Below are 54,936 nucleotides of genomic sequence, written 5' to 3'. Positions count from 1 at the left end.
GTTTCCCAAGAAGCCTGATGCTTGGCATTGTTGTTTTTGGTGATTGTGTCCTAGACATAATTTCAGAAGCTCTCTGCTTTAGCGGAGGGAGTCGTCACAAGCCCTCATTTATTCAGCCCAGTAGGTCGAGCGCCTTCAGGGGATTCTGTCTCCAGGCAGTGGATCAAAAACGCCCGAACCGCACGACGTTGCTCCGAGGTCACTCTCGCGAAGACATCACGAATAGGTACCCGCATCACGGTGTCAAAAAAATCTGGAACAATTCTTCTTTAACCAAAATCGGAGGAGGAAATTGAAAAAATTGAGGGAATGTAATGAGAGTGAATGGGGCATGGTTGCCCTCTAAAAGAGATGATCCCAACCACCTCTAGCACTGCACTGTCGCATCCAGAAAAGCGACACTCTTTGACTTTTTGGTAAGGGCCTCCGAGACTGCTAGAGATCTCGTCGCCTAATAACGAAAGGAATAGGGTAGAGATGTATAAAGTAGTGGAAGCAAAAACTAAAGCGGAGTTGGAGAAGTTGGTTACCGAGTTTATGGAACAGGGGTGGCAACTTCAAGGGGGAATTGCGGTGATGGTGGACGAACACCGGTGGTACTACGTTCAAGCACTTGTCAAGTAGCCCCACGGACCGGTTTCCAAAATATTCTCCAATGCTCACCGAGGGACTAAAGTCTTGGTTCCTCGAAACTCTTGATCGTCTCTCGGGTATAGTAGTGCTATATCATTTGGGAGTAGCAATCATGAATATCCGAGGAATAGCACTGGTGGCGCTGGCACTGACGGCAGTAGGGACAATGGCAAAGGCCGATGACTGGGCGCAGTGGCGTGGCCCGAAGCGTGATGGCATCTCGCAGGAGAAGGGGCTGCTGAAGGCGTGGCCTGCGAGCGGGCCGAAGCTGCTCTGGCAGGTGAAGGATATTGGCTCGGGGTACTCCACTCCGGTTGTCGTGGGAACTCGGCTCTATGTCTTGAGCAACGAGGGGCTGGAAAATGAGTTTGTGCGGGCCTACAGCACCACCAACGGCAAGCTGATCTGGTCCACACGGCTCGGTGCCGTGGGCAACCCTAAACAGCAGCCGAGTTATCCGGGGGCACGCTCGACCGCAACGGTGGATGGCAAGCTGCTCTATGCGCTGGGCTCCGACGGCGATCTGGCATGTGTGGAGATAGCGACGGGGAAAATCCTCTGGACCAAGAGCCTGCGCAATGACTTTGGGGGCGCACCGGGTGTCTGGGCCTACTCCGAGTCGCCGCTGGTGGATGGTAATAAAGTCATCGTCACCCCCGGCGGTGAGAACGCTACCCTAGTCGCGCTGGATAAGAAGACCGGCGCGACCCTCTGGAAGTCCGCGATTCCCGGCGAAAAAGCCGCCAGCTACGCATCGGCGATTGCGGTAGAGATCGGCGGTGTGCGTCAGTACGTCCAGTACCTGAGCAAGGGTGTGGTCGGGGTAGAAGCCGCAACCGGCAAGCTGCTCTGGCGCTTCGATAAGACCCTCGACACACGCTTTGGCATGCATGCTCTCACTCCTATCAACGCTACCAACCTGATCTACACCGGCGCAGCGTCGGCCAGCGGTGCAGCGAAGATCAGCGCGGCGGCGGGGAGCTTCACCGCAGACCCAGCCTACATCGAGCGCAAGGCTCCCAACGGCTTGGGGGGCGCAGTTCGCCTCGGCGACTATCTCTACGGCACGTCCGGCCCGGTTCTGCTCTGCACCGAGTTTGCCACCGGAAAAGTCCGCTGGGAAGAGCGGGGCATTGGGGCTGCGGCTATCTGCTCTGCCGATGGCCTGCTCTTCCTGCACGGCGAGAACGGCGAGGTCGCACTGGCTGAGGTCACGCCCGAGGGCTACAAAGAGAAAGGCCGCTTCGCACCGCCCGCACAGCCGGATCGAGGGCAGAGCAAGGCATGGGCCCATCCCATTATCGCCAATGGCAGGCTCTACATCCGGGATCTAGGCAGTCTCTGGTGCTACGATATCAAGGCACGCTGAGGCCGCTCATCCCCCGCGCGGCGTTTTTTGTTCGAGGAAGCGCTTCTGCATCCTCTTTTTAAAGACAGTCAGCTTCGCTTGCTGCTCGGGAGTATAGAGCGCATAGATTTCCCGGGTCTTCTCCCCAAGGATTCGTATGCTCTCCTGGGTCGCTTTCAACTTTGCCTGCCGAAGTCTCTCCACTGTGGCCGCGTCCTGCTTGACTGCACCCGGTGGCTTAAAATAACTCTCTGATTTTTGAACGTGTGCAATAAGCTGACGCCGGTACTTCGCCTCTATGACCTTACGTTTCGCAAGCTGGCCAGGCGTCAGCTTGAGAGACTTCTCCATTTCGGCTTCTTCCTTGACAAGCTGACGAAACGCATCGGGCACTTTATACGAATGCGACGGGCGTGTCTGTGCGGTGGCAGTACCCACAGCGAGCGGTGCACAGGCTGTTAAGAGAAGCAGCGACAGTGCTGCAATGATCTTGAAGCGTGTTCTAGCATACATCGTTTTATTCCTCGTCGTAGGAACACTGTAGCACAAAATCACAAAATCAAAGCGCCGTTTTTGAGATCAGCCCGGCGGACTAAGACGCTTAATACTAGCTTCAATCTCGGGATCTCGGAAGAGTAGATTAGCGCCCGTATAGTGCTCGCGGGCCAGCTCACTCTGCCCTTGCGTCTCCGCGAGCGTCGCAAGCGCTTTGTGGGCGTTGAAGTAGCGCACCAGAATATGTAACTGGAGCGGGTCGCCGTCTTTCCAGCCCGCGTAGACGCCACGGGTCTTGAGCTGTGGCCAGAGCGCGGCATTCAGGGTGAGAAGCTCGGTGTCGCCAGGCGCACTGCCCACTTCGTAGAGGCGCTGGGTTATCCCCCAGGGAACCCGTGTGAAGGGCTTGAGTCGCTCATCCAGTGAGGGGATCTTTGGCTGAGTGCGACGGCTATCCAGGCGGTCATCGGAGACGAGTAGCACCGGACGTCCCTCGGCGAGGGCTGTGTTTACCAGAAGCTGGAGATAGGTGCCGTCACTGGTGGCTTCACGCGAAAGGCCAAAAGGCGACGGCAGGCCGGGCCACTGACTTTGCACGTGCTCGAAGTACCAGCCCGTGTTGTTATTGAGTGTCCCTTCCAGCATATCCGCGTTCAGCACCGCCACATCCGGGCGCTGATTCTTCACCCACTTGAGGTACCAGAGAGTGAAAACGATATTATTGCTCGTTAGGATAACGGCATCTTTGGGCGCACTGCTCAGAATATTGGCCGCAAAATCGGCTTCCAGAAAGTTGCTACTTTTATCTGTCGCGCTCAGGTGGGTTGTCATCTGCACAAGAGGCGTCATTAGCAACAGGAACGCGAGGGGCCGCACGAAAACGGGCTTTCGGGCGCTCAGCCAGGTGCTCACTTCCCCCAAGCCCACCGCGATCCAGGCCGCCACGCAGAGATACGAGGGGATGTAGTAGACATAGATATCATTGATGGCGTAGTTGGTGGCGTAGACAATATTGCCCATGAACACCCAGCACATCAGTGCGAAAAGTGTCCGTTGTCGCTTCCAGAGCATGATCGTTCCTGGGAGCACAAAAACCAGAAAATGCCCCCCGAACTCCTTCCAGAGAGCACCGTAGAAATAGCCCCAGAGCCGCACGTGCCAAGTAGAGAGGGGCTCGGTGAACATTAAGTGGCGATACTGTGAGCCATTGACATGCAGTAGAAATCGCGGCCAAGTCTGCGGATCTCCCCATTTGAGCGGCGCACTTCCCAGCTTGGCGGCGAGGGGGACGTAGGCATAGAGAAGCAGAGGCAACACAAAGAGAGGGAGGTGGGCGAAGAGCTTCTTAAGGCCGACTTTATGCCACGCAAACATCAAGAACCCCGGCAGAAACAGCGCCATCGTCAGATTGTTCGTCAGCGCCAGACCATAAACTAGCACCAGAGGAGCCAGCACACGCTCCCCGCGCTCCAGACGAACACTCAGCCAGAGCACCGTGCACAGAAAGAGCGCCGTGAGCGTGTAGACCTCGCACGAGAGCGACTGTTGCCACAGAGTCGGGGCAAAGGCGAGCAAGAGTGCGGCACTTGCAGCCACCAAGGGAGCGCCGATAAGTGCGGCGACAAATCGATAGAACATGGCGACGGCTGCTGCTCCAAAGAGCGCTGTCATGAGGTTGACACGCATCGCGGGCTCATCAATCAGGGGAGCGAGTCCTAGCAAGAACGCGCGGCCAAGTAGGGTGAAGAGGGGATAGCCCGTGGGATGGCAGACTCCCAGGGTTGCCATTGCCAGCTCGAAGTCTCCGTCGTCGCCCGTGTAGATCGTGCGGCACATGGTGAGTGCGTAGAGTAGTGCCGCTACGGCGAAGAGTAGCCAGGCGATCTTTCTATCGGAGAGGGAATTCACCCTATAATTATCGGAGAGACCCAGTGGATTTTACAGTAGCACTTTTCAGGACGTATAGATAAACCCACGCCACTCCCCACTCCGAGTCAGGCCCACGCCCGTCATTTGCCCTTGATTATTGAGGCTTCGCGGAACAATCTCGACAAAGTTCGAGCCGGACGGGATCAGCCAGTCAATAGGCTGAGGTTTACCGTTCTTCCAGTAGGCTGGCCAGAAGTGCTTGTCGTTATAGACTACCCCCAGAGCCTGTCCCTGATCATTTACTGCCATAACTTGCCCTTGGAAGCCTGGTGGAAGGGAGAGAAGCGTCGGCTCCGAAGCTGTGTTTTTCCAGACAACCGGCTTGCCCTCAAGGGCACCGCCAATGATTCCCCCAGAGGAAAGCGCTCTTGCCTGTCCTCTGCCACCTTTTAGGGTACTTACCTTGCCATCGCGCCAGACAAGGGCGTGGCCATTTCCCAGCCCGACAACGAGCCCCGAGTCGTTGATGGCCGTCGCAACCTTGCCCGATTCTAGTGGTTGTGGTTTCCCCGCCTGCCAGAGTGTTGCAACAAGGGTATTGTCGGATGTTATCGAGTAGCCCACCGCAACGCCCTTACTATTGACTCCCAAGGCGCTTGCATCCGTTGTTCCTGATACAGGTGCAAGCCTTGTGACGTCCCCTGACTGCCAAAGTACCCCTGAGGCGTTTCGCCTGTCTCTGCTAAAGCCTGCAACAAAACGCCCATCCTGCGAGAGCGCCTCGGGTTCGGCGCTGATTGCGCCTCTAGGCAGCGCCAGTGCCACTGCCTTGTTTTTGGTTCCCTGCCAGAGAACCGGCCTTACCGGCGTCCCTCAGCCAAGCTCGCCTGACCAACCGATGATCTGCCCCTTGTCGTTGATGGCGCTTGCGCCACACGCGGGATCACTTGTGCTGAGCCTCGGAAGCTCGGTGAGGCTGGGAGAGTGCACATTGTCGAGCTGGCTCCAGAGAAGCGCGGCCGCTGCCACTCCCGAGATCGTGATCGCTGAGGAGATTCGTTTCATAGAACACCTTGCAGGTAGTCTGGGCCGTCCAGTGCGCCTTGAGGAGGGACGATTTTCGAGAAGGCGTCGTTGGTCTCTTGGAGGGCAAACAGTAAGGGAAACTTGCCGGGGGGTGGACTGGGAGTGTACGTCCCTGCCCCCCAAGCATGTCCCTCGGCGAATGCACGGAACTTGCGAATCTTTGCGCTGGCCCGATCCAGGGTGAAAGCGCCCTCCATTTTTCCGTCGAGTCCGCGCTGACCGTTTCCCGTCTGCATGGCATAGTCACCCATGAAGCGAATCTCAACCGTCTCAGCGGTTTTCTGGAGGAGAGTGCCTTCAAACCGGGCTCGCTTTACCTCACTTCCTCTCCAGAAGTTGGGCTCCCCCCGAACAAAGTCCGTCAGGTGGTATCGAGCAAGCCTTGCGATCAGAGTGGGCGGCAAGGCAAACTCCCCGCTTCCAGGTGCCTCCGCCATCGCACGCACCTCCTGGGGCAATACCCAGAGATGGTCACGTGCCGCCCCCTTATTGAGCTCATTGCAGCCCGCAGGTAGGGGATGGATCCGGACAAAGATACGCAAGATGGACGATCCCACTGGCGCAAGGCGTGTGAAATCGCTGCCGAGCTCATTGGCGGCAACGGTCACCCGAGCGGGCGGATTTTGGGCAAACTTCTCCTGCCCGGTTTTTAATAGCTGTAGCAGACGCTCTACATCTCGGTTATTGTTAAAGCCGGATCCCGCCCCATCCGCCCCGGCAACATAGTGCCCCTGTGCCGTCTGTCCGCTTAAAATCCGGGGGTTGACACTCTGGGCCATCTGCATGAACCAGTTGCGCGCCGGCGACTTTCCGTTCTGAATTTCGTGGGTATCCCCCGTGACGGGAATAAAGTCCTGCTGAAGGGATTTGATCACACGGGGATCGCTAAACTTGGACGCACGGTCCAATTTACCGTTGTTTCAAACACAGCCCAGAGGGTTGCCGTTCATAATCCAGAGATACAGTGGCTTGCCTGTGCGCTGCGCTTCGAGTCGAGCCGCCATGATATTGGTGCGCCAGGGAATCTGTAGCCAGAGTTCTTCCTCGGCGGTGGGGAGGACAGTCTTAATCCTCTGATCCAAAGTGTCTAAAATCATCGTAGTCTTCCTTCTTCTTTTTCACTATACCTGACGGCGCGAGGTCGAGGATTTTTCGTGTGTGATCCGATACAATCGGGCGGGCCATTTAGCGCCCGAGCATTTACTTCCGACAAAGACATCATGGCAAAACAAACTATTACAACCCGCGAGAAAGACTACTCGCAGTGGTATCTCGATATCGTCAAAGAGGCGGATCTCTCCGACTACTCCCCCGTGCGTGGCTGTATGGTCATCAAGCCCGTGGGCTATGCAATCTGGGAGATGATCCAGCAGGAGCTAGACCGGCGCATCAAGGCCACCGGCCATGTCAACGCCTACTTCCCGCTCTTTATTCCCGTGAGTTTCTTGACCAAAGAGGCGCAGCACGTCGAAGGTTTTGCACCTGAAGTCGCTGTGGTGACGCACCATCGCCTAGAGAGCGACGGCAAGGGTGGGCTGGTTCCTGCCGCACCGCTCGATGAGCCGCTGGTAGTGCGCCCGACCTCGGAGGCGATTATCGGGGATAGCTTCTCGCGCTGGGTGCAGTCCTGGCGTGACCTACCGCTCTTAATCAATCAGTGGGCCAATGTGGTGCGCTGGGAGATGCGCACGCGTCCGTTTCTGCGCACCGCCGAGTTTCTCTGGCAGGAGGGCCACACCGCCCACGCCACTCACGATGAAGCCGAGGAAGAAACTCTTAAGATTCTCCATGAAGTGTATGGGGATTTCCTAGAGAACGTCATGGCGATTCCGGTCTTTAAGGGACAGAAAACCGAAAAAGAGAAGTTCGCGGGTGCACTACGCACCTATGCCATCGAGGCGATGATGCAGGACGGTAAGGCGCTGCAAGCGGGCACGAGCCACAACCTCGGACAGAACTTTGCCAAAGCCTTCGAGATTAAGTACCAGGGCCAGAACCAGAACGAGATTGAGTACGCCTGGACCACGTCCTGGGGCGTCTCCACCCGGCTGATCGGCGCACTCATCATGGCGCACTCCGACGACGACGGTTTAGTCCTGCCGCCGCGCCTCGCCCCGACCCAAGCCGTGATTGTCCCAATCTACAAGACCGACGAAGAGAAAGCCGCGACGCTTGCCGCTGCCGATCAGCTTAAAGCAGCGATTGGCGAGAGGGCGCGGGTCAAGATTGACTCCCGTGATAATCTCACGCCGGGCTTTAAGTTCAACGAGTGGGAAGTGAAGGGTATTCCGGTTCGCATCGAGATCGGGCCGCGTGATGTCGCCAATCAGACCGTCGTGCTGGGCCGCCGGGACCGTCCGGGCAAAGAGGGCAAGCGCTTCGTCAGTTGGGCCGAGCTCCCCGACGTTCTGCCTGTGCTGCTTGAAGAGATTCAGGTCGCGCTCTACGACCGGGCCAAAGCCTTCCGGGATGCGCATGTCACGGATGTTGCCAACTACGCCGAGCTTACGGCCGCCGTGGAGACCGGCTTTGCCCGCGCTTGGTGGGCGGGCTCTCGCGAGGATGAAGACAAGATCCAGCTAGAGCTCAAGGCCACGATCCGCTGCATCCCGCTGGAGCAAGACCAGCCCGGCGGCGAGGGGGTCTGTGTCTTCACCGGACAGCCCGCCACCCAGCAAGTGCTCTTTGCAAGAAGTTACTAATCTCTCCCACCTCTCCCTTGCCTTTAGGTAAAGGAGGGGGAGTTTTCGGGAGATATAATGACAACATCATGGCATACAGTGAGTTTAACTTACAAACGGTTATAGATCGCTTCGGGCTGACGGTTCAACAAGAGACGGGGCACTTTGCGGTGGTGCCTCCCCTTGCTACTATCAGCTCGATTCTGAAGACGCTTCTGGCCGAGCAAGTGCCCCTTGCAATTGCTATCAATACGGAAAAAGCACGCTCCGAGATGATTGTCGTGAATGTTCTGGCTGAACTAAGACGGCAGTTCCCCGATGCACTCAGCCTGTTCTCAGGGGTTGAGCTGGATGTCGAAAAATCAGAGAGCTTGAATGGCTACTGTGACTTTCTCATTAGCCTCTCTCCTCAGCAGCTTATAGTAAGCGCACCCATTGTTACCCTGGTAGAAGCTAAAAACGCCGATCTCCCAGCAGCTTGGGGGCAGTGTGTTGCCGAGATGTTAGCGGCACAGCGTTTCAATAAAAAGCGCGGCAATGAGATTCCCAAGATATACGGCGTCGTGACCTCGGGAACAAGCTGGATGTTTGGTTTTCTGGAAGATACATCCGTCGTTCTGGATCTTCAAGAGTACGGTATAGATGAGCCCGAAAAAATTCTCGGTGTCCTCTCTGCAATGGTTGGAAAAGCTCCTCTTATCTGACATTCAGATCGGCATTATACTGTGTTGCACGAAGGCACCATCCAGAGTGACTTCACCACGTAGGACGGGTCGGCTGGATGCCGCCCTCGATCCAGAGAAACTTCCCGTTGGTCTCGCTTGCCGGAGCAGCGACGATCTTGAGAACCAAGTCAGCGGCTTTCTCCGGGGGGTCGCCGCCGGTGCGCTCGACTAAGTCCGCCCAGCCGGGCATGCCGCCAAAGTCTTTGATGTCTTCCCACATCTCGGTCTTCACCTCGCCAGGATGGAGGGCGCAGCAGGAGAGCTCGCTGCCCACAAGCTCTGCGGCAAGCTGGCGGGTGAAGAAGTTCAGGGTGTATTTCGAGAGAATATAATCGGAGCCTGCGCCCTCCGGCGGGGAAAATCCGGCGGCGGAGCTGACATTGATGATCCGGCCCCAGCCGAGTTCTTTCATCCCCGGCGCACAGAGCCGCGCGAGCAGATACGGCGCGTAGACATTGGTAAGAAGCGTCTGCCGCCAGCGCTCCGGATCGCTCTCGGTGATCTTATCGAAGCCATTGTGGACACCCGCGTTGTTGACCAGCACCGAGACCGGACCGAGTTCTTTGATAATGACTTCCATAGCCGCGGGGTCACTGACATTGCCTACAAAGACTCTGCCTTGCTTTCCTAAAAGCGCCGCTGTCTCTTTGAGCTTCTCCACACGCCGCCCGACAAGCGCCACCGCAAAATCCTCACGCGCAAGTGCCGCGGCGACGGCACGCCCGACCCCACTGCCAGCACCTGTCACCAGCGCGACTCTCATGGCAGAGCATCTGTCTGTGACTCGGAGAGATCAAGCGCAGTGGCGAGAAATCTTAGCTTCGGGTTGTTCTCGATAATATGATTCATCCCCCACGGGCTCTCGAACAAACAAACAAAGTTCCCGAAGCTATCTTCCACACGCCGCGTCCCCATGCCCCAGTACACTTCCTTGAGCGCCTCGTCAGGGCCTTGAATCCAGCGGGCGTGGTTGTAGGGCAGGCGATCCAGGCCCGTGTCCACGCCGTACTCGGAGAGCAGGCGGAACTGGATCACTTCAAACTGGAGCTGCCCGACAACACCTAGAATCGGCTCGGTGCGCCCGGCGTTGATCTCGTGGAAGAGCTGCACGACGCCTTCCTCACTGAGCTGCTCGATGCCTTTTTGAAACTGCTTGTATTTTTCGGAGCGCCGGTTGCGAAGCACTCCAAAGTGCTCTGGCGCGAAGCGTGGAAAGCCCCGAAAGCGCACTGGAGTGCCCGTGCAGACCGTGTCACCGAGCTGAAAGACCCCCGGGTTGGTGAGGCCGATAATATCACCGGGGTAGGCCACTTCCACCGTCTCACGATCCGATGCAAAGAGCTTCTGCGGCCGGGTGAGGCGCACGGATTTCTTGGAGCGCGGATTGAAAGCCACCATATCACGCTCAAAGCGCCCCGAGACCACGCGCAGAAATGCCACGCGGTCGCGATGATTCGGATCCATATTGGCCTGAATCTTAAAGACAAAGCCACGAAAATCGGGCTCGTTTGGTGCAATCTCACCCTCTTGTGCCGAGCGCGACATCGGGGCGGGCGCGAGGTCAATAAAGCGCTTCAGGAAACGCTCCACCCCGAAGTTGGTGACGGCGCTTCCAAAGAACAGCGGCGTGATCTCGCCGTTTGCAATGCGCTCGGGGTCGAGTGGCTCACCGGCGACGTCCAGCAGCTCAATATCCTCGCGGAGCTTCTGCGCCGGGCCTTGCCCAATAATCGTATCCAGTGTCGGGTCGCTCAGATCCACAATGCGCACGGGGGCTTTGTTCGCGCCGTGCTGCACTCTATCGTATAAGTGGAGCTGGCTACTTTGCCGGTCGTAGACGCCTTGGAACTGGTCGCCGTCGCCGATGGGCCAGAAGACGGGCGCGGAGCGAATCCCCAGCACTTCCTCTAGGTTCGCCATCAGATCCAGCGGATCGAGGCCGGGGCGATCCATCTTATTGATAAATGTAAAGATCGGAATCCCACGCTGGCGACAGACAGCAAAGAGCTTGATGGTCTGCGGCTCGACCCCACGGGCATTGTCAATCAGCATCACGGCACTGTCGGCAGCCACGAGCGTGCGGTAGGTGTCCTCGGAGAAGTCCTGGTGGCCCGGCGTGTCGAGCAAGTTCAGCACGCAGCCACCGTACTCAAACTGAAGCACCGTGGATGTAATCGAGATTCCGCGCTGCTTCTCCAGCTCCATCCAGTCCGAGGTCGCCTGCCGCCGGTTCTTCTTCGCCGTCACCGAGCCCGCGAGCTGGATCGCGCCCCCGTAGAGAAGCAGCTTCTCCGTTAAAGTTGTCTTTCCCGCATCCGGGTGGGAGATAATCGCAAACGTCCGCCGCCGCGCAATTTCCGTTTCTAAATCACTCATAGCCGAGAGCTAGGATACCACGTAGCCTTCCAAGCATTCCTGCACCCAAGCACTTTCCTCGTCGCGAAAGGCGGGTTCGGCGGGCTGGGTGTAGGTGGTCTCCAGTAGCTCGGCGTAGCGGTTTTCGTCGTAGTAGCGGTCGAAGACCCGAAGAGATTCCGGTATCATAGTGATTATGATTCGCAGATTTGTGGGAGCGCTGGCACTGGGGGGCTTAAGTATAATGGCGCTGGCGGCGCAAAAGCCCCAGAAGGCAGTCTCGTACCAACGCGATGTGCTGCCGATTCTAAAAAAGAACTGCTCGTCGTGCCATAGCAACGGAGCCAAGCAGGGAGACTTCTCGCTCGACAGCCGCGAGGCGATTCTGACGGGCGGCAAGACCCATCCCGTGGCACGGCCTGGCAAGGGAGCACAGAGCTACCTAATCGAGCTAGTGACCACAGGCGCGATGCCACCTCAGGGAACGCATCTGAAGGCCAGCGAGGTGGAAGTTCTCCGGCGCTGGATTGACTCCGGCCTGCCCTTTGATGGCGCGGCGGAGAGCGAGGACGCCGCCTGGACACCGCCACTGGCTCTGGTAGACGTGGCTGTTCCCGAGGGCACAGGCAACGCAATTGACCGGCTGCTCGGGCTGTACTTTACGGAGAAGAGAGTGGCTGTCGGCGCACCGGTGAGTGACCGGGCCTTTGTGCGGCGGGCGTATCTGGACTTAATCGGGCTACTGCCCTCGCCCGCGCAGCTCAATGCCTTTGTGTGGGACACGCGCACAGATAAGCGTGAGCGGCTGGTGGCGAGCCTCTTGGCCGACACCAAAAACTACACGGAGCACTGGCTGACGTTCTGGAACGATGCGCTTCGCAATGACTATGTCGGGACGGGCTACATTGACGGTGGCCGGAGCCAGATCACGGGCTGGCTGTATTCTGCACTGGAGAGCAACAAGCCCTACGACCAGTTTGTACGCGAGCTAATCGCCCCACCAAGTGCCGAGTCCGAGGGTTTTATCAAAGGAATTGTCTGGCGCGGCGTGGTCAATGCGAGCCAGAGACCACCGCTCCAAGCCGCGCAAAATATCGGGCAGGTGTTTCTAGGGGTGAACCTCAAGTGCGCCTCGTGCCATGATAGCTTCACTAGCAACTGGAAGCTGCGCGATGCCTACGGCCTAGCCGCGATTTTTGCGGATACGCCGCTGGAGCTGGTACGCTGCGACAAGCCCACGGGGGCAATGGCGAGCGCGACGTTTCTCTGGCCCGAGCTGGGAGTGGTGGACGGCAGTGCGCCCCTGGCAACGCGACGGACGCAAGTCGCGGCGGCGCTCACCTCGCGTGCCAACGGACGCTTTGCTCGTGCCATTGTCAATCGGCTCTGGACCAAGCTCATGGGGCGCGGTCTGATCGAGCCCAACGATGAGCTGGACAACAAGCCCTGGAACCCCGCACTGCTGGACTGGCTCGCCCTCGACTTTGTGAACCACGGCTACGACTTGAAGCACACGCTGGCCCAGATCGCCACGAGCCGCGCCTACCAGCTGCCGTCGCAGGGGCTGGCCAAGGAACGCCCGGCGGGCTATGTCTTCACTGGCCCCGCCGTCAAGCGTCTCTCCGCGGAGCAGCTCACCGATGCAATCTCCACGCTCACGGAAAGCTGGCCTACCCCCGTGGAGACGCTACGTATCAATAAAGGCGCCGTCAGTGTTCCCAAGCGCACTGGAAAGTTACTCTTTGACAGCGGCCTGATGCGCAAGGGAGACAAGGCGGTAGATATCGCGCTACGTGGCGAGGAAGTGCTCGCCCTAGTGGCAACTGATGGCAACGGCAATAGTAACCACGACTGGGCCAACTGGATCGAGCCGCGCTTTGTTTTCGAAAGTGGACGAGAAATAAGCCTGCGCGAGCTGGCCCCACTCTCCACAACCACGGGGTTTGGGACGGTTCAAACCGATAAAAGTGTCGTCGGTAAGCCTCTGCGATTGGGCGAGAAAACCTACACGCGTGGTATTGGGACGCACGCCAACTCGGTGATTCTGTATCCGATCCCCCGGGGGGCGACCCACTTTCGCGCACTCGTGGGACCCGATCAGGGGGCAGTGGACGAAGCACCGGCAGAAGTTTCAGTGCGCTTCGCCGTCGTTGAGGCATCGCGTGCGCTGACACAAGGCCGGGCGGCGCTCACCACGGCGGATGCCTTCACCCGTGCGCTGGGTCGGCCCAACCGCGAGCAGACTGTCACGCAGCGGCAGACTGTCGCGACCACACTCCAGGCGCTGGAGCTGACCAACGGCCCACTTCTGGCGACGCGCCTCAAGCAAGGGGTTCGCGCCTGGCAAGCGCATGGAGCGCACGGCGAGGATATTCTTACCGGGCTCTACCAGACCGCGCTCAGCCGCCCTCCGAGCGAGGCAGAACGCACCACAGTACGGCAGACACTGGGTGGCAAGTGGACACCGGAGAACTTGGAAGACCTACTCTGGGCGCTGCTGATGAGCCCGGAGTTTCAGCTGTATTAGGAAAAACATGAACCGACGAGAGCTACTTTTATCGGCGCTGGCGGCGGGCTATGCCCGCCCGCTCTGGGCCGCACAGCCCGCCCCGAAGGCGACCGCCGATGCGGTGATTGTCTTGTGGATGGGCGGTGGGATGGCGCACACCGAGACATTTGATCCCAAGCGCTACACGCCCTACGAGATGGGAACGCCGTCGGAGAAGATTCTCTCCACATTTCCGGCGATTCCGACGGTAGTGGATGGGCTTCAGATCTCGCAGGGATTGGAAAAAGTAGCGCAAGTGATGGACCGGGCGACCCTGATTCGCACCTACCGGGCCGGGGATCTCGGGGCCATTCTCCACTCGCGCCACCAGTACCACTGGCACACCGGCTACGCGCCGCCCCAGACCGTCGCCGCGCCGCACATTGGCTCCGTGATCGCACGAACACTCGGGCCGCTAAACGAGGCCGTTCCTGCGTTTATCAATATCGGGCAGCGCTTCGATGTCGGGGAGGGCGAGGAGCTCAAGGCGTTTACCACGGCTGGCTTTCTCGGGAGCGAGTTTGGGCCCTTTAATCTGCCGTACCCCGATCAAGCCATCGAGGCCGTGCGTCCGCCAGCAGGGATGACGCCGTCGCGCTTTGCGAATCGCCAGGCACTCTATAAAAAACTCGTCGGGGAGTCCGTGGTCGGAAAAGTGGGCTCGGACTACCAGAAAGACAGCCTGCTGCGCTCGTTGGACAACGCGCATCGCCTGCTCTCGTCGCCCGCGGCCCGCGCGTTTGATCTGACGAAAGAGCCAAAATCTAGCTACGATATCTACAACACGGGGCGCTTTGGTCAAGGCTGTCTGCTGGCGCGGCGCTTGCGCGAGGCGGGGGCACGCTACATTGAAGTGACCACTGAGTACGTGCCGTTTTTTGGCTGGGACACGCACGACAACGGGCACACGCGCCTCGCCGAGATGAAGCGCCAGATCGACGCCCCCATTGCCCAGTTGGTGCGGGATTTAGAGGAGCGTGGCCTGCTGGATCGGACGCTGATCGTGCTGGCTTCGGAGTTCTCACGCGACATGATGATGGAGGGCAAGCCCGATGCCCGCGTACGCGACCAAGTCACAGTTCCCGATATTGTCAACGAGCTCAAGTTCTACGGCATGCACCGCCACTTCACCGATGCGGGGAGTGTTTTGCTCTTTGGCGGTGGCGTGAAAAAAGGCTTTATCTACGGCAAGACCGCCGATGAGCGCCCGTGCAAAACCATCGAGAATCCGGTGGTAATCGAGGACCTGCACGCGACGATCTACCATGCGCTGGGAATCTCGCCCAAGCACGCCTATGAGGTGGAGAAGCGCCCCTTCTATGTCACACGCGATGGCCTCGGCAAGCCCATCGGGGCCTTGCTAGCGAAAGGAATTTAAACGATGACCGTTCAAGAGTTTCAAGCAGAGAAGATCGAGGGCGCGGCCAAGCTGCTCGCCTTCTGGCTGGGCGCGATGCCCGAGGAAAAACAAAGCTGGATTCCCGCGCTTGAGGGTGCAGCGGGCCTGCGCACTGCACGCGAACAAGTAGCGGAATGCGCGACGGCGAACCGTTTCTTTACCGCGCTGCTACGAGGCGAAAAGCCCGCACTCTTCCGGCCCTTTGAGGTCAAGTCCGAGTACGCAAGCTTAGAAGATGCCCAGGCAGACTTGATCGCCAGCGCCGCTGAGTGCGCCGCTACGATCCGTGGACTGAGCGATGAAAACTTAGAGAAAGAGTACCGCCTCCGCTGGCCCATGACGGGCTACCAGGTGATTGAGTTTCCTTACCGCAACATGACCTACCACAGCGGCCAGATCAACCAGCTCCAGCTTCTCTACGGCGACGTCGAGTTTCACATTCCAAAAGCCTAGCGCCTCTTTTGGCGCAGGAGTGCCACCACGGTCACTCCCACGGCTCCGGCAAGTGCCACACTGCCGCGCTGTCCCCAGCGAGTTTGTAGGAGCGGTGGGTGGTCGGGATAGGCACTGTCGGGGTGCGCGAGGATTCGGGTGATCTCTGCCCGGTAAGTGGAGAGGCGCTGTGCGGCCATGACGGTGGGACACGGTCTGTCTCCTGCAACCGATTTGAGGGCATCCGGAGATCCGAGAAAGAGGCCGCGCCCGTCGTAGAGCGCGGCGCGGAAAAGCTCATCTTTGCGGCCCGTGGTGCTGTAGAAACGATCCACGCCATCGTCGCCCGGGTTGATATCGTGATTGAGACCCGCCAGCCGCCACTTGCCCTCGCGGCCTTTGAGAAAGACGCCACCACCACTGTCGCCATCAGAGAGTGTGGCTTCATCGGGGCCCGCGTTTTTATCGAATGTCGCAAGCAGAAGCGCACCGTAGGGCTTGCTCTTTAAAATGCCTTCAACACGGTTACTCCCCCAGCTAAGCCTGTGATCAATAGGCCCCCAGCGCCAGCCCTTGCCCGGAATTTCATCGGCGCGTGCCGTGCCCCGCCCAGCAATAAAAAGCTCCCGCCCTTGCTCATCGCCCTCACAGAGGGTTGCCCAGCGGGTAAAGTCTCGATCCACACGCCAGAGTGCGATATCGGTGCCGGGAATTTTCTCGTGCGCGATAGCGGCGTAGCGCTGCCCCGCGAGCACAAAAATATCCCCAAGCTGCCCGCCAACATGAGCTGCTGTGACAAACCAGCGGGCGGCAATCGGGATGCCTAAAAAATTGCCCCACTCGCCCTGGAGCTCCCAGCACGCACGACGGGACGTATCAGGTGGCGGGGAGAGATTGCGCCCTGCACCACCAAAAACAATCACTTACGCGGCCCGAAAAGGACGTTCTCTAGCTCCTCTTCCGCAGCGGCATTGAGCTGCCCGGCGAGCCAGCGCCGCGCTTTTTCTAGACACTCTTTTTTGTCATCGCTCTCACCTAGCTCAAGCTGCACCGAGCCCCCAAGGCGCACGGACTGAAAATCCCGTGAGCGGGTGACCTGATAATCTACCGTCAGTGTGGTGACCTTCATTTTCATTTCTCCCTTAAATCTTTCTTCGGTTAAGACACTCCGCAAACACAGGGCACTACGGAAAGAGGGTTTCGGGAGATTTTTCGCGAATGAATCTCTTGGAGGAACTCTCGTGTTCAAACAGGAAAAAGCAGCGACGGCGGTGGCTCCCAAACCCACCAAAGAGGTAATGGCAGATGCCATGAAGACGGCTCTCAAGCAGAGAAAGACGATATTTGTCCACTTCGGTGCCTCATGGTGAGGATGGTGTCGGCGGCTGGAAGCCGTCCTTGACAACCCGGTGGTGAAACCACTCTTCGACGAAAACTATGTCACCCGCGTGCTCATCGTACTGGAAAACGGCCCTAAGAAAGTGCTCGAAAATCCCGGCGGCGGCGAGTTTATGGCCGCAATGGGTGGCGCAAAATCCGGCCTGCCCTTCATGGTCTTTCTCGATGCAAAAGGCAGAAAGCTCTCAGACTCCAATGTCATGCCCGTTCCCAAGAATCCCACGGCTCCCCCGACCAATATCGGCTGTCCGGCGGCTCCAGAGGAGATTGTTGCCTTTGGCGAGCTGCTCAAGAAGACCGCCCCACGCCTGAGCGAGAAAGACCGCCAGACGATTCTCGACGAGTTCACCAAAGCGGCTCCCAAGCGCTAGTTTGCCCCCCATCCCCCGCCGGGCGGGGGGGATATGCGGAAATTGCTTTCATTATTGTCCCCCCGTCGGACGGGGGTTAGGGGGTTGGAGTGGTACCTGTTCTTTTTGATACAGATATCGGTAACGATATAGACGATGCCGTGGCGCTGGCCTACTTGCTCTCGCAGCCCGAGTGCGAGCTGGTAGGCATCACCACGGCAACCGGCGATACGGCAAAACGTGCCGCGCTCTGCGAGGTGATCTGCCATGCGGCGGGCCGCGCGGATATTCCGATCCACGCGGGGCTGACGGGGCCGCTACTTCACGGGCGCGAGCAGGGTGTGGCGCAGTACGCCGCGATTGAGAATCTGCAGCACCGCAGAGACTATCCCACAGGCTTCGGGGCGCTAGAGTTTCTGCGAAATAGCATCCGCTCCCGGCCCGGCGAGCTCACGCTGCTCGCCGTGGGCCCGCTGACCAATATCGGAACACTCTTTGCCGCCGACCCGGAGCTGCCGGGCTTGCTGAAGAAGATCGTGCTGATGTGCGGGCGCTTTGTGACCGGCGGGCCGGGCGCTAAAGAGTGGAACGCATTTCTTGATCCCTTTGCGACCGCACTGACCTACAAGCACGGCGCGGGGAAGCTACTCTCGGTGGGCCTCGACGTGACGCTTCAGTGCGTGATGCCCGCAGCACTCGTACGGGAGCGCTTCGCCGCCGCCGGGGGAGCACTTGCCGCGACGCTAGGAATGGCTGAGGTCTGGTTCAACCACTCTGAGTTACTGACTTTCCACGATCCCCTCGCCGCCGCGCTGCTTTTTGCGCCCGAGCTCTGTAACTACCAGACGGGAACCATCTCCACAGTGATTGAGCCGGGGCCAATGGAGGGCATGACCCGCTGGCAGGCCAACATGAGCGGGCCACATGAAATCGCGACGACAGTGGATGTCGAGGCGTTTTTCAGGCATTATTTCATGGTCACAAGCGGGTAACTTGATCGAAGCGGGTAGGTGGGTAGAATAGAGATATTATGCTAATCATGCCGGAACTCGCCGTTGCGCTCCGTCGTGAGCTGGAGGACGCACTTCAGCATCACGAGAGCGAGGTGCTCACTCTCTCGACGTGGGCAAAATCGCGTAGCCCGCGCGCCGAAGCCTCGGTTCGGGAGCTTAAGAAAGCCTTGACGTTGCCTCTGCCGCTACTTCTCTGGCAAAAAGGAGCCTGGGCCACCGCGACAGCATCGCGTGATGCCATTGGGGGGGAGCTGACCACGGCGGCGGATATGGTGACCGAGGGCCAGCTCTGGCTCTTTGACGGGATCAGCATTCCGCCCACGGTAAAAAAACGCCTCGTCCTGCCCGAGAACGCACGCCCCACAGCACGTCTTCTCCTGCCCCTGCCCGATGAGACGCTTCCCCAGCAGGGCACGGCAATGGGCTATCTCTTTCATACTGTCGGGTCCGGGGGACGCTCCGAAACCCCGTTTCTGCGCCTGCTCCCCGATCTCTACCCCGGAGAGTTCATCGCCTACCCGCACATCAACTTCATCGCCGCCCTACGCTACGCCAATAAACACCGCAAAGTCATTATCGCCCCCGGACGCGGCAATGTCTTCACCGTCGGCGATTGATGAGGCGGGCACCGCGCTGGTAGGTAAAAAAGGCGTAGGCCCATTCGAGGAGCACGTTGAGGCGGTTTCGATAGCCGACGAGCTTTAGGACATGGATAAAGAGCCAGAAGAGCCACGCGGGGTAGCCTTTGAGCTTGAGGCCCGGTAAGCTTGCGATGGCGGCTCCACGCCCTAGCACGGCTAAGTCGCCCAGATTCTGGTACTTAAACGCCTCGGTGGGGTGGTGGTTGACGCGCCGGATGACGTTGCGCGCCGCACACGCGCCGCCCTGCACCGCGCCTTGAGCGACACCGGGCACGAGCTTCTCGGGGACGGGCTCGCCGTTGGAGTCGCGGAGGACGGCCTGCGCCATGTCGCCGATCACAAAGACCTCGTGATGGCCGGGAATCGAGAGATCCCGCTCCACAATCACCCGCCCCGCGCGATCCATGGCGACTCCCAGGCTTCCACCAACCGGTGCGGCCTTGTTTCCCGCCGCCCAGAACACGGTGCGGGCCGCGATCTCCTCGCCGGACGAGAGCGATACACCATCGGGGCGAATGTCGGTCACTTTGACACCGTTCTTGACCTCGACTCCCAGGCGCTTCAGGTCTTCCTGGGCACGTTGGGCCAGTACGCCGGGGAAAGTATTGAGAATACAGGGGCTGTTTTCGATCAATAGAATGCGTGTTTTGGTGAGATCCACGCGGCGAAAATCGGGGCGCAGAGCTTTCTTGGCGAGCTCCGGTAGCACCCCCGCCAGCTCACAGCCCGTGGGGCCGCCGCCGACGATCACAAACGTCAGCCAGGCTTGCTGCAACTCGGGATCGTCGCACATCTCGGCTTCCTCAAAGGCGACCAGAAACCGGCGGCGCATCTCCAGCGCATCGCCTAGGGTTTTTAGCCCCGGCGCGAGCGGTTCCCAGTCATCACGGCCAAAGTAACTATGGCGTGCCCCACAGGCAAGAATCAGATAATCGTAGGGAATCGCCTTACCATCGGCGGTGGCAACGGTCTTCGCCGCCACGTCCACGCCCGTCACTTCCGTCATCCAGACCGTCGCGTTTTTCTGCTTGCGCAAGATAGAGCGGATCGGGTAGGTGATCTCCGTAGGGGCCAGTGCTGCCGTCGCCACCTGGTAGAGCAGTGGCTGGAAGACATGGTGGTTGGTCTTATCCAGCACCAAGACATCCACGGGCGCGTTTTTCAGCCCCTGCGCCGCCGCGATACCTCCAAATCCGCCGCCCACAATGACCACTCTCGCTCTTGATTCTATGCTCATAGTGCGAGTGTACCCTCCTTCGGCAGGCCAATCAGATACGTAATAGGGATCGGTGAGCGGGCGACGGGCTCGCTTCCAATCTCCCAGGTATAGCTCTCGTCGAGCCCGGCGACAAGCTCGCGCAGCTCCTCAGGGTTGTAGGTGCGTAGGCAGGAGACGATCCCATCGAAGAGGATGGCCAGCGGCAAGACGGGAATCAGGTAGGTAAAGAACAGCCGGGAGAAGCGTACCGGACGGATCTGTGGCGTGATGAGCCAGACGGCGAGCGGAACAAAGAGCATCCCCAGCACTGCGGGTATCGTTCGTGCCGTCGCCTCGAAGACCGCAATTCCCTGGCGTTTTGCAACAGCATCGGCAAGAATGGCGCGAGCCTGCTCCGGGCGGAAGTGGTGAAAGCTGGCAAAGAGCGTCCGAAAGCCAGTGAGTGCCTCGGGCACTTTAGTCGCGTCCACAGGCTCCGCGTGGTACGGCAGTGTCGAGCCCGCCGTGTTGGGGTAGAAGTCGGTGAGGAGTACAGCAGGTTTGCGGTACTGCAACATCGGCAATAGCGTCGCCCACGGCCCGCCCGACCCGGAGCAGAGATCCAGAACCTGCGTAGTCTGGCACGCCTCCAGTGCCGATGCCAGCTTTGGGACAATCTTCGCGTACGGATTGGCCAGACGCACCACAGTCTCCAGATAGTCGGTCATGCCATTGCGTAAAATCCTGGGACAGCCGGGCAGGTCTCCAAGCTCGATAAAGTGAAATCGTCTCATTATAGCTGCACCAGATTTTGCAACCTAGAATAACCCGTCTAGCTCGGCTACTGAGTACGCCATCACGGCCATGGCGGCAATGCATTTTTGGAGTGCTTTGGGATTGATTTTATCAAACGTATCCGCCGGAGTATGGTGGATGTTCCAGTAGACGCTCATGTCGTTGAGCAGGCCCATAGTCGGGCAGCCGGTTGCCGTGCCAATCGGGCCGACATCCGCGCCGCCGCCGCCCTCTTTGAGCTCCAGCTCCAGCAACTTCGTGATCTCGCGGGCACGCTCCAGCCCGCCGGGCGTTTTTGTACTCAGCCCAAAGCCGATGGGAGTGTCCACGCCACCGTCGGTCTCGATAGCCAGCACGTGCTTCTCGGTTTTATGCGCCGTCGCGTAGGCTTGCCCCCCACGCGAGCCGTTTTCTTCGTTGGTGAACAGACAGACTCGCACGGTGCGCCGGGGCCGAAGATTGAGCTGTTTCAGAAGGCGCACGGCCTCCCAGCTTGCGATGCAGCCCCCGCCATCGTCGTTTGCTCCCTGCCCCACATCCCAGGAGTCCAAGTGCCCCCCCACCAATACGATCTCGTCGGGCTTCTCGCGCCCGCGCCACTCCCCGATCACATTGGCTGAGAGCGCGTCTTTCTCAAAATGCGCCTGCATCGTCAGCTCGACAATCGGCTTTTCCCCGCGTGCTTGCATCCGCGCGAGCTGGGTGGCATCCTCGATGGTGATCGCCGCCGCCGGAATCTTGGCGATGCCCACGGCGTAGTTCATCGCCCCCGTGTGCGGCGTTCGCAGGCTGGTTGGCCCCACGGAGCGCACGAGCACCGCCACCGCGCCAAGCTTCGCCGCCTCGCTCGCGCCGGTTCCTCGATAGCGCACGGTCGCACCATAGCTGGTAAACGGCACATTGAAGCAGACGATCTTCCCCTTTACCTCGCCCGCCCGCGCCGTAAGCTCCTCGAAGCTCTCCACCACGAGCACTTGCGCCTTCACCCGCCCGCCGACACTGCCGCCGAGGCCCAGCATCACCAGCGGGCGTGTCTCCGGCGCAACCAACACCACGCTCTCTTTTCCCCGCACCCACTTGGGAACCAGCACCGGCTCGGCCCGCACGCCCTCCAGCCCATCGCGGCGCATCTCACTCTCCGCCCACGCCACCGCTTTTTCCAGCCCCTTCGAGCCCGAGAGCCGGTTGCCGATCCTATCGCAAAGATAGCCTAAGCGCTGGTAGCCAAAGTCCGAAGCGAGCGCGGCGGCAAGCAACCGCTGCGCGTTATCTTGATAAGAGTTCATTTTTTTAGCTCCTGAATCACGCGGCCTTCGTCGGTGGGGCCGATCAGGCGATTACCAAGCCCCTGGTAGTCATAGTGGAGCTTGTAGGGATCGAGGCCGACGCGGTCGAGGATCGTGGCTTGGAGATCCCGTATCGTCATTTTGTTTTCCACCACTTTGTAGCCCAGCTCATCGGTCTGGCCGTAGCTACCGGGTTTAGTGCCGCCGCCCGCCATCCAGATCGTGAAGGCATTGGGATTATGATCGCGCCCTAAAAACTTGCTGCCACCACGCGCCTCGTTCATGGGTGTGCGGCCAAACTCGCCGCCCCAGACCACTAAGACATCATTGAGCATCCCGCGCTGCTTGAGATCCTTGATCAGCGCGGCGCAGGCTTTATCCGTCTCGCGGCACTTGCTGGGAAGCGCGGTCACTAAATCATCGCCCGCACCGGTGCCGTGAATGTCCCAGCCCCAGTCGTAGAGCTGGACGAACCGAACGCCCTTCTCCACAAGCCTTCGCGCCAAAAGACAGTTATTGGCAAAACTTGCCTCACCGGGTTTCGCACCGTACAGATCCAGAGTCGCCTGGGACTCTTTTTTGATATCCATTAAATCCGGCACGGAGAGCTGCATGCGATACGCCAGCTCGTACTGCGAGATACGGGTCACGGTCTCCGGGTCGCCCAGCGCGGCGGCTTCTTGCCGGTTGAGTTTCTCCAGCGCGTCTAGGCTGCGCCGCCGCGTCTGGCGATCCATGCCCGGCGGGTCGGAGAGATACAAAATGGGGTCGCCCACGGAGCGACATTGGACGCCTTGATGAATACTGGGCAGAAACCCGCTGGACCAGAGGCTCTTGCCACCGGTTGGGTCGGTGCCGCCAGAGAGGAGCACGACAAAGCCCGGCAGGTCTTTATTGGCTGTCCCGATCCCGTAGGTCATCCACGAGCCCAGCGCTGCGCCGCCGGGAAACGCATTGCCCGTGTAGAGAAACAGCTCGGCGGGCGCGTGATTGAACTGCTCCGTGGACATCGAGTGGATCACCGCCAGCTCATCGGCAATACTCGCTGTGTGGGGAAGCAAGTCGCACATCCACGCACCAGTCTGGCCGTACTGCTTGAACTTGTGCGGTGAGCCGAGCAGCTTGGGCTTGCCCTTGATGAAGGCAAAGCGCTCGCCCTTGAGATAGGAATCCGGGCAGTCCTGGAGATTGAGTTCGTTGAGCTTTGGCTTGTAGTCAAACAGATCCAGCGACGGCGGCGCACCGGACATGTGCAGGTAGATCACGGCTTTGGCTTTGGGCACTCCCCCCGCTCGTTCCTCGCGACCCCCTCTCGCTCTGTTTCCGGCTTCGTCGGGACGAGAGGGGGTGGCTTGTGCTTCTAGCGCGCCCAGCGCCAATGCGCCTAGCCCGAGGCCCGTGCGTCCAAAAAACGTCCGCCGCGACATCGCGCGCGCTTGTAGTAGTTCTAGTTCTGTCATGGGTTTATCCCTTCGTCAGCACACCGTCTAAATTCAGTAAGACATTGGCGACAACCGTCCACGCCGCCAGCTCGATGTCTTCCTTGTCGGTGCCAGTGAGCTTTTTAGCCTCCGTTAGATTGGAGGCGTAGTGGGCTTTCTCGCTCTCAAACAGCGCGACGAGCGGCGGGATTTGCGCCTCGTTTGCGGGGCGGCAGAGTGCGAGGCGTAGGCCGTGGCGGGCGCGTTCAGTGGGTGTGGTGCCTCCCTCGGTTTGCAAACGCTTTGCCAGCCCGACGGCCATCTCTAGGTAGGCAGGGTCATTCAGCGTGACGAGCGCTTGAAGCGGCGTGTTGGTGGGGATGCGGCGCAGGGTGCAGAACTCGCGGCTGGGGGCATCGAAGGTCTGCATGCTTGGGTACGGAACGGTACGCCGCCAAAAAGTGTAGAGCCCACGTCGGTAGCGATCTTCACCGACGCTGGTGGGGTAGCTCCGCTCGCCGTTGAAGGCGGCTTTCCAGAGGCCGTCGGGCTGGGGAGGGTAGACACTGGGACCGCCGAGCTTGGGGGAGAGCAGCCCACTGACGGCCAGTGCTTGATCGCGGATTCCTTCGGCATCGAGGCGGCGGCGCGGGTAGCGCGAGAGCAGGCGGGCACGTGGATCCCGGGCGAGCTTCTCGGGGGTGACCTTGCTGCTCTGCCGGTAGGTGCGGCTCATCACAACGGTCTTCAGGAAGCGCTTGACGTTCCAGTCTTTCTGGAAGTCTAGCGCCAGAGCATCGAGCAGCTCGGGGTGCGAGGGAGTCGCGCCCTGCGTCCCGAAGTCCTCCTCGGTCTCTAGCAGCCCCACACCAAAGAGCTGTGCCCAGAAGCGATTGACTTGAACACGCGCGGTGAGGGGATTCTCGAGGCTGACCAGCCACTTGGCCAGCTCCAAGCGATTTACCTCCCCCCTGCCCCCTCCGGCTCCGTGAAGGGGGGGAAAAGCCGATGGCAAGCCAGGCTGTACCACTTCCTCAGGCGTGAGGAAGTTCGCCAGCGTGAGCGAGCGAGTGACGCGGCGCTTGGCCTCGGGGAGCTCGCGGAGTACGGGAAGCGCGATCGGCTTGAGTGCGGCCAGCTCGGCTTGCTTCCGCGCGATTTTCTGCGCCGTGGGTGAGTCGGTGAGGAGCGCGGTTTTGGCGTTGAGAATCTGCCCAGGAAGACTCTGCTCCGCAACCACCTTCCGATTTTCGTCGTAGAGGGTGATGCGGACGTTGGCGAGCATGCCGGGGTGGGCATCGGTGCGCGGCCAAACAGCGATACTCTGGAGTGGATAAGTCGCGCCGAGATCCACCTCCCACCAGGGATTGCCTTCTTGCTTGGTGTGGGTCACGGTATTGTCGGGGAACTTGCCGCTCGTGTTGCCATCAATGGCTCGCGCCGCCTCGCCCTCGTAGTCCGTGCTGGACTGAGTGGCCTTGCCCTTGCGCGCGAGATTCTCACTACCACCGAGTACCTGCACCTCAGCGAGCATGAGAAACGCCGTGCCCGGAAGCGTCACTCGAACAAAGCGCGCACTCGGGGCTTTCCCCAGAGGCTCTGCCGCACGCACTTTCTCCAGCTCCGCAAACTCTTTTTCCAGCACAAGCTTCTGCGCTCGCTGCGCCGCTGTTAGAACTGGCATTGTTGGCGACTCGCCGGGCTGGTCGTTGTCCTCAGTCTGATTGAAGATCGCCATGGTTCGGTAGAAATCCGTCTTCGTAATCGGATCGAACTTATGCGTGTGGCACTGGGCACACTGGTAGGTCAGCCCCATCCAGGACTGCATCGTCACAATTGTCCGGTCTTTAACGGCTGCAAGGCGAAACTCCTCATCGTCGGTGCCACCCTCGGTGTTAGTCATGGTGTTGCGATGAAAGGCGGTGGCGATCTTTTGATCTTCCGTGGAGCTGGGCAATAAATCCCCCGCAAGCATTTCGAGAGTGAACTGGTCAAAAGGCTTGTTGGCGTTAAACGCCGAAATCAGCCAGTCGCGCCAGGGCCATAAATTGGGGCGAAGTGGGTCGGAGCCGTAGCCCGCCGAGTCGGCGTAGCGCCCCAGATCCAGCCAGACACGTGCCCACTTCTCGCCAAAGTGGGGGGACGCGAGCTGGGAGTCTACGAATTTCTCGTAGGCATTGGGAGCCTTATCACTCACAAACGCCTCGGCCTCCTTAAGGCTTGGCGGCAACCCGGTGACATCCAGCGCCACGCGCCGCGCCAGTGTCCAACGGTCGGCCTCGGGCGAGAGGCTGAGCTTTTCTTTGGCAAGGCGAGCGGCGATGAGAACATCAATGCCAGACGCCCGGGTGCGGGGGGCTTGCCACGCCCAGTGGCCTTCGTACTTTGCGCCCTGCCCGATCCAGCGCCGCAGGGTGTTGATCTGCGTCTCAGTCAGACTATGGCCTGTCTTATTGGGCGGCATGCGCAGGGCATCGCCAACAGGCCGCATCACGCGCCAGAGCAACTTACTGGCAAGCATATCCCCCGGCACCACGGCACGATTCGGCTGGTCCAGCCGCAGCTCCGCCGAGCGCTTGTGCTCATCCGACCCATGGCAACTCAGGCAGTTGGCGGCCAGGATCGGGCGAACCTCGCGCCGGTAGTCCACCGGAGCGGGGGCAGAAAAGGCGGCAGTGAGCAAGCCCAGTATTGGGAACAAGGAAAAACAGAGCAGACGTCGCTTCATCGTGATCTTGATTGTACTAGATCGCCGCCACAATGGCTTCCTGAATCGTTGTGGCAGCACGGTCCAGGGGTACCGCTCCGGCCCCATGGGGAACCAGAAGCCGCGTTCGGGAGCCGAACTCCCCCACAAAGAGCCAGACAATACGCTGATTGATATGGCGCTCCCGCAAAGGTTGGGCAAAACTTCCCAGTGCCCGAGCGTCCTGGTTCTGTGTGTCGTAGATTATAATCAGCGGACAGAGTGGCCCGACTTTTCCGACAAGCTCGTCGCTACTCTTGCACCAGAGCAGCGGCGAGAGCCTCTGGCGCTGCCAGAGCTCCTGGACGGCGTGAAAGAAAGCCTCCTCCCCAACCACCACCACGGGGCGATTGCGCGCGGGCTCATCCGTCGTGAGCTGGGCAAGTGCGGAGCTCAGGCGCTCCGGTGCTGCCAGTGCGAGGGTGTCGCGAAACTCGAAGGTATTGCCCCGCGCACGAAGCCCGTAGAGGAGGACGGTGGTGCGCTCCGTGGCGGGGTCGGTGCGCAGATTCCGAATCAGTTGAAACGCATCAAAGGCAGTGGTGAAAGGCGGGATGAGCAGCGCATCGGGGCGAAGATCGCGGGTACGGCGAAGCGCTTCGGCAGGAACAGCGGCGGCACTGAGGATCATTCCTTGCTGACTAAGCGCATGGTTGAGCCGGTGCAAGACAGCAGTCTGGTCGTGGATAAGCAAAAGAAAGCGGCGCGGCCCTGGTACACGAGCGGGAGCCAGGGCCGCGGCCTGACGCTCCTCCTCCGTGCTCTCTCTTAGCAGAGGCAAGGTAAAGGCGAAAGTACTACCAATGCCCGGAGTGCTCTCCACCCAGATCGTCCCCCCCAGTTTCTCAACAATCGCCTTGGAGATCACCAGCCCCAGGCCCGTGCCACCCACGCGGCGCGTGGTCGAGTTGTCCGCGCGGAAAAACTTGGCAAAGAGCTGGGTTCGATCCTCCGATGTCAGCCCAATCCCTGTGTCCGAGACCCGCACGACAAGCTGTGCCTGCTCGGCACTGAGGCGCACGATGACTTTCCCCTCGGTTGGGGTGTACTTGAGGGCATTGGAGATCAGGTTCATGAGCACCTGCGCAATGCGATCCCGATCCCCCAGAACCGCGGGAAGCCCCTCGGGAACCATGAGGCTCAGGGTGATGCTCCGTGCCCGTGCCTGCTCCTCCATCGTCCGCACCAACTGTCGGGCCAGCGGGCCGCACTCCACGGGCTCGCGGGCCATCTGTAGCCCCGCTGACTCCAGCTTGGAGAGATCGAGCATCTCCGTGATCAGCTCGGTGAGGCGCTGGACACTGATCTGGGTGAGAGTGAGAAACTCGCGCTGATCCTCAGTGAGAGTGCCCGGTTTTTCGGAGAGCAGTAGTGCGACATTGCCGTGTATGGCGGTCAGAGGGGTGCGTAGCTCGTGAGAAACTGTCGAGGCGAACTCACTCTTAAGCCGATCAGCCTCCGTCTCCCGGGTGACATCGCGGAGCACGACGATCCGGCCAATCAAAGTCCCCTCGGTGCGCACGGGCGCGGAGAAGAAGCGCAGCACGCGTGGGAAAGGCCGCGCCAGAGAGAATGTCTCCTCGGCAACATGCTCGGTATCACGGAGCACCTCGCGCAGGCGCAGGCGGGCGGGCTCCTGATCGCCCGCCTTGAAGAGCGAGAGGAGGCGCGGGCCCATCCGGGCAAAGCTCTGGTCAAGGAGATCCTCAGGCTCCATGCCAAAAAATCCGGCGAAGCGTGGGTTGACCAGCAGAAAGCGCCCTTCCCGGCTCAAAAGTGCGACACCGTCGTTGGTTGCATTGAGCACCGACTCCAGCCGTCGCCCTGTCGTGGCAAGCGCTTCGCTCCGGGCCTCCAGGGTTGTCTCTCGCTCCGTGACCGTCTCCGCCATGCGCTGGAGAGCCTGCCAGAGCTCCCCTACCTCGTCGTCTCGGTCACCCGCATCCGGAAGGTCCTTGGAGGTAATTTCCCGGCGCTCCAGGCGCTCCACCGTTGCCACCAGCTCCTCCAGCGGCTCCGTGATCGAGCGCGCGATAGAGCGACCGATAGACAGCGCACTCACCAGCGCTCCGAGGGGGAAGAGCACCAGTGCGACAATTCGAATCGTATCCGCCGTGACGTAGAGTGGCTCGTAGCGCTCACGCTCCTGAATCACCTGCCGGTTGAGGCGTTCCATCGCCGCCGCCACGGGAGCAAATCCCGCCTCCGTGCGGTTGGCTTTCCTGTCCCACGCCAAAAAAGCCGCGTGCGCCGTCGCCCACGAATCACGCAGTTTGGGCGCGGGATGATCGTCAAACCAAGCGCTAATCTCCTGGTGACGTGTGCGATAAATGTAGCGTGCCTGGCTCTGGGCAGCGCGAAAAGTAGGGTCTTTGAAGCGCTGGAAGCTCCGCTCCGCCTTGGCCACATCCTCGGCGGCGTGCATCAGCACCTCCACGCGGCTGGCCAGCTCCTTGCGCGCGGCAAACTCCCCACGGTAGCGTCCCGCAAACCCCCACAGGAAAACCGGCACGAGGAGCCCGGCAACCAGCAAGACAATCAGCGGCAAGACATAGCCCAGGAAGATTTTCCGGGCAATTCCCCGGGGTAACATAGCTAGAGGAGGTTCTCCAGGCCGTAGACCAGCCCGACCAGGCTCGTGGCCTTGCGAATGGCAAGCACGACGCCGGGCATGAAGCTCGTGCGATCCAGTGAGTCGTGGCGCAGGGAGAGGCGCTGGCCCTGCGCCCCAAAGATCACCTCCTGGCTCGCCACAAAGCCCGGCAGGCGCACCGAGTGCACGGGAATCTCGTCCACCTCGGCCCCCGTGGCTCCCGCGTGGCTCTCAAACGCATTCTCAGGCTTGGCGGTAGGCACTCCCGTGCGCGCCGCCGCGATCATCTGCGCCGTCTTCACTGCTGTCCCCGACGGTGCGTCCACTTTCTTCTCGTGGTGCATCTCGATAATCTCGACATCGGGCAGGTACTTGGCGGCTTGCGCAGCGAACTGCATCATCAAAATCGCTCCGATGGCAAAGTTCGGCGCGATTAAACACGCTGTCTGGTGCTTTTCACAGAGCCCCCGTAGCTCGTCTAAATCCGCAGGCGAGAGCCCCGTGGTCCCGACAATCGGGATGACGTTGTTCTCCAGCGCCGTGCGGATATTGGTCATCGCAGACGACGGCACGGTGAAGTCCACCATCACGGCGGGCTGACTCTCTCGTAGAAGCGCCCCCATATCGTCCCCAAACTCAATCTGCGCGATGACTTCCATGCCCTCGGCCTCGGTGACCGCACGCACTACCTCGCTCCCCATCCGGCCCAGCGCACCGGAAACAGCAACTCTAATCATAAACCCAGTGTACCGCAGAACCCACTCGGCCTGACCCCATCTCTCCGGGTTCGTGGAACTCACCACCTCTCTTCCCCCGGGTGCCCTCTGGGCGGTTCGCAAGCTCACGGGAAGAGAGGCAAGCTACTCACCCTCCAGCTCCGCGAGCGCTTCTTTATCCGCCTCCTCAAACGGCCCGATAGCCGCAATCGTGAGCTTGCTTGAGTCTTCTGGCAGAATGGCCTGCGCGACGGCGAGTACATCCGCGACGGTCACGGCGTTGATCTTGGCGAGGGCTTCGGCCAGTAGCGGGACGCGGTTGTAGTACAGCTCGGACTTGCCCAGGCGGGTCATGCGGCTACTCATGGACTCCTGCGCCATGATGAGTGCGCCCCGGAATTGATTTTTCGAGCGCTGAAGCTCCGCTTCGCTCACACCGTCTTTGCGGACTTTCTCAAACTCGGCACGCACTAAGTCAAGGCACTCCTCAAAGTTCTCCGGCGACGTCCCGCCGTACGCGGCGAAGTAGCCCCCCTCGCGATGTGTTGCACTATAGGAGCCCACGGAGTAGGCCAGGCCGCGCTTCTCGCGAATCTCCTGGAAGAGCCGTGCGCCCATCGAGCCCCCCAAAATGCTGTCTAAGATCGCTAGCGGATACTTTTCCTCGTCGTTCTGGCCGTAGCCACCCACACCGACGCAGAAGTTCACTTGCTCGGTGGGGCGGCTGTAGAGAAGCTTGCCGGGAGTCGCAACGGGGCGGGTGAGTGTGCCGTTGGCCTCACCCGTCACAAGCCCCCCGAGCATCTTTTCCGCAAGCTCCACCACTTGCGCGTGCTCCAAGTTGCCCGCGGCGGCGACGACCAAGCTTTTTGGCCCGTAGCGCCGCGCGATGTAGCCGCGCAGGTCGTCGGGAGTGAACGCCGAGACGGTCTCGACACTGCCAATCACCGGCAGGCCCAGCGCGTGATTCGGGTAGATTGTCTCCGCAAAGAGATCGTGCACCATGTCTTCCGGGTCATCGTCGCGCCGCTTGATCTCCTCCAGCACCACCTTGCGCTCTTTGGCCGTCTCGTCGGGATCGAAGAGCGAGCCGGTGAGCATGTCCGTGAGAATGTCTAAGCCAACGGGCAGGTGCTCGGAGAGAACGCGGGCGTAGTAGCAGGTGAACTCTTTGTCCGTAAACGCGTTGAGGTAGCCCCCCAGCGCATCCATCTCATCGGCGATATCTTTAGCGCTGGGGCGGCGCTCGGTGCCCTTAAAGAACATGTGCTCTAAAAAGTGGGAGATTCCTCGCAGGCGCGGCTCCTCATCGCGTGAGCCCGCACTGGCCCAGAGCCCCACGGAGACCGACTGAACGGTAGGAATATTTTCAGTGACAACCCGCACGCCATTGGGCAGAACGGTTCGGGAGACGTTTTCAACCATAACACTAAGTGTACCGTTTTTTTAAGCTGTCAAGCTTGCCAGTTTATGTGCAATACCGTTGCCAGACTTAGCGAAGAAAGATACATTCGTACAAGAACTATGAATAGAACCGCGGGAGTCTGTCTGAGCGCTCTGGGTCTGGTGGCACTGATATTTCTTTGTCCCACTTGCCGTCGCAGCCCCATTGAGCAGCACCTGAAAGAGCAGTCTGAGGCCGCACTCACTCGTGCGGGGCTGACAGATTGGACGGTCGGCTTCGAGGGGCGAGATGCTAGCTTGTTTGGCCCTTCCGCAGAAGCGGAGCAGGCACGTACGCTGGTTGCACAAGTGCCTGGCGTCTGGGATGTGCAGCTCGTCAATGGTTCTGTAGCACCCACTCCAGTGCCCCTACCGGGCCCTACTTCGTCGCCAGAAGCCACAGCGACCCCAGAAGCCACAGCGACTCCGGAAGCGCAAGCAACGCCTGAGCCCTCCCCGCAAGCGATCTCGGCAGGTGAGCCCACCGGGTTAGTGCAAGTGCTTTCCTACGGGGGCGTGGTCTATGTACGGGGAGTCTACCCTGACGAGGCGAGCCGCCAGAGCGCGGTTCAGGCCGCAAAAACCGTCTTCGGTACAGGAGCTGTCCGTGATGAGACAACCCTCAGTGGCAGTGGGGGTGCGCTAGGCTGGCCCGCAGAGACCCTCAAGAGTCTGAGTGTCCTGAAATCAGTGCGTGATCTTGAGCTCTCCGCGGGTGGCGATGCGCTCACTCTGAGTGGCGTTGTTGCCTCCGCCCGTGAAAAACAAAAGCTGGCTGGTATTGTCAAGGCAAGCCTGCCCGAAAATATTACTCTGGAGAACCGCCTAACTTTAGCCGGGGAGAAGCTGCCTGTCCCCACCCCTTCAGTGAACACCGCGCTGCCCACCGCAGACCGGCAGAAGGCGCAGAGGCTGCTCGATGGCATCGTGGGCAAGGGTGCGGTGCTCTTTGCCACCGCGAGCTCGCGCATCCAACCCGAAGCCTATCCCTACCTCAACCAGATCGGGGAGGCCCTCAAGAGCCAGACCACGGCTACCATTGTCGTGGGCGGGCACACCGACAAGCAGGGTGATGAGCCGGACAATCGTCGCCTCAGCCAGAAGCGCGCCGATTCCGTACGGGCCTATCTGGTTGCGCGTGGCATGCCAGTCAAACACCTCTATGCTCAGGGCTATGGCTCCGTCCAACCCATCGCGACTAACACTACCGAGGAAGGACGCCGTCGTAACCGCCGAATCGGTTTCGTGGTCCGCTAGTTGCAAGTTAAGGAATCACTATGCTGCATCTCTATTTATTAATCTTACCCTGTCTCCTGGTGGCCTTTGCCCTCGGGCTCCTCATGGGCTACTTTCTCTGGTTCCGCACGTCTCTGAACACCGATACCACGAAGATCCTTAGCGGTGATTTGGGAGCACTGAAGAAAAAGCTCCAGGAGCGAGACAAGCAGCTCACGGGCATTGGAGCGGCGCACGCTAAACAGCTCGAAGCTCTCAATAATGACCTGGTCAGCGCCAAGACAGAGCGGGATCGGCTACGGGCGGAGGCGATTCCGCTTAATATTCGCGTTGACGAGCTAACCCGAAACTTAGAGACATCCCAAAAAAATAAGGACGAGACGCAGGAGCAGCAAAACATTGGGGAAGCCCCCTCTACGACCCTAGGAGGTCTCGCTGCCATCGCTCAGGAGCGTGATGAGCTCAAGAAGTCACTTGCCCAAGCACAGGATAAGCTCACCGATTACACTCAGGCGCTAACACAGGCAAACACCAATATTCACACCGCCAATCAGACCATTCATACTGCCCAGGCACAGCTCCAGGCACAAGCAGCCGAGCTGGAACGTCAGCGTCCGTTGGTTCCGTCCCTGGCAACAGAGTCAGCCGGGGCAGACGGATTAGTGATTCCTGAGGCAGAGCCCGGTCATCAGGACGACCTAAAAGAGATCGTGGGGGTCGGGCCGTTTATCGAGGCCAAGCTGCATGATCTCGGGATACGTACCTACAAGCAGATCGCGAAGTTCTCACCGGATATGCTAGAGAAAGTGGCTGGTAGTATCGAGTACTTCCAGGGCCGGATCGGGCGTGAGAACTGGACGGAGCAGTGCAAGGCACTGCACTTTGACAAGTACGGCGAGAAGCTCTAGTCGCCAATACCCCTCTTCGAGGGGGTTGGTAACCGGCTTAATGTCGGCCCGGTGGTCACGACCAAGAGCCTCGCCCATTGATTGAACGCTTCTCGCACTTTCTGAGTTTATTAGGGTGAGATGCGACGACCAACTGGGGACGATGACAGCCTGCTCCAGCGAGCAGTGCGCGGCGAGGCAGATTGCTTTACGGAGCTTGTGCACCGCCACCGTCCCTGGGTCTGTCGGCTTCTGAGCGCAATGACTTCCGATCCCGAAGCGGCGGAGGATCTAGCGCAGGAGGTATTCACCCGGCTCCATCGCCACGCAGGGAGCTACAAGAGCCGAGGACAGTTTGTGGCCTACCTCAAGCAGCTCGCCCTCAATGTGGGGCGCAGCTATCTGCGGCGCATTCCGGGCGTCACTCTCGTGGCCTGGGACGAGCAAAAAGAGCCGCTGGGCGAGATCCGTAGCGACTTACTCGATGCCATTCTCACCCGTCAGGTGCAGGACGAGGTTCGTGCCAGTGTCGAGGCGCTCCCTCCCGACCAGCGCGAGGCCGTGCTTCTGCACTACTTCGGTGGCTGGACTGTGCCTGAGATCGCCGCCCGGGTGAAGTGCCCCGAGGGAACCGTCAAGTCGCGTCTCCATCACGGCATTCGCAAGATCCGCGAAGCCCTCACCAAAGACTCAGCAACTCAGAAAGAAGAACAATAACTATGAACGACTCTATTATCATTCGCATGGCAACCGAGACCATCCAGCACCTGCGCCACGCCATCCCGGTCAGCTCCTGCCCGTACATGGTGCCGTCTTACAACGCTCTCGTCACGGCGGCCCGCGCCAACCACCCCGACGATGTCTTTCTCAAAGTGCTCTCTCCGCTCCCCACCACCGGCGACGACCGCGACTGCATCTCGATTGCGGAGATCACCGCGCTTTTTGCCCAGCTCGCCATCGCTCTGGAATCGCTCTCGTAAGCCCAAAAGTATATTTCCATAGTTCAGAGACATTTCAGGGAAAATTCAGGGTGCTGTGCTACAGTTAGTTACATTCGTCGTTCACGACAAGTGCCTACGTTTTTGTAAGGAAAGGTAACAAAATGAGAAAGATAACTTCTAACCTCGCGATGATGCGGATTATCGTCGTGAGCATGGCTAGCCTCCTGATGGCCTTAGCACCCAAGCCCGCCCACGCATACGACCCAGACACTCACTTCCAAGTAACTTATGTCCTGTGTCGGGCTGCTGGGTTCACCCACGCCGATGCCCTGACCGTCGCGCAATATGACCAGGGGATGGATGATTCCAACGGGACACTTGCCAACACGGGCATAACCCCCCACATCGTAGAAGAGGGACTCTGGCACGCTCTGCCCGCAGCCTCGGATCCGAACCTAGTCATCACACGCAAGAATCAGATGTTTGAACAGGCAGTCAGGGTGCCCGGTCGCACACTTAAACTTCAGTACTTAGGGGTGTTCTACCATTACCAACAAGACACCTGGGCACACCGAGTCCATCCCAACGATAATGCGACAGTGTTCAGTCCCTACACTCAACCATTAGGACATGGATTGATGGGACATCAACCCGATCGCCCTCCTTTTGATCCTATCTGTGCGCTACGATGCCTTGAAGAAGGAATTAACTATGCACGTCAATTTTTGAAAAGAGCGCTCAGTCAAACTCCCAGCCCAATGTTTGATAATTACAGTCCTGCATTAGGATCATTGGATACAAATTGGAGAGATACTGGAGGCAAATCGCTGTCAGGAAAATTCATCCATCAAATCGCCATTGATAACTCAAATACTGCCCATAAATTTACCACCACTCTAATTCGGGCGCAGATTGACTCCTACACAAATGGGATAGAACTAGGAAACCCTAATTACACCGGCTACAACACTTCTAATGAAGCTGATTATGCTACAGTCAGAGAAAATCTCCAGGCAGTTTGCAGGCAATTCAATATAGAAGTGCAGATACCGGACAAACATACCCCTTTCACCACACTAACTACCAAAGTACTTCTCGAAGGAGTCTCATCCACAATAGTTCCCTTGCCAACGCCCCCCGTAGCGGCCCCGTCAACAGTACAGAAAGTCATTACGATTAAAAGCGCCTCAAACAGCCAGTTTATCTGCGCCACAGATGGACTCACGGACAATCAGTGGCTCTACTGCAAGTCAGGTACCCCAGTGTCATTCACCGTGGTTGGCCCGCTGAACAACTGTGTTCTCAAGGTCAGTGGCCAGAACCTGTACTTTAGCTACAACGCGACAACTGGGGCGGTGAAGCTCTGGAGCAATTCTGATGGAGCGAACTTCAGCCTAGAGCGGCAGAGTAACGGAACCTACGCCATCAAGAGCCTCAAGTTCAACCAGTATGTCTGGCTCTCCAGCCAGTCGCCCTACATCACGGGTACGGGTAAGGCTAGCAATACCGCAGGTCAGTGGTACATCACTGGGCTCTAGTCTTTAAAAGCGACACCACCCAGACACGATTCAAGCGGGGCTCCTCACTCGCTTGAATCGCTACTTTCCAAGGCCTGAGTTTGCGATTATTCCGTCTTGGCCTACCCCACAAACTTCAGTGAGCTAGGGTCTTTGAGAACTTTGGCGGCCACAACACCTTCCACGTCCGTGAGCCGATAATCGCGGCCCGCGTAGCGGTAGGTGAGCTTGGTGTGGTCAATGCCGAGCAGATGCAGCATGGTGGCGTGCAGATCGTGGATGTGGCACTTGTCGCCCTCGGCAAACCAGCCGTAGTCATCGGTGGAGCCGTAGGTCGTGCCGGGATTCACGCCGCCGCCCGCCATCCACATCGTGAAGCCGTGGGGGTTATGGTCGCGGCCATCGCCGCCCTGCGCCGTGGGCGTGCGGCCAAACTCGCCGCCCCAGAGCACCAGTGTGTCTTCGAGCAAACCGCGCTGCTTCAGATCGCGGAGCAGACCGGCAATCGGCTTGTCCACCTCAGCGGCGTTCTTCGTGTGCCCGTTCTTTAAATCCCCGTGCTGATCCCATTTATACGAGTGCGTCACTTGCACAAACCGAACGCCCGCCTCGCAGAAGCGCCGCGCGAGCAAGCACTGCCGCCCGAAGTTATCCGTGGGGTCTTTGTCAATACCGTAGAGATCCAGAGTCGCTTGTGTCTCCTTAGAAATATCCATCAACTTGGGCGCTTCCACTTGCATGCGAAACGCCAGTTCGAAGCTCTGGATGCGACCCTCGAGAACCGGGTCCACGCCCCAGTGGCTCAGCTGCTCGGAGTCTAAGTCATGGAGATTATCGAGCTGAAGCCGCTGAAGCGCCGCCGTGGCATCCGCGTTGCCAAGGTGCGCGAGCTTGGCCTCCTTGGCCTTCACCGACGCGTTACCAATCGGGGTGCCTTGTGTCCAAGGGGGCAGAAACGCGGAGCTCCAGTTCTGGACACCGCCGTGGCCCAGAGTCGGGCAGATCGTGACGTAGCCCGGCAGGTTTTGATTTTCCGTCCCAAGGCCATAGACCGCCCATGACCCCATAGACGGGCGAATCCCGACATCGGTGCCGGTGTGGACTTTTAGCAGCGCTCCGCCGTGCGCCGGGTTGCTACCATGCAGCGAGCGAATCACGCACATCTCGTCCACACACTTGCCCACTTCAGGAAACAGATCGCTGACCTCGGTGCCGCTCTGGCCGTAGTGCTTGAACTTCCAGGGCGAGCCGAGTAAGTTGCCGGTCTGGGCGAAGACCACGCGCGGACGCTGACCAGCGTAGGGCTTGCCCGAGTCGCGGGTGAGCAGCGGCTTAGGATCAAACGTATCCACCTGGCTGGGGCCACCGTGCATAAAAAGAAAAATCACCCGCTTGGCTTTAGGCGCAAAGTGCGGTTTTTTGACTGCAAGTGGGTTCTCCGCCCGGGCTTCGTCGGCGAGGAGCCCAGCAAGCGCAAGCATCCCAAAACCAGAGGCACTGGTCTGGAGCAGCTCACGGCGCGAGACGGCGCGCTGAAACCGATGGCAAGCGTGATTTTTCTGATTACTCATGGAGGTATTTTACCGCAAAGTCAGCGAGAACCGATAGGGTTCATCGCTCTGTAGCTTGGGTACTATGGGTACTATAATAACGAATGGCAGAGATGCCACTACAACTTCCGCTACACGGAGTTCGTCACGGTTCAGTAGTCACTATTACCGGATATTGCCGGAGGCACTAAGTGCCCCCGGCGATGTTCACCCGGATCAGCGGCTTGATCAGCTCCCGACGCTCGATAGCGGCCAGTGCGTTGGTGAAAGTATTCAGCGTAAAGAGAGGCTCCCCAGTCCACCACTCGCGCTGGTAGGCACCTGCACGAAACCCCTCCACCACTTGATCATGGGTCTCGGGCTCGTCGTAGCCGCCTTGGTAGATCGTAAAAGTCGCTGTGGTGCGTGCCGGACGGAGGATGAGTTTCTCCCAGTCATCAAGGCCGTAGATCCCCAGGATCGCGCCGTCGGCCAGAAATGGCAGAATATCGTCGCTAGAGGATTCCTTACCCACCGTGTCGATCACGCGATCAAATTTCTCCGTGATCTCACTCAGCGCCTTGTAGTTGACATAGCCTGTCGCGCCCGCCGCGCGGAAGACGGCTTCACGTGCGGCGCTGCCGATCACGACAATCTGCTCCGCGCCGAGGCATCTTGCATGGGCCACAAACGCGAGCGCGTTACCGCCGGAGCCCACAATCAGGAGCCTCGTCCCTTCCCCGATCCCAAGGCGCTGGGTGTAGCTCAGAGTCTCGCGGAGGGTGATAAAGAGCGGCCCGGCCTCGGCGGGGATGTCATCAGGAATGACTTGATGGATGCGGTAGGCGTCCCACTCGGACTTCTCCAGACCATCTTCCTGCATCGCGCGCCAGTCCCGGCAGAACCCGAACTCCGCAAAGCCGCCCCAGCCGATATTCCAGCTTCCGTCGGCTGCCGCCGCCGTACCGACACGCGCCACCAGATCGCCCACTTTCAGGTGCCGCACCTTGGGGCCTCGCTCCAGCACGCGGCCTACGCTCTCGTGTCCGAGCACCAAGGGATAGGGCATGTCCCAGGGCAGTCGGTCATGGAGAATATGCCCGTCGGTGCCCGCGCAGATCGTTCCGTACACAATCGCGACCCGGCAGTCGTAGTCCGTCAGCAGCGGCGGCTCCTGAACATCGCGCACGGAAACGGTGCCATCGGGCGTCTCCACATAAATTACTTTCATACCCCTTGATTCGGCAAAGGTGCGCCTGGCTCCTGCCGTGGTATAATACGAAGTTGCCTCCGCGCTACGGCTTGCGCCTGCGGAGGTATTTTCATGTCAGGTTGTTACTATGCTTAGAAATATTGCCATCATCGCCCACGTTGACCACGGAAAGACGACCCTTCTTGACGGGATGCTCAAGCAGGGCGGAGTCTTCCGCGAGAACCAGGAAGTCGCCGAGCGGGTGATGGACCGCATGGACCAGGAGCGCGAGCGCGGCATCACCATTGTCTCCAAGCACACCGCGCTGGTCTACAAGGGCCACAAGATCAATGTCGTAGACACGCCCGGTCACGCGGACTTTGGCGGGGAAGTCGAGCGCGTGCTGTTGGTCGTGGATGGCGTGCTGCTTCTGGTAGACGCCGTAGACGGCCCGATGCCACAGACCCGCTTTGTTTTAGAGAAGGCGCTCGCCGCCGGGCACAAAGCCATTGTGGTAATCAACAAGATGGACCGCCCCGATGCCCGCCCGGACTGGGTGGTCAACGAGACCTTCGATCTGTTCCATGCGCTGGGCGCTACCGATGAGCAACTAGACTTCCCGGTGGTCTATGCCACCGCACTTGATGGCCGCTCGTCGCTCAACGAGGACTACGCCGACGCGGTAGACCTCCAGCCACTTTTCGACACGGTTCTGGCCACCGTTCCCGAGCCTCGGGTTCTCGGTACCAAAGACGATCCCACACAGGCGATGATCTCCACTATTGATGGCGATCCGTATTTGGGCCGTCTGGGAATCGGGAAGCTCTTTTCCGGAACACTGCGCCCCAACCAGCCCGTGACGGTTTTCCGACGTGATGGCTCCAAGTACATTACCAAACTCCAGAGTGTCTTTGTCTACGAGGGCATGAAGCGCATCCCCGTAGAAGCCGCCTTTGCGGGCGACATTATCGCCGTCACGGGCCTGCCGGAGATCACGATTGGGGAGACAATTGCCTCGGGCGACAATCCCCAGCAGATCCCGCCGCCTACCGTGGACGAACCCACTCTCAAGATGACCTTTGGGGTGAATACATCGCCGCTCGCAGGCCGTGAGGGGCAGTTCTCCACCAGCCGCAAGCTGCGCGAGCGCCTCTACAAAGAGCTTGAGACCAATGTGAGCCTCAAGGTTGAGGAGAGCGAGACGCCGGATAGCTTTATTGTCTTTGGACGCGGGGAGCTTCACTTAGCCGTGCTGATCGAGACCATGCGCCGCGAGGGCTACGAGCTGCAAGTGTCTATGCCCGAGGTCATTACCCGTGTCGGGGAGAACGGCGAGAAGCTAGAGCCCTTTGAGCGCGTCTTCATCTCTCTCCAGGAAGAGTACTCCGGCGCGATTGTCCAAGCACTCGGCGAGCGTCGGGGCGTGCTGATGAACATGCAGCAGTCCGACCGGGGCGATACGCGCCTGGAGATTGTGATCCCCACCCGTGGCCTCTTAGGTTTCCGCTCACGCTTCTTGACACTTACCCGTGGCACGGGAATCATGTCCGCACTGCTTGAGGGCTATCTTCCCTGGGCCGGGCCGGTTCCGCACCGCTCACAGGGCAGCCTGATCGCCAATGAGTCTGGGATGACCACCAACTTCGGACTGACCAACGCGGAAATCCGTGGAGAGATCTTCATTGGACCGGGCATCGAAGTGTATGAAGGCATGATCGTGGGCCGCCACCAGCGCGAGGGCGATCTGGTGATGTCAGTGACCAAGCTCAAGCCACTCACCAACATGCGCGCGTCTAATAGTGATATTTCGGTGCGCCTCACTCCGCCCACGGACATGAACCTGGACCGTAGCTTGGAGTATATTGGCCCGGACGAATTAATGGAAGTGACGCCTAAGAACGTGCGAATGCGCAAGCGCGAGCTGAACTTCAAGCTGCGCAAGCGCTCCGAAAAGGGCGATTAGGTTCGCCCCCGGCCCCCGTCTGGCGGGGGCTAGGGGGTTGGCTCTCCCTCGACCACGGGCTCGCTCTTGAGCCGCCTTTGATGATTGATCCTTCGTGGTTGCAAGCCCAGTTTCGCAAGCTCGGCGGTAGTGTCGGTGTCATCGGACATGGCACTGTAGTAAAAACGCACCCTCGCAATCACTTTCTGAAGCAGCTTCTGTGCCTCGTCCCGGCTCCGTGTGGCCTGCTGTCGTCCGCCCACTCCCACGGTTCCCTCTGAAGCAGCAATGGTATCTAGCTCCCCTTGAATCAGAGTGAGCAAAGCAGCAGGATAACGTGCATTCACAGGCTGAAGTGTGGACGAAAGGGCAATCGCTTGCCGCGCCAGAGAAAGCACACGAGAATCTGTTTTTAGATCGCCCATTTGCTTTCCTTGCCAGCCGTAGGCAGTGAGCGCGGCTTCTCGATCTGGTTCTGAAATCTCGTAGCGCGGCACTCCCTGAATAAACCGGAACCCATCACGTAGGTACTCACCAAGGTTTGCAATCGCTTCCCGCCGTTGTGTGACACTGCGTGTGCGTATGGCTCCTACACTCTGCTGTTGGGAGTCGAAAGAAAGCACTTCGGCAAGGCGCTCGTCTAGTGCGGCACGAATCATTGTGGGTAACTTAAATACATCTGTTGCAGGACGGACATCATCTACTCGTTGCATACGCTGCGCCACGAGTACAAACTCATTCATTTTGACTGTTGACATAAAATTCTCCGTTGGATTTGTATTTGGGATGCCTACCCCCTAACCCCCGTTCAACGGGGGGAATATGCGGAATAGTTCCTTATTGTCCCCCCGCCCGGCGGGGGTTAGGGGGTTCCCACCCGCTCATAGTGTGCGTCTAGCTCTGGCGTAAGCAGCAGCAGTGCGGCGATTCTTCGTGCCATTGTGCTGACATAGCGTGCCTCTTCTACTGTAAGCCCTCGCTGAAGTATACCCTTTTCCCGGTACGAAAGCCATTTCTTGAGCACCGTGTACCCTCCGAGGGTATAACCCCACACATTCGCAGGGATGTTCTTCCAGTACGCTCGGTCATTGAGGTAAATATCGTAGGTTCTGTTTCCCAGCAGTGCCCACTCGTCGTCGGTGAAGGCTTGCCGCTCCGCTGTCTCTTGCTCCCGCCCGATTGCCTTGCCCTTCCCCGGCATCACCACTCCCGTTCCATGTCCCCAGCCTGCGGTAAGCTCCAGGTCGCCTGAGTCTAGGCTGAGAGTTCCGCCATCGGTTGCTGCCATTGTCGCCAGTGTGGCAAAGCTCGGCGTTAGCGGAGCCGTTGTGATACCTGATACGCTCTGTTCGGGGTCAAGCAATGCCGCCACTCGCCGCCCCAGAGCGGCACTTGCCTCTAGCGCGTCTTTGGTGGAGGGTAGCGGAACACGCGGCCAGTCCTGCCGCAGTGCCCCGGCATTTTGTGTACGGTAGTTTGGGGAGTGGAGGACGGCGAGGGTGTGGTAAAAAAGATCGTCGGGGGAAGCATTGAGGGATTGGAGGTACTCTCGTGCGAAATCTGAGAGATTGTAGCGTGTTCCGTCAGGTAAACGATCATCGTCTAGGTCTGTCGCCTTCAGACGAAGAGGAAAATAGTTAGAAAATCCATTCCCGAGATTGTCTGCTAAAACACTACAATTGAAACCACGATCAAAATGCTCTGTTGCATATCTTTGTCGCCCTTCAATCCAAATATTTCCTTTAAAAACATGTGGAAAATAATCAGGAGATTTTCTGCCAAGAAGACCTGTTTCTGGCTCCCAATATATCCATCTTAGATCAAATGGTCTATATAAGTATGGTACAAAATATTGTGGAAGAATTTTTCTTTGAACTAAGTAATCTCTTGTCTTTTCCGGCTCAAACTTATTAACTGCATCCATCGCTCCAGAAATCAAAGCTTTAATTTCATCATGAGATATATTTGGATTGAAGTATGCTTCCATCCGAGATTTTAAGCTATTAAGATCAACGTGTACAACTACGTCATCACGTTTTGTCTGCACTCCAGGAAAAGATGTAGGAAAGAGTTCGGGAAGCTTTTTCCATTCGAGATAGTTTACTGCCATCTCACGGGGTTTATAGGGAAGGCCCAGTTTGGGAACTAGCGTTAGGGCAGTGTACTGTTTCTGATGATCGTCAGATGTGACACTATCCATTAAGGCTTGTCTGCGCTCACTTGCACGGGCATCGTCCCAGTCTTTGTAGTAAATGGTAGCAGATTCGCCTGTAACTACCGGAGACGATCCAGGGTGTTTTACCATAAGAGTGATAGACGTACCGACTTTAATTCCCACCGACGAACCCTGCATAGCAAAGACTGTCTCGCTGGTGCGCCCATCAGGAGCATACTCAGAGATAATACGGTCGCCGTGCAGGTTATCCACCCAGATCGTATCGAAAACCTCCGCATAGCGCTCCCGCATTCCCGTAAACGAAAGACCCTCTAGCCAGGAGTAATTAGAAATGTAGCAGACAACCCCCTGCCCGCCTGTCTCCACAATACGCTTCTCCGCCATACGGAAAAAGCGGATGTAGAGATCGTTCAAGCCCTGACCCTGCGGCGCAGGAACATTCTTGACCGTACGGTACGTATTGCTCAGGCTCCGCTCCTCTTCTACCGCCACGCCCGCGTAGCCGTTGTAGGGAGGGTTTCCCAGGATTACTAGAATAGGCTTTTGCTGCTTCACCCGCTCCGCTGCATCGCGCTCCTCCGCAAAGCCTGGAATGGACAGCGCCGGATGAAGGCCGCCTGGTTCCCACCCCGTTAAGGCATTGGTGAGATAGACCCCCATACGCTCGTTCTGTGCCGCTGATAAAGGCGCACCAAAGGTCTGAAACAAAAGGCCAAGCTGAAGGTGTGCGACCACAAAAGGGGCAGGGAGTATCTCGAAGCCAAACAGACGCGGAAGCACGGACTTCTTCAGCTCCGCCGCCGCCAGCGCATCTCCGCCCAGCGACGCGTGAAGAAACTTCACTACTTCCACCAAGTAGGCCCCAGTTCCGCAGCACGGATCGAGGATAAACACACTCTCATCGGCGAGGCCACGCGCAATCCCCAGCTCAGACTTCAGCACCGCATCCACCCGCGCCACTTGATACGCCACAATCTCACGCGGCGTGTACCAAACTCCCAATTCCCGACGAAGTTCTGGATCAAAGGCTTCCAAGAACGGCTCGTAGAAATATTGGACGGCGTTTTCGGCGGCGAAACGCTCAAAGAACTCCTTGCGATCCACGCGGTTCAGCGCCGCACTCGCACGCTCCAGCACCTCACCCAGCCCCAGCGACTCCAGATGCGCGGGGTTGGCAACCTGATAGAACAAATCACGGACAATAGGGACGTGCAGCTTGTACGCCGCCATCTGCCATGAGAACCGCGCTTCCTCATACCGGCCTTCCTCGCGGTGCCACAGCACCCACGCGGAGAAAATTCCGTAGAACAAGGTCTGCACCAGGGTCGAGCGGAAGAAGCGAACGCCTTTCTCTCCCTCAAATGCCAGCCCCAGCGCATCCTGCAAGGTCTTTTTCAGTGGCTCTAGCCCCGATGCATCCCCCGTCTCGATCCGGTACTTTGCCTCTCGTGCAAACGACGCGAGATACCATGCCACCTCTGATGGTTGCGTCAGCGTGACATTGGTTGAGAGGGCACGGCGCAAAAACTCCACAAACCGCGCCTCCTCTGTCTCGGTGATTAAGGCCACGCTCCCTGCCTTCTGCCAAAACGCCCCCTCAGACTCTGCCAGCGCAAACGCCTCCCCCAACACCAGCTCACCCCCCGGCCCGCGCTCCACCACCTGAAAGGCGCGGTAGTTGGTAATCAGTACCGCCCCGTAGTGCGCTAAATACTTCGCCACCTGCTCCGAGCGTGCCAGCACGGTTAAGTCGGCCTTCACTCCCTTAATCTCGATCACCCCAGGCTCGGGTTTCGCATTGGGAAGAGGTGTGCTTTGATCCTGCCGCGCAAACTGCTCACTCACAAACAGCCCAGCATCAGGAATCCCCGCGCCGGTATTGCTCACGTGCGAGTGACAGCGCACTTTCGGCTTCAGCGCCCCGCCCACAGCGTTGAGCAAGTTCACCAGCGCCGGATAGTAAGAAGTCTCCGCGACAGCGGCACCCGTTGCCCGTATCGCACGCACTTCAGAAAGATAAGAAGAGAGCAGTTTCATCTTTATATCTTACCCACCAGCCCCCGCCCAGCGGGGGAGGTAAGCAGAATTATTCCTTATTGTCCCCCCGCCCGGCGGGGGTTAGGGGGTAGAAAAAAACAAGGGTGCCCTAGCGCCGAAACGCCGCGATCACCGCGTCCTGGCGAGCGTTGACCTCGGGATCTGTGGTCTGTCGGGTCGGGTCGGCTTTGAACCACTCCAGCGAGCGGCGCACGCCCTCGGCCCAGACTACCTCGGCTTTGTAGCGGGGCACGAAGCGCTTGAGCTTGCTATTGTCCAGCACCACCGAGTTCACCTTGTCCCCGATCAGCGTCCCCTCCCAATCCGGGTAGAGGCTCATGCAAAAGTCCGACGGAATATGAACGAAGTCAGGCGCAACCCCGAGAGCGTCCGCCACGGTCTGAAAGAGCTGGTTCCAGCAGAGCACTTCGTCGCTGGTGATGTGAAACGCCTCGCCGTAAACCTCGGAGCGGCCCAGCAAGCCCACAAACCCCTTGGCGAAGTCTCCGTTCCAGGTGTTGGTCCACAGCGACGTTCCATCTCCCGGAATAATCACGGGCTTCCCGGCCAGCATCCGCTCCACCACGGTCCACGGGTGCGCCCAGCTATTCAAGACCAGTGGCAAGTTCGCGTGTCCATAGGTCAGCGAGGGCCGCACGACTGTGTACGCCTGCTTGCTCTGGCGCTCTAAAAGCTGCTCACAGGCAATTTTATCCCTCGAATACTGCCAGTGTGGGTTCTCCAGCGGCGTCTCTTCCGTGATCAAATAACACTTAGGCGGTTTCTGGTAGCAACTGGCTGAGCTAATAAAAACAAACTGCTCCGTCAGTCCGTCTAAAAGCGCAAGCCGCGCCTCTAAGTCCTCAGGAGTGAACGTAATAAAGTCCGCAATGGCATCAAAAGGCGCATGCGCCACCAGTGCAGCCCGTAGGCTCGCCTGCTCTCCACGCACATCCCCTGTTATCACTGTCACCCCCGGCGGCGGGAGATACCTCTTTGAGCTTCCCCGGTTGAGCAGAAAGACCTCGTGCTCCTGCCGCACCGACTCCTCCACACAGGCCGACGAGATAATCCCGGTGCCACCGATATATAAAACACGCATCTATTTCGTCTCGGGAAGCCGCGTCGTCTGCCAGGCGGCGAAGTGCCATTCGCCTTTTTGCCGTGTCCAGACTTCGGTGAAGCGCGCCTTGAATGCCACCTCGTTCTCACCCGACTTGACTTTTACCTCAGTAATCCCTGTGACAATCACGGTATTGCCGTAGACCTGATGTTTCTTCTCGGAGAGCACCACGGAGAGGTACTTGGTCGCACCCGTCTTCAGCGCGTCCAGCAGCGTCTCTTTGGTATCTGTCTTCCCGCTGGAGTGGGTGTAGACCATGTCCTTGGTGAAGAGAGCATCCAGGACAGTAATATCGGCCTTGACCAGTGCCTCGATGCGTTTCACATCCGCCGCGTTCGTGGCCTCAATCGCCTCCGCACGGGTCGGAGTGGTTTTCTGCTGAGCAAAGACAGGAGCGGCAATCACGAGCGCCGCGCAAGCAAAAGATAGGTTTCCGAGGTTTCTCATGGGGAGATTATAGCGCATACGCCGTTCATTCGGAGCGGGCCGCTGAGTGTCCTGAGGTCTTTTTCTGCCTTGCGATTGGCCCACAAGCGCACGCCAGATCGTGCCGACACCCTATCATCATTTGGCGACGGGGACACTCAAGCTTGTCATAGCATCTGATTTTTTATCTTTAATAAATATCTCATCATGCCCAATGTCTTTTTTTAAACTCAATATTGCATTTCCCATGTTATCCATATAAGAAGCCAAATCAGCTAAACGCTCGCAAATCTTCTCACATAATTTTAGCATTATCATATTCCCAACACAATAATCATCATTTTTTAAATTAAATTCCGATAGGGAGGCATCACGAGCAATCACTGAATTCATAAAATTATTAAAATTACATTCATGAAATTTTCCCAAATCCCTATCTATATATCTAGTTTTTCTCATCACAGATAAACCATCTCTATTATCACCAATTAGTCCATTCAAATATTTTTTGTACTGCGAAGGTAATGATTTAATTAAAATATTCTGAATAGATTTTGCGGTTCCATTTGAAGTATATCTATCTCTGGAAAGAGTGACCTTGCCAGAAACATGTTTTTTAAAATCTAAATCAGAAATTTTCGCACAAACACGAAGTATATTTGACAAACTCGCATTATTTTTTCCGAAGATCACATATTTTAGATCTAAAAATTCATCTAAATCATTTTCAACATGATATTTATTTTCATACTCTTTTGACAAATCATTAATAGTGAAAATATTATTTTTTGACTTTTTACTCAATTCAGGATAATTTATTTTCCGACCACTCGCATCTTTCACCATCATTATATTATTTACAGATATTCTCACTCCCCATTCCTTACTAATAACAGGCATTATACTTATTTTATTATCATTAACATCTATACTATATTCCTGCTTATTCATCAAATTACATATTTTCAACCATAATCCTACATCTGATTTTATTTTCGTGAAATATTTCCTTCTTAAAGCAATTTCTAGTTTCTGACGCGATTGAGATGACAAATCATTTCCATCAATATTCGAACCTGTTTCGGATAACCTCATCATTTCTAATACGACTGATCGGATTCCCCCATCATCTACAGATACCAATTTTCGACCCTCTATCTTAACCTGAGAAAGTTTTATCTCGTCCATAGCTTTATTCAAAACATCCAAATATCTAATCAATTCATTATAGGAACAATAAGGAGATAATTCAAATTTTGTGTCTCGGACGAAGAGAAGAAGATTATCTATCCTATAGCATACCGTATTTAATTCCCTATTAACGAGAAGTGTCAAATCATTAATATTTATATTATAATTATTTAGAGCTTTTTCTATTTTTCTAAGAAAAATATCACTTGGTATAAATTCAAAAACTATACAAATTGATTTTTCAGAACAAATAGAATCTAAAACACTGCAATTATATTTCTCTTTCCAGATTCTAGCTTTTTCTTGCATGATAAACCCCTATGTGAAACAATATTTCTGCAAAAGCAATCCCTGAGGTGTTGTTCTGGTTTCGCTTATGAGAAAAAACAGCATGGAAAGCATTAGGAATAAGCCTTTGAGATCGCATGTAAGATAAATATATAGATAATTTCGCTATTTTTCATATTTTTGCGAGGGATATTGCCTCGTAGATACACTATATCATCCACGAGACAATGTCCCTTATCCAAGTGTTCGCTAATGCTTGCAAGCAGAATTACTTCGGTAATCAGAGATCGCAGGTTATCACAGAATTTGCAGATACATTAACTTCATAAATAGGAATACTTATTGTTACTCCTTCTACGTCAAAATCCATATATTCTCGGTCAACAGCTCCATTTAAAAAACCTCCATTAGCAGGCTTAATATCGTCATAAATGCCATTATAGCCACTACAACTGCCTTGAGCGTCTGCAGTTTTAACCGTTCCTGAAGAAGTTGCTGTCATCGCTGACACATTTGTCTTACCGCTGGCTCTAGACTTGTACATAATCCCTATTGTTTCAGGGCCGTCTAATGGATTAGGATTATCCTCCGCAATCAGAACACAGTAAAAACTAACTTCCCCTTCTGCATATCTAGAAGGTGAACCAATTGACTCAAAATTTACAGATGCATCCATATTCTGCACTGATTTCGTATACCCATTGCAATTTGTAAATATCTCTTCATGCGTTAGAGAATCATCAATATGTAAAAATTGACTTATCCCAGAATTACTAGACACATTGACATCAAAACTCATCATTGCTTTTGCTTCATGTACAGGAAGCATTTTCGCACCAATCACAGCGTATGAGCACAAAAACACTGGCACAACTAAAGCTATTCTAGCGATCTTACTCAGTCTCATTTTACAACACCTCTTATCTTCCTAAGAATCTTCTCTGTGTAAGCAGGGTAGCATAGGAATATTTAAGCTGCAAGTCCCAAAAAGTGGGACACTTTAGTTGCCCTAAACGCTTTCGCTTTTACCCCCCCCCCCGGCTTCGCTGAGTATTTACTAAGAATCCTCCCCTCGCGAACCAGACGTACTGCTTCGTGACGTTTTTGAATACCAAGTGTCGCCTTGATCCGCTTCCAGTAGGTGTCCACTGTCTCCTCACTCAATGATAGAGACTCTGCCAAGACATGTGTATCCGTTGTTCCCTTCTCGATACAACAATCTAAAAGTGCCTTCAGACAAGGCATCAGCTCAAATTTCGTCACCTCACTCATTGCCACTCTCCTCTCCAGGAATGATTTTACAGGATTCCTGCTTCTTGAGTGGCTGTAGAGCGCACCAGACCGGTCAAGAGCACCCACTCATTCGGGTATTGCTCTGGACTCTTAACGCATTTTACCGTTTGTCGCCCAGCGCCTTCAAATCCTTCTCGGCCTTGCGATTGGCGAGCAGGCGCTGGTACTCCGGCGAGATCACTTTCACGAACTTGGGTAGCTCGTCTTCCCAGTGATCCAAGAATGCCTGACCGCGCTTGCTACCCGTGTACTTCACATGCGCCTCGATCAGCTCACGGAGCACCCCCGCATCGTCCTCGGAAACAGCCTCACGCAAGATGGACGGCAGGTTCGTGGGGAAGAGCTCTCGGATCAGTGCGACATCGTTGCCTGTCACCGGCCCACAGCCTGCGGCCAGATCCTGGTTGATACGCTTGGGGAAACCGCCCTTGAGGTCATACACAAACGCGATCCCACCGGACATTCCCGCCGCGAAGTTACGGCCCGTGCGACCCAGTACCACGGTGATGCCGCCGGTCATGTACTCGCAGCAGTGGTCGCCCACGCCCTCGACCACGGCAACCGCGCCGGAGTTGCGGACGCAGAAGCGCTCGCCGACCGCGCCCGTGAGGTAGGCCTCGCCACCGGTTGCCCCATAAAGCAGCGTGTTTCCCGCGATGATATTCTCAGACGCCTCAAACGTCGTTTCTTGAGGCGGATGCACGATAATCCGCCCCCCAGACATTCCCTTGCCCACGTAGTCGTTGGCATCCCCGACCAGCGTGAGCTGCATTCCCGGTGCCAGAAACGCACCGAAGCTCTGCCCCGCCGAGCCGGTGAAGTCAATCTTGATCGTATTGTCTGGGAGCCCCGCCGCGCCGTAGCGTTTGGCCACTTCCCCCGAGAGCATAGTTCCACAGGTGCGATTATGATTGAAGATCGGCATGGTGAAGCGCACCGGGCGGGCATCCTCTAGCGCAGCCTTCGCCTGCTCGATCAGCTTGTAGTCTAGTGCGCCAGTTAACCCGTGATCCTGCTCCTCCACTTTTCGGGTCGCCACACCCGCTCCCGCAAACGGTGTCCCCACCAGAATCGTGGAAAGATCCACGCCGCGTGCCTTCCAGTAGCGGACGGCCTCGCTGGTCTCCAGGTACTCGGTGCGCCCAATCAGCTCATCTAGGGTGCGGACACCCAGCTCGGCCATTAGCTGACGCACTTCCTCAGCGACAAAGAAGAAGTAGTTGATCACGTGCTCGGGCTTGCCAGAGAACTTCGCCCGAAGCGCCGGGTCTTGCGTCGCAATGCCAACCGGGCAGGTGCCAAGATGGCAGACACGCATCATGATGCAACCCTGCGCCACCAGAGGCATGGTAGAGAACCCGAACTCCTCGGCCCCGAGCAGCGCGGCGACTAAGACATCGCGGCCTGTTTTGAGCTGACCGTCGGCCTGAAGACGCACCCGGCCCCGCAGCTCATTGCGCACCAGCACTTGCTGTGTCTCGGCAAGGCCCAGCTCCCAGGGAACTCCGGCGTGCTTGAGGGAGCTCAGCGGCGACGCGCCCGTGCCGCCGTCGTAGCCCGAGATCAGAATATGATCCGCGTGCGCCTTAGCCACACCTGCGGCAACCGTGCCAACACCCACTTCGGCCACTAATTTTACAGAAATTCGCGCCGCCGGGTTCACGTTCTTTAGATCAAAGATGAGCTGCGCCAGATCCTCAATGGAGTAGATATCATGGTGCGGCGGTGGGGAAATTAAAGTGACGCCGGGGGTCGAGCGGCGAATACTGCCGATGTACTCGTCCACTTTATGCCCCATGAGCTGGCCGCCCTCGCCGGGTTTCGCACCCTGCGCCATCTTGATCTGTAGCTCATCGGCATTGACTAAGTAGTGCGTCGTGACACCAAAGCGGCCACTGGCGACTTGCTTAATTTTACTGCGCCGCTCGTCGGTGTAGCGTGCCGGATCCTCGCCGCCCTCGCCCGTGTTGCTCATTCCGCCCATGCGGTTCATTGCAATCGCGAGGCCCTCGTGGCTCTCCCGGCTGATCGAGCCCAGGCTCATCGCGCCCGTGGCAAAGCGCTTCACAAGCTCTTTGGCGGGTTCGACTTCGTCTAGGGGAACAGGCGGGAGAAGCTTCCGGAAGCTCATCAGGCCACGAAGCGTGGACGCCTCCACGGCGCTCTCATTAACGGCTTTGGAGAACTCCGCAAACGTGTCGAAGTGGCCTTCACGGACGGACTTCTGGAGTTTCTCCACCATGTCCGGGCTGATAGCGTGCTTCTCGCCATAACGCCGCCACTGGTACTGGCCGCCCGGCTCCAGATCGAACGCTCCGGCAGTCTGCTCCTTGGGGAAGGCGCTCTCGTGGAGGGTGCGCACCTCGCGCTCGATGTCCTCAAGATTCACGCCCTCTAAGCGGCTTGCTGTGCCGGTGAAGTAGCGCCGGATAACCTCGTTGTTGATCCCGATAGCCTCAAAAATCTGTGCGCCCCGGTAGCTCTGGAGTGTCGAAATTCCCATCTTGGACATGACTTTCAGGAGCCCCTTATTCACGCCCTTGATCACATTCTTGCTGGCGGTCTTGAAGTTCACACTGGTCAAGACACCATTAAGCACCAGATCATCAAGGGTCTCAAAGACAAGATACGGATTGATAGCGCTTGCTCCAAAGCCCACTAAGCACGCAAAGTGATGAACCTCGCGCGCCTCGCCGGTCTCGACAATCAGCGCGACTTTATTGCGTGTGCCTTCACGAATCAAGTGGTGGTGAACCGCGGAGATGGCCAGCAGCGACGGAATCGGGGCGTATTCGGGCGAGATATTGCGATCAGAAAGAACGATCACCCCAATGCCGCGCTCTAAAGCATCGCTCGCCTGACGGCAGAGGCGCTCAACCGCGCGCTCTAGCTCTCCCAGCGGCTTGTCGGGGCGGAAGATCGCATGGGCCGTCCAGAGCCGGATCGAGTTGCCATCGTCGCTGAGCACACGCAGCTTCTCGAGCTCGGCGTTGGAGAGGATCGGGGTTGCGATCTTGATCTGCCGTGCGTTCTCCGGGGCATCGTCCAGAAGAGACCCGTCCGTGCCGATATAGTCCCAGAGGCTCATGACAATGCTCTCACGGATCGGGTCAATGGGTGGGTTGGTCACCTGCGCAAAGAGCTGCTTGAAGTAGGCAAAGAGGTTCTGTGGTCGGTGCGAGAGCACAGCCAGCGGCGTGTCGGTGCCCATGGAACCTAGCGCTTCTTCGCCGCTCTGCGCCAGTGGGGTGAGCAGTAGGCGCAGCTCCTCGGTGGTGTAGCCAAAGGCCCGCTGCTTCTGGATCAGCTCCGCATGCACGGGATGATCCGGTTCCGGTGGCTCGGGCAGGCTGGCAAGCTCGACTTTATGCTTTTCCAGCCACTCGCCGTAGGGATGGAGCCCGCAGACGGTGCTCTTGACTTCCTCATCACTTAAAATGCGCTGCTGCTCGGTGTCCACCAAAAAGAGCTTGCCGGGCGTGAGCCGTCCCCGCTCGACGATCTTCTCGGGCGGAACTTGCACAACGCCGGTCTCGGATGCCAGAATCACTAGATCATCGGTAGTGACGGTGTAGCGGGCGGGACGCAGGCCATTGCGATCTAGCACCGCGCCTACCTGCACGCCATCCGTGAACGCCACCGCGGCGGGACCATCCCAGGGCTCCATCAGACAGGCATGGTACTCGTAGAATGCCTTGCGCTCTGCCGCCATGATCTCGTTACCGTCCCATGCCTCAGGGATAAGCGTCATCATGGTCTGCGCCAGTGTCTTGCCGCCCATGAGCATCAGCTCCACGGCATTATCGAGGCTCGCGGAGTCGGACCCCGTGGGGCTCACGAGAGGATAGCACTTGCGCAGATCATCGCCCAGCACACTACTGGTCAGCCCCTGCTCCCGCGCCTTCATCCAGTTCCGGTTACCCCCGATCGTGTTGATCTCCCCATTATGCGCAATGTAGCGGTACGGGTGGGCCAGCGGCCAGCTCGGGAACGTATTGGTGGAGAAGCGCTGGTGCACTAAGGCAATCGCACTCTCCATGCTCGGATCGCTCAGATCCAAGTAGTAGCCGCGCATCTGGTGCGGCAAGAGCAGGCCCTTGTAGATCAGCGTGCTCGTGGAGAGGCTGGGGATATAAAAGCGCGACGCGTCGGGAATCCCCGTGGCTCCGGCGACCTCGCGCTCTACCTGCTTGCGGATCACATAGAGTTTTCGAGAGAACGCCGCAAACGCTGTGGTCGTGCCGCGCTGAATAAAAAACTGGCGGATTACCGGCTCGGTCTCGGCAGCCTGCCGCCCGATCTTGGTGGAGTCAACCGGCACATCGCGCCAGCCTAGGAAAATCTGCCCCTCTTGCCGACAGAGTGCCTCCAGCGTACGCTCACACTGCTGGCGGGCATCACGCTCAGTGGGCAAGAACGCTACCCCGACCCCATACTCGCCCGGAGCAGGCAGGGCAAAAGCAACCTTCTGGCGCAAAAATGCATCGGGAACCTGGAGGAGAATGCCCGCACCATCGCCGGTCTCGGGATCGCAGCCGGTCGCCCCGCGATGCACCAGGTTATCCAAAATCGTGAGGCCCATGCTGACAAGCGCATGCGAGCGTTTGCCCTTGATGTGCGCCACGAATCCCACGCCGCACGCATCATGTTCAAACGCCGGGTCGTACAACCCTGCTGCAAGTCGCTTATCCACTTATCCGTTCCTGTCCTTCACACGCTCATTTGTATCCGAATGACGAACGCGGCGACAGAGCACGCACCCCGCCCAACACTGGTCGGGAACTGAAATTATATCATAGCGCGCTAGTTAGAGAGTCGTTCCAGGAGGCTGCGGGCTTTCTCCTGAATTCCCGGGGATGCGCCCGGCACTTTGAGAAGGGCGTTCAGCTCCGCCCGTGCCGCTTTGACATTGCGCTCTCCAACATAGCAAAGGGCGAGCCCGAGATGCGCAAAGGCTTTATCCTCCGCCCCCGTTGCGAGGGCAAGAGCCTTCTGAAACCAAGGCCGCGCCTTCGCCGCCTTCTCTTTCTGGAGGTAGAGCCGTCCTACCCAGATATAGGCGGAGGCATTCTTGCTACTTTGCGGCCCTTTGGCCAGCAGTCCCGCCGCCCAGAGCGCCTTCGTCTCATTTCCCTGACGTGCCAATCGCTCGGTCAGCTCCGCAGCGAGCGCACTATCCGCGGGATTCTGCTTGAGCTTCGCCTCCAGCGCAGGCTGCCCTTTGTATTGCTTGAGAGCATCCCCAGCAAGTTGCAGGAACTCCGGCGCGGGCATGAAGCCCGGCATGCGCCCCCACTCGCCCCCGTCGGCATCGAGATAGAGCACGGTCGGAAAGCCACTGACCCTGTACTTCATGGCAAGGGCCTTGCCCTCGCGCTCCGCGTTCAGCTTCACCGCGACCAACTGGCCGCTGAACTGGATCACCTTCGTGTCTGTGTAGACCTCGGCCTCCAGCTTCTTACAGTACCCTCACCAGTCGGTGTAAAAGTCTATCAGCAGAAGCTTCTTGCTGGCACGGGCGCTCTTCACGGCGGCCTCGTAGGATTTCACCCAGGTAATCTTTGCAATCTTTGGCATGGGCTATTTTATCGCACGCTAGCTTTAGTGCGGCCAAGTCTCCAGAACCTGCCCTCGTCCCCCGAGAAACTCAATCACGGCGAAAGCTTGTTTCCCCAACCCTAGCCGCACCGCCTGAGTCCCCGAAGGAACCTGAAAAACATGAAAAGCCTCAAAGAGAGCACGGCTTGCGGAGTTAAGTGGCGTTCCGTGAGGCTGAAGCAATCTCTGCGTCAGTGTGCGATTTTCGGCAAGAAATTGTAACTCTTCTCTTTGGTTTTCGATAACTTTGATTAAGTCGGGAAATCGAAAATCTAGCTCTTTGGCCTGATTCGTAACTGCTCAGGTCTTGCCTGAGTGCCTATCTTACAGTATACTCCCAGCCAAGAATGAACCGAGAGGAATTTGACAGACTTACCCGAGAAGATCCC

The 54,936-nt window shown here is 58.0% G+C and carries 47 protein-coding genes and 2 pseudogenes; 18 read left to right on the top strand and 31 right to left on the bottom strand.

What is annotated here, in order from left to right; all coding sequences use genetic code 11:
* Positions 1-477: 477 nt before the first annotated feature.
* Both ACH2ED_RS14865 and ACH2ED_RS14860 read left to right on the top strand, forming a co-directional pair.
* The gene (locus ACH2ED_RS14865) at positions 478-624 is read left to right on the top strand and encodes a DUF1737 domain-containing protein (protein WP_395092606.1); all 147 of its coding nucleotides are present in this window, start codon (positions 478-480) and stop codon (positions 622-624) included.
* A gap of 121 nt (positions 625-745) precedes the next feature.
* A complete protein-coding gene (locus ACH2ED_RS14860) occupies positions 746-2,002 on the top strand; it encodes a PQQ-binding-like beta-propeller repeat protein (protein WP_395092604.1) in 1,257 nt (418 codons plus the stop codon).
* A gap of 6 nt (positions 2,003-2,008) precedes the next feature.
* On the opposite strand, the gene ACH2ED_RS14855 is transcribed toward ACH2ED_RS14860, so the two are convergent.
* The 6 genes from ACH2ED_RS14855 to ACH2ED_RS14830 form a co-directional block, all read right to left on the bottom strand.
* Entirely contained in the window at positions 2,009-2,494 is a 486-nt protein-coding gene (locus ACH2ED_RS14855; protein ID WP_395092601.1) for a Spy/CpxP family protein refolding chaperone, read from the bottom strand.
* Between the two features lie 66 nt (positions 2,495-2,560).
* A complete protein-coding gene (locus tag ACH2ED_RS14850) occupies positions 2,561-4,384 on the bottom strand; it encodes a protein O-mannosyl-transferase family (protein WP_395092598.1) in 1,824 nt (607 codons plus the stop codon).
* A gap of 45 nt (positions 4,385-4,429) precedes the next feature.
* Positions 4,430-5,170 (bottom strand): hypothetical protein, encoded by a 741-nt coding sequence (locus ACH2ED_RS14845; RefSeq protein ID WP_395092595.1) that lies wholly within the window; start codon positions 5,168-5,170, stop codon positions 4,430-4,432.
* A gap of 48 nt (positions 5,171-5,218) precedes the next feature.
* Positions 5,219-5,410, bottom strand: coding sequence for a hypothetical protein (locus ACH2ED_RS14840; protein ID WP_395092592.1), 192 nt, complete (start codon positions 5,408-5,410; stop codon positions 5,219-5,221).
* Complete coding sequence (locus tag ACH2ED_RS14835; protein WP_395092589.1) at positions 5,407-6,339, bottom strand: hypothetical protein; 933 nt, start codon at positions 6,337-6,339, stop codon at positions 5,407-5,409. The genes ACH2ED_RS14840 and ACH2ED_RS14835 overlap by 4 nt, the downstream gene beginning before the upstream one ends.
* A 12-nt stretch (positions 6,340-6,351) precedes the next feature.
* The gene (locus ACH2ED_RS14830; RefSeq protein WP_395092586.1) at positions 6,352-6,528 is read right to left on the bottom strand and encodes a hypothetical protein; all 177 of its coding nucleotides are present in this window, start codon (positions 6,526-6,528) and stop codon (positions 6,352-6,354) included.
* 123 nt (positions 6,529-6,651) lie between these two features.
* On the opposite strand from ACH2ED_RS14830, the gene proS reads away from it, so the two are divergent.
* Both proS and ACH2ED_RS14820 read left to right on the top strand, forming a co-directional pair.
* On the top strand, positions 6,652-8,133 hold the full coding sequence (proS, locus tag ACH2ED_RS14825; RefSeq protein WP_395092583.1) for a proline--tRNA ligase: 1,482 nt from the start codon (positions 6,652-6,654) through the stop codon (positions 8,131-8,133).
* Between the two features lie 68 nt (positions 8,134-8,201).
* Positions 8,202-8,816: a hypothetical protein gene (locus tag ACH2ED_RS14820; protein ID WP_395092580.1), complete on the top strand. Its 615-nt coding sequence runs from the start codon at positions 8,202-8,204 to the stop codon at positions 8,814-8,816.
* A 52-nt stretch (positions 8,817-8,868) separates the two neighbouring features.
* Here the strand turns inward: ACH2ED_RS14820 and ACH2ED_RS14815 are convergent, their stop codons facing one another.
* Genes ACH2ED_RS14815 through ACH2ED_RS14805 form a run of 3 tightly spaced genes read right to left on the bottom strand, consistent with a single transcriptional unit; the run spans position 8,869 to position 11,381 of the window.
* Positions 8,869-9,600: an SDR family oxidoreductase gene (locus ACH2ED_RS14815; protein ID WP_395092577.1), complete on the bottom strand. Its 732-nt coding sequence runs from the start codon at positions 9,598-9,600 to the stop codon at positions 8,869-8,871.
* Positions 9,597-11,213 (bottom strand): peptide chain release factor 3, encoded by a 1,617-nt coding sequence (locus tag ACH2ED_RS14810; RefSeq protein WP_395092574.1) that lies wholly within the window; start codon positions 11,211-11,213, stop codon positions 9,597-9,599. Before ACH2ED_RS14810 ends, ACH2ED_RS14815 begins: the two co-directional genes overlap by 4 nt.
* 9 nt (positions 11,214-11,222) lie before the next feature.
* Positions 11,223-11,381, bottom strand: a complete 159-nt coding sequence (locus tag ACH2ED_RS14805; protein WP_395092571.1) for a hypothetical protein — start codon at positions 11,379-11,381, stop codon at positions 11,223-11,225.
* Positions 11,382-11,388: 7 nt separating this feature from the next.
* On the opposite strand from ACH2ED_RS14805, the gene ACH2ED_RS14800 reads away from it, so the two are divergent.
* The 3 genes from ACH2ED_RS14800 to ACH2ED_RS14790 are packed head-to-tail and all read left to right on the top strand — an operon-like array spanning position 11,389 to position 15,592.
* The gene (locus ACH2ED_RS14800; protein WP_395092569.1) at positions 11,389-13,719 is read left to right on the top strand and encodes a DUF1549 domain-containing protein; all 2,331 of its coding nucleotides are present in this window, start codon (positions 11,389-11,391) and stop codon (positions 13,717-13,719) included.
* 7 nt (positions 13,720-13,726) lie between these two features.
* A complete protein-coding gene (locus ACH2ED_RS14795) occupies positions 13,727-15,118 on the top strand; it encodes a DUF1501 domain-containing protein (RefSeq protein ID WP_395092566.1) in 1,392 nt (463 codons plus the stop codon).
* A 3-nt stretch (positions 15,119-15,121) separates the two neighbouring features.
* Positions 15,122-15,592, top strand: coding sequence for a DinB family protein (locus ACH2ED_RS14790; RefSeq protein ID WP_395092563.1), 471 nt, complete (start codon positions 15,122-15,124; stop codon positions 15,590-15,592).
* Here the strand turns inward: ACH2ED_RS14790 and ACH2ED_RS14785 are convergent.
* Together ACH2ED_RS14785 and ACH2ED_RS14780 are read right to left on the bottom strand one after the other, a co-directional pair.
* Complete coding sequence (locus tag ACH2ED_RS14785; RefSeq protein WP_395092560.1) at positions 15,589-16,494, bottom strand: hypothetical protein; 906 nt, start codon at positions 16,492-16,494, stop codon at positions 15,589-15,591. The genes ACH2ED_RS14790 and ACH2ED_RS14785 overlap by 4 nt on opposite strands.
* Complete coding sequence (locus ACH2ED_RS14780; protein ID WP_395092549.1) at positions 16,491-16,700, bottom strand: hypothetical protein; 210 nt, start codon at positions 16,698-16,700, stop codon at positions 16,491-16,493. The genes ACH2ED_RS14785 and ACH2ED_RS14780 overlap by 4 nt, the downstream gene beginning before the upstream one ends.
* 112 nt (positions 16,701-16,812) lie before the next feature.
* On the opposite strand from ACH2ED_RS14780, the gene ACH2ED_RS14775 reads away from it, so the two are divergent.
* The 4 genes from ACH2ED_RS14775 to ACH2ED_RS14760 all read left to right on the top strand — a co-directional run bounded on the left by ACH2ED_RS14775 (position 16,813) and on the right by ACH2ED_RS14760 (position 18,949).
* Positions 16,813-16,941 carry a hypothetical protein gene (locus ACH2ED_RS14775; protein ID WP_395092546.1) on the top strand — a complete coding sequence of 43 codons (129 nt, stop codon included), beginning with the start codon at positions 16,813-16,815 and terminating at the stop codon, positions 16,939-16,941.
* 42 nt (positions 16,942-16,983) lie between these two features.
* Positions 16,984-17,340, top strand: a complete 357-nt coding sequence (locus ACH2ED_RS14770; RefSeq protein WP_395092543.1) for a hypothetical protein — start codon at positions 16,984-16,986, stop codon at positions 17,338-17,340.
* Positions 17,341-17,429: 89 nt separating this feature from the next.
* The gene (locus ACH2ED_RS14765) at positions 17,430-18,311 is read left to right on the top strand and encodes a nucleoside hydrolase (protein ID WP_395092540.1); all 882 of its coding nucleotides are present in this window, start codon (positions 17,430-17,432) and stop codon (positions 18,309-18,311) included.
* 38 nt (positions 18,312-18,349) lie between these two features.
* Positions 18,350-18,949 (top strand): hypothetical protein, encoded by a 600-nt coding sequence (locus tag ACH2ED_RS14760; protein WP_395092537.1) that lies wholly within the window; start codon positions 18,350-18,352, stop codon positions 18,947-18,949.
* Here the strand turns inward: ACH2ED_RS14760 and ACH2ED_RS14755 are convergent.
* From ACH2ED_RS14755 to ACH2ED_RS14720, 8 genes are all read right to left on the bottom strand, one after another.
* Positions 18,933-20,210 (bottom strand): NAD(P)/FAD-dependent oxidoreductase, encoded by a 1,278-nt coding sequence (locus ACH2ED_RS14755; RefSeq protein ID WP_395092534.1) that lies wholly within the window; start codon positions 20,208-20,210, stop codon positions 18,933-18,935. The two genes, ACH2ED_RS14760 and ACH2ED_RS14755, sit on opposite strands and share 17 nt — an antisense overlap.
* Positions 20,207-20,965 carry a class I SAM-dependent methyltransferase gene (locus ACH2ED_RS14750; RefSeq protein WP_395092531.1) on the bottom strand — a complete coding sequence of 253 codons (759 nt, stop codon included), beginning with the start codon at positions 20,963-20,965 and terminating at the stop codon, positions 20,207-20,209. The genes ACH2ED_RS14755 and ACH2ED_RS14750 overlap by 4 nt, the downstream gene beginning before the upstream one ends.
* A gap of 24 nt (positions 20,966-20,989) precedes the next feature.
* A complete protein-coding gene (locus tag ACH2ED_RS14745) occupies positions 20,990-22,252 on the bottom strand; it encodes a M20/M25/M40 family metallo-hydrolase (RefSeq protein ID WP_395092528.1) in 1,263 nt (420 codons plus the stop codon).
* Positions 22,249-23,712: a DUF1501 domain-containing protein gene (locus tag ACH2ED_RS14740; RefSeq protein ID WP_395092526.1), complete on the bottom strand. Its 1,464-nt coding sequence runs from the start codon at positions 23,710-23,712 to the stop codon at positions 22,249-22,251. The genes ACH2ED_RS14745 and ACH2ED_RS14740 overlap by 4 nt, the downstream gene beginning before the upstream one ends.
* Before the next feature lie 4 nt (positions 23,713-23,716).
* Positions 23,717-26,401 (bottom strand): DUF1553 domain-containing protein, encoded by a 2,685-nt coding sequence (locus tag ACH2ED_RS14735; RefSeq protein ID WP_395092523.1) that lies wholly within the window; start codon positions 26,399-26,401, stop codon positions 23,717-23,719.
* A 16-nt stretch (positions 26,402-26,417) separates the two neighbouring features.
* Positions 26,418-29,012 carry an ATP-binding protein gene (locus tag ACH2ED_RS14730; RefSeq protein ID WP_395092521.1) on the bottom strand — a complete coding sequence of 865 codons (2,595 nt, stop codon included), beginning with the start codon at positions 29,010-29,012 and terminating at the stop codon, positions 26,418-26,420.
* A gap of 2 nt (positions 29,013-29,014) precedes the next feature.
* Positions 29,015-29,749: a 4-hydroxy-tetrahydrodipicolinate reductase gene (gene dapB, locus ACH2ED_RS14725; protein ID WP_395092518.1), complete on the bottom strand. Its 735-nt coding sequence runs from the start codon at positions 29,747-29,749 to the stop codon at positions 29,015-29,017.
* Between the two features lie 123 nt (positions 29,750-29,872).
* A complete protein-coding gene (locus ACH2ED_RS14720; RefSeq protein ID WP_395092516.1) occupies positions 29,873-31,153 on the bottom strand; it encodes a M16 family metallopeptidase in 1,281 nt (426 codons plus the stop codon).
* A 99-nt stretch (positions 31,154-31,252) separates the two neighbouring features.
* Between ACH2ED_RS14720 and ACH2ED_RS14715 the strand changes: the two genes are divergently transcribed.
* The 6 genes and pseudogenes from ACH2ED_RS14715 (at position 31,253) to ACH2ED_RS14690 (ending at position 35,773) form a co-directional block, all read left to right on the top strand.
* Positions 31,253-32,428 carry an OmpA family protein gene (locus ACH2ED_RS14715; RefSeq protein ID WP_395092513.1) on the top strand — a complete coding sequence of 392 codons (1,176 nt, stop codon included), beginning with the start codon at positions 31,253-31,255 and terminating at the stop codon, positions 32,426-32,428.
* A gap of 20 nt (positions 32,429-32,448) precedes the next feature.
* Positions 32,449-33,315 carry a hypothetical protein gene (locus ACH2ED_RS14710; protein WP_395092511.1) on the top strand — a complete coding sequence of 289 codons (867 nt, stop codon included), beginning with the start codon at positions 32,449-32,451 and terminating at the stop codon, positions 33,313-33,315.
* A gap of 120 nt (positions 33,316-33,435) precedes the next feature.
* Positions 33,436-34,011 carry an RNA polymerase sigma factor gene (locus ACH2ED_RS14705; RefSeq protein WP_395092509.1) on the top strand — a complete coding sequence of 192 codons (576 nt, stop codon included), beginning with the start codon at positions 33,436-33,438 and terminating at the stop codon, positions 34,009-34,011.
* 2 nt (positions 34,012-34,013) lie between these two features.
* The gene (locus ACH2ED_RS14700; protein ID WP_395092506.1) at positions 34,014-34,274 is read left to right on the top strand and encodes a hypothetical protein; all 261 of its coding nucleotides are present in this window, start codon (positions 34,014-34,016) and stop codon (positions 34,272-34,274) included.
* Positions 34,275-34,396: 122 nt separating this feature from the next.
* A pseudogene (locus ACH2ED_RS14695) lies at positions 34,397-34,603 on the top strand (DUF6765 family protein); the annotation flags it as partial.
* Between the two features lie 756 nt (positions 34,604-35,359).
* Positions 35,360-35,773, top strand: a complete 414-nt coding sequence (locus ACH2ED_RS14690; RefSeq protein WP_395092609.1) for a hypothetical protein — start codon at positions 35,360-35,362, stop codon at positions 35,771-35,773.
* Positions 35,774-35,874: 101 nt separating this feature from the next.
* On the opposite strand, the gene ACH2ED_RS14685 is transcribed toward ACH2ED_RS14690, so the two are convergent.
* Positions 35,875-37,323, bottom strand: coding sequence for a DUF1501 domain-containing protein (locus ACH2ED_RS14685; RefSeq protein WP_395092504.1), 1,449 nt, complete (start codon positions 37,321-37,323; stop codon positions 35,875-35,877).
* Between the two features lie 166 nt (positions 37,324-37,489).
* Positions 37,490-38,512, bottom strand: coding sequence for an alcohol dehydrogenase catalytic domain-containing protein (locus tag ACH2ED_RS14680; RefSeq protein ID WP_395092502.1), 1,023 nt, complete (start codon positions 38,510-38,512; stop codon positions 37,490-37,492).
* A 109-nt stretch (positions 38,513-38,621) separates the two neighbouring features.
* Between ACH2ED_RS14680 and typA the strand changes: the two genes are divergently transcribed.
* The gene (typA, locus tag ACH2ED_RS14675) at positions 38,622-40,436 is read left to right on the top strand and encodes a translational GTPase TypA (RefSeq protein ID WP_395092499.1); all 1,815 of its coding nucleotides are present in this window, start codon (positions 38,622-38,624) and stop codon (positions 40,434-40,436) included.
* Positions 40,437-40,465: 29 nt separating this feature from the next.
* Here typA and ACH2ED_RS14670 read toward each other — a convergent pair whose 3' ends face one another.
* From ACH2ED_RS14670 to ACH2ED_RS14625, 10 genes and pseudogenes are all read right to left on the bottom strand, one after another.
* Positions 40,466-41,173, bottom strand: coding sequence for a hypothetical protein (locus ACH2ED_RS14670; RefSeq protein ID WP_395092498.1), 708 nt, complete (start codon positions 41,171-41,173; stop codon positions 40,466-40,468).
* Between the two features lie 104 nt (positions 41,174-41,277).
* Positions 41,278-44,628 (bottom strand): type ISP restriction/modification enzyme, encoded by a 3,351-nt coding sequence (locus tag ACH2ED_RS14665; RefSeq protein WP_395092495.1) that lies wholly within the window; start codon positions 44,626-44,628, stop codon positions 41,278-41,280.
* 109 nt (positions 44,629-44,737) lie between these two features.
* Positions 44,738-45,730, bottom strand: coding sequence for an NAD-dependent epimerase/dehydratase family protein (locus ACH2ED_RS14660; protein WP_395092492.1), 993 nt, complete (start codon positions 45,728-45,730; stop codon positions 44,738-44,740).
* Positions 45,731-46,198, bottom strand: a complete 468-nt coding sequence (locus tag ACH2ED_RS14655; RefSeq protein ID WP_395092490.1) for a nuclear transport factor 2 family protein — start codon at positions 46,196-46,198, stop codon at positions 45,731-45,733. It lies immediately after the preceding gene.
* A 117-nt stretch (positions 46,199-46,315) separates the two neighbouring features.
* Positions 46,316-47,677, bottom strand: coding sequence for a hypothetical protein (locus ACH2ED_RS14650; RefSeq protein WP_395092488.1), 1,362 nt, complete (start codon positions 47,675-47,677; stop codon positions 46,316-46,318).
* Between the two features lie 259 nt (positions 47,678-47,936).
* Entirely contained in the window at positions 47,937-48,563 is a 627-nt protein-coding gene (locus ACH2ED_RS14645; RefSeq protein WP_395092485.1) for a hypothetical protein, read from the bottom strand.
* A 62-nt stretch (positions 48,564-48,625) separates the two neighbouring features.
* Positions 48,626-48,928, bottom strand: a complete 303-nt coding sequence (locus tag ACH2ED_RS14640) for a LuxR C-terminal-related transcriptional regulator (protein WP_395092482.1) — start codon at positions 48,926-48,928, stop codon at positions 48,626-48,628.
* 121 nt (positions 48,929-49,049) lie between these two features.
* A complete protein-coding gene (gltB, locus tag ACH2ED_RS14635) occupies positions 49,050-53,642 on the bottom strand; it encodes a glutamate synthase large subunit (protein ID WP_395092479.1) in 4,593 nt (1,530 codons plus the stop codon).
* 110 nt (positions 53,643-53,752) lie between these two features.
* A pseudogene (locus tag ACH2ED_RS14630) lies at positions 53,753-54,406 on the bottom strand (thioredoxin fold domain-containing protein); the annotation flags it as partial.
* Positions 54,407-54,550: 144 nt separating this feature from the next.
* Positions 54,551-54,730: a hypothetical protein gene (locus ACH2ED_RS14625; RefSeq protein WP_395092477.1), complete on the bottom strand. Its 180-nt coding sequence runs from the start codon at positions 54,728-54,730 to the stop codon at positions 54,551-54,553.
* Between the last annotated feature and the right edge of the window lie 206 nt (positions 54,731-54,936).

The sequence above is a fragment of the Armatimonas sp. genome (assembly GCF_043757465.1).
GTDB lineage: Bacteria > Armatimonadota > Armatimonadia > Armatimonadales > Armatimonadaceae > Armatimonas.
Note: the sequence above shows the minus strand (reverse complement) of the source record. Positions and strands in the feature narration are given on the sequence as shown.

Coding starts and splice junctions, on each gene's coding strand:
- ACH2ED_RS14710 (WP_395092511.1), top strand. CDS start 32,449: ATGCTGCATCTCTATTTATTAATCTTACCCTGTCTCCTGGTGGCCTTT.
- ACH2ED_RS14815 (WP_395092577.1), bottom strand. CDS start 9,600: ATGAGAGTCGCGCTGGTGACAGGTGCTGGCAGTGGGGTCGGGCGTGCC.
- ACH2ED_RS14735 (WP_395092523.1), bottom strand. CDS start 26,401: ATGAAGCGACGTCTGCTCTGTTTTTCCTTGTTCCCAATACTGGGCTTG.
- ACH2ED_RS14680 (WP_395092502.1), bottom strand. CDS start 38,512: ATGAAAGTAATTTATGTGGAGACGCCCGATGGCACCGTTTCCGTGCGC.
- proS (WP_395092583.1), top strand. CDS start 6,652: ATGGCAAAACAAACTATTACAACCCGCGAGAAAGACTACTCGCAGTGG.
- ACH2ED_RS14730 (WP_395092521.1), bottom strand. CDS start 29,012: ATGTTACCCCGGGGAATTGCCCGGAAAATCTTCCTGGGCTATGTCTTG.
- ACH2ED_RS14820 (WP_395092580.1), top strand. CDS start 8,202: ATGGCATACAGTGAGTTTAACTTACAAACGGTTATAGATCGCTTCGGG.
- ACH2ED_RS14865 (WP_395092606.1), top strand. CDS start 478: ATGTATAAAGTAGTGGAAGCAAAAACTAAAGCGGAGTTGGAGAAGTTG.
- ACH2ED_RS14740 (WP_395092526.1), bottom strand. CDS start 23,712: ATGACAGAACTAGAACTACTACAAGCGCGCGCGATGTCGCGGCGGACG.
- ACH2ED_RS14650 (WP_395092488.1), bottom strand. CDS start 47,677: ATGCAAGAAAAAGCTAGAATCTGGAAAGAGAAATATAATTGCAGTGTT.
- dapB (WP_395092518.1), bottom strand. CDS start 29,749: ATGATTAGAGTTGCTGTTTCCGGTGCGCTGGGCCGGATGGGGAGCGAG.
- typA (WP_395092499.1), top strand. CDS start 38,622: ATGCTTAGAAATATTGCCATCATCGCCCACGTTGACCACGGAAAGACG.
- ACH2ED_RS14830 (WP_395092586.1), bottom strand. CDS start 6,528: ATGATTTTAGACACTTTGGATCAGAGGATTAAGACTGTCCTCCCCACC.
- ACH2ED_RS14715 (WP_395092513.1), top strand. CDS start 31,253: ATGAATAGAACCGCGGGAGTCTGTCTGAGCGCTCTGGGTCTGGTGGCA.
- ACH2ED_RS14705 (WP_395092509.1), top strand. CDS start 33,436: ATGCGACGACCAACTGGGGACGATGACAGCCTGCTCCAGCGAGCAGTG.
- ACH2ED_RS14805 (WP_395092571.1), bottom strand. CDS start 11,381: ATGATACCGGAATCTCTTCGGGTCTTCGACCGCTACTACGACGAAAAC.
- ACH2ED_RS14685 (WP_395092504.1), bottom strand. CDS start 37,323: ATGAGTAATCAGAAAAATCACGCTTGCCATCGGTTTCAGCGCGCCGTC.
- ACH2ED_RS14655 (WP_395092490.1), bottom strand. CDS start 46,198: ATGAGAAACCTCGGAAACCTATCTTTTGCTTGCGCGGCGCTCGTGATT.
- ACH2ED_RS14780 (WP_395092549.1), bottom strand. CDS start 16,700: ATGAAGGTCACCACACTGACGGTAGATTATCAGGTCACCCGCTCACGG.
- ACH2ED_RS14810 (WP_395092574.1), bottom strand. CDS start 11,213: ATGAGTGATTTAGAAACGGAAATTGCGCGGCGGCGGACGTTTGCGATT.
- ACH2ED_RS14645 (WP_395092485.1), bottom strand. CDS start 48,563: ATGAGACTGAGTAAGATCGCTAGAATAGCTTTAGTTGTGCCAGTGTTT.
- ACH2ED_RS14640 (WP_395092482.1), bottom strand. CDS start 48,928: ATGAGTGAGGTGACGAAATTTGAGCTGATGCCTTGTCTGAAGGCACTT.
- ACH2ED_RS14855 (WP_395092601.1), bottom strand. CDS start 2,494: ATGTATGCTAGAACACGCTTCAAGATCATTGCAGCACTGTCGCTGCTT.
- ACH2ED_RS14745 (WP_395092528.1), bottom strand. CDS start 22,252: ATGAACTCTTATCAAGATAACGCGCAGCGGTTGCTTGCCGCCGCGCTC.
- ACH2ED_RS14860 (WP_395092604.1), top strand. CDS start 746: ATGAATATCCGAGGAATAGCACTGGTGGCGCTGGCACTGACGGCAGTA.
- ACH2ED_RS14750 (WP_395092531.1), bottom strand. CDS start 20,965: ATGAGACGATTTCACTTTATCGAGCTTGGAGACCTGCCCGGCTGTCCC.
- ACH2ED_RS14700 (WP_395092506.1), top strand. CDS start 34,014: ATGAACGACTCTATTATCATTCGCATGGCAACCGAGACCATCCAGCAC.
- ACH2ED_RS14720 (WP_395092516.1), bottom strand. CDS start 31,153: ATGGTTGAAAACGTCTCCCGAACCGTTCTGCCCAATGGCGTGCGGGTT.
- ACH2ED_RS14760 (WP_395092537.1), top strand. CDS start 18,350: ATGCTAATCATGCCGGAACTCGCCGTTGCGCTCCGTCGTGAGCTGGAG.
- ACH2ED_RS14800 (WP_395092569.1), top strand. CDS start 11,389: ATGATTCGCAGATTTGTGGGAGCGCTGGCACTGGGGGGCTTAAGTATA.
- ACH2ED_RS14795 (WP_395092566.1), top strand. CDS start 13,727: ATGAACCGACGAGAGCTACTTTTATCGGCGCTGGCGGCGGGCTATGCC.
- ACH2ED_RS14665 (WP_395092495.1), bottom strand. CDS start 44,628: ATGAAACTGCTCTCTTCTTATCTTTCTGAAGTGCGTGCGATACGGGCA.
- ACH2ED_RS14755 (WP_395092534.1), bottom strand. CDS start 20,210: ATGAGCATAGAATCAAGAGCGAGAGTGGTCATTGTGGGCGGCGGATTT.
- ACH2ED_RS14670 (WP_395092498.1), bottom strand. CDS start 41,173: ATGTCAACAGTCAAAATGAATGAGTTTGTACTCGTGGCGCAGCGTATG.
- ACH2ED_RS14790 (WP_395092563.1), top strand. CDS start 15,122: ATGACCGTTCAAGAGTTTCAAGCAGAGAAGATCGAGGGCGCGGCCAAG.
- ACH2ED_RS14840 (WP_395092592.1), bottom strand. CDS start 5,410: ATGAAACGAATCTCCTCAGCGATCACGATCTCGGGAGTGGCAGCGGCC.
- ACH2ED_RS14660 (WP_395092492.1), bottom strand. CDS start 45,730: ATGCGTGTTTTATATATCGGTGGCACCGGGATTATCTCGTCGGCCTGT.